This window comes from Pseudomonas sp. P129, from assembly GCF_020312195.1.
GTDB classification, from domain to species: Bacteria; Pseudomonadota; Gammaproteobacteria; order Pseudomonadales; family Pseudomonadaceae; genus Aquipseudomonas; species Aquipseudomonas fragariae.
Genome location: NZ_JAGPYS010000015.1, coordinates 1 through 57,671, shown reverse-complemented (window position 1 = coordinate 57,671; position 57,671 = coordinate 1). Strand labels below are relative to the sequence as shown.

Genomic DNA, 57,671 nt, shown 5'->3' with positions numbered 1-57,671 from the left:
ACTGCTTGCGCGCGACCTTCTGGGTCAGGCTCTTGATGATGACCGAGGTGGCTTCAACGCCGACATCGGCGGTCAGCAGACGGGTTTCGATTTCTTCGAGCAGGTCGTCATCGATGGCCTTCTTGCCCAGAAACAGGCTGGCCATGCCTTCGCCGATGCTGGCACTGGTCTTCGACAAGCCCTGCTTGAGGCGTGCAAAGAAGCCGACCTTGCCGGTTTCTGGCTCGGGTGCCGGAGCAGGCACTGCAAGCGCCTGCGCAGCAGGCTGAACCGGTTGCGGCACTGCCTGCGCGACGACTGGCTCTGGCTCTGGCTCTGCAACAGGCTGAACCAGCACCGGCTCAGGCATCCCGAGCGGCACGATATCCGCCACAGGCTCCGCTACGACGGGTTCAGGCTCCAGCGGCTCGGGCGCAACAGGGGCATGGCTTTGTTCAGGGATGGCCGGCGTGACATGCGGCTCGCGCTCGTCGCTCAAGGCCACCGGCTCTTCGGTCACCGGCAAGGTCAGCCAGGGCTGAGGCGAAGGCGCGCCGGGCTCCACATGCAGTTGCGATGCAGGCGCAGCTGCTTCGACAGTGACTTCAGGCACCGATTGCGAGGCAACATGAGGCTCAACCTGCGGCGTCGCGGCAACCTGATCGGCGATCGGGTCGGGTTGCGTCGGGGATGATTCTGCTGGCTTCGGCTCGGTTTGCTGCGGCTTCTTGCGCAGCCATCCGAACAGGCCTTTCTTCTCTCCAGCCTCGGCTGGGGTCTTCTTGTCGTCGTTGGAACCAAACATGGATGACGGCTATCTCAAGGTTGCGGGGCGCCAGAGGGCGACCCGGAAAATTCTGACATGCAAAACAGACTGCGTTTAGGACTTCTTGTTCACTCAACGGCCGCTTGTGCAGCTACCTTTACCTGCGTTTCAGACAGGTTTCACTCGCAATCGGCCAGTGAAGGCTGTCTCTGAAGCAAACGGATCAGTATCCTAACACCCCCGCGCCCGCCGACGCTAAGTTCACGCGGGCCGTCCTACAGGTTCAAACTACGAATGAATGCTTTAGCCCGCCGCGCCGCAGGCCTGCTGCTCAGCACAATTTGTCTGCCTTTGACAGCATTGGCTGCCGATCCGCAACCGACTCACGAATTCACCCTCGACAATGGCCTGAAAGTTGTTGTCCGCGAAGACCACCGCGCTCCGGTGGTGGTTTCGCAGATCTGGTACAAGGTCGGCTCCAGCTACGAAACGCCGGGCCAGACCGGTCTGTCCCACGCACTTGAACACATGATGTTCAAAGGCAGCAGCAAAACCGGACCGGGCGAGTCTTCGCTGATTCTGCGCGATCTGGGCGCTGAAGAGAATGCGTTCACCAGCGACGACTACACCGCCTATTACCAGGTACTGGCGCGTGACCGCCTGAGCGTCGCGCTGGAGCTGGAAGCCGATCGCATGGCAACCCTGAAATTGCCCGCCGACGAGTTCAGCCGCGAGATCGAGGTCATCAAGGAGGAACGTCGCCTGCGTACCGATGACCAGCCAATGGGCAAGGCGTTCGAGCGCTTCAAGGCGATGGCCTACCCTGCCAGCGGCTATCACACGCCGACCATCGGCTGGATGGCGGACCTGGAGCGCATGAAGGTCGAAGAACTGCGCCACTGGTACGAATCCTGGTATGCGCCGAACAACGCCACGCTGGTGGTGGTCGGCGATGTGCTGCCGGACGACGTCAAAGCCCTGGCAGAACGATTCTTCGGATCGATCCCGCGCCGCGCTGTACCGCCTTCGAAAAAACCGCTTGAACTGGCCGAACCTGGCGAGCGCAAGATCACCCTACACGTCAAAACCCAGTTGCCGAGCCTGATCTACGGCTTCAACGTACCGAGTGTCGCAACCGCTGAAGATCCACGTTCGGCGAACGCCCTGCGCCTTATCGCAGCGCTGCTCGACGGTGGTTACAGCGCACGCATTCCCGCACGCCTGGAACGTGGCGAAGAGCTGGTCTCCGGTGCCTCGTCGCGTTACGACGCGTTCGCTCGCGGCGACAGCCTGTTCATGATCAGCGCCACACCCAACCAGCAGAAGAAGAAAACCCTGGCCGATGTGGAAGCCGGGATCTGGCGCTTGCTCGATGAGCTGAAAACCAAGGCACCGTCCGCCGAGGAGCTGGAGCGTGTCCGGGCTCAGGTCATTGCCGGTGTGGTCTATGAGCGCGACTCGATCACCAGCCAGGCGACCATGATCGGAGAGCTGGAAACCGTCGGTCTGTCCTGGAAGCTGATGGACAATGAACTGGAGGCGCTGCAGAGCGTGACCCCACAAGACATCCAGAAAGCTGCCAACACCTATTTCACCCGTGAGCGCCTCAGCGTTGCACACGTTCTGCCTGAGGAGAAAGCCAAATGATCACGTGCAATGCTCCACGTCATGCGCTGCTTGGCCTGATCCTGGCCGGTTCGCTCGGTGCCTTTTTCGCACTGCCGGCCCTGGCCGACGACGCCCCTGCCGAGCAGGGCCAGGCCGCTCCCGCGCTGGGCAGCAACCTGCAGACCCTCAAGGAACTGGACGGCAAGGCTCCGGCCCGTCGCGCCCTGAATATCCAGACCTGGAATACCGCCGAGGGCGCCCGCGTGCTGTTCGTGGAATCCCGCGAATTGCCGATGTTCGACATGCGCCTGACGTTCGCCGCCGGCAGCAGCCAGGACCAGAAATCGCCCGGCATTGCCCTGCTGACCAACGCCATGCTCAACGAGGGCATCAAAGGCAAGGACGTCAACGCCATCGCCCAGGGATTCGAAGGCCTGGGCGCCGACTTCAGCAACGGGTCCTACCGCGACATGGCGGTGGCCTCGCTGCGCAGCCTGAGTGCTGCGGACAAGCGCGATCCGGCCCTGAAGCTGTTCAGTGAGGTGGTGGGCAAGCCCACCTTCCCTGCCGACTCCCTGGCCCGCATCAAGAACCAGTTGATCGCCAGCTTCGAGACTCAGAAACAGAGCCCCGGCGCTATCGCCAGCAAGGAGCTGTTCAATCGTCTGTACGGCGATCACCCCTACGCTCATCCGAGCGAAGGCGACGCCAAGAGCGTCAACGCCATTACCCTGGCTCAGCTCAAGGCATTCCACGCCAAAGGCTACGCGGCGGGCAATGCGGTGATTGCCCTGGTCGGTGACCTGTCGCGAGACGAAGCGCAGGCCATCGCGGCACAGGTCTCGGCCTCGTTGCCCAAAGGCCCGGCGCTGGCCAAGGTCGCTGACCCGGTCGAGCCCAAGGCCGGCACCACGCACATCGAATTTGCCTCCAACCAGACGCACCTGATGCTCGCGCAGTTGGGTGTCGATCGCAACGACCCCGACTATGCAGCACTGACCGTGGGTAACTCGGTACTGGGCGGTGGCGGCTTCGGCAGCCGGCTGATGACCGAAGTCCGGGAAAAACGCGGCCTGACCTACGGCGTGTCTTCCGGCTTCACCGCCATGCAGGTGGCGGGGCCGTTCATGATCGGCCTGCAGACGCGTGCGGAAATGAGCGAAAACACCCTCAAGCTGGTGCAGGACATCGTTCGCGACTTCCTCGCCAACGGTCCCACGCAGAAAGAAGTCGACGATGTGAAGCGCGAACTGACCGGCAGCTTCCCGCTGACCGCAGCCAGCAATTCGGCCATCGTGGGTCAGTTGGGTGCCATCGGCTTCTACAACCTGCCGCTGACCTACCTCGAGGACTACATGGCCGCCGCCCAGAACGTGACCGTCGAACAGGTGAAAGCAGCCATGAGCAAGCACCTGAGCGCCGACAAGATGGTCATCGTCACCGTGGGTCCTACCGTTGAGCAAAAACCATTGCCGGCGCCGACCGACAAACCCGTCCGCCAACCTGCAGGGGTCCCGGAACACTGATGGCCAATCCACGTCCGAAGGGCCACAACGGCCTGGGTCAGCTTCGTATCATCGGCGGAGAATGGGGCAGCCGCCGCCTGACCTTCCCCGACGCACCCGGCTTGCGCCCGACGCCGGACCGCGTGCGCGAAACCCTGTTCAACTGGCTCGCGCCTTACATTGCCGGCGCCAGGGTACTGGATGTCTTCACCGGCAGCGGCGCGCTGTTTTTCGAGGCCCTGTCGCGTGGTGCCAGCATGGGCCTGGCGCTGGACAGCAACGCCGCGGCCATCGCCAGCCTGCGCCAGAACCTCAATGCCCTGAACTGCACCAGCGGCCAGGTCTCCCAGACCGACGCCCTGCGCCATCTGGAAACCGCCGCTGCTTCACCCTTCGACGTCGTGTTCCTCGACCCGCCCTTCCATCAGGGCCTGCTGGCTTCAGCCTGCAACCTGCTGGAAAGCCACGGCTGGCTGGCCGACACCGCCTGGATCTACACCGAAAGCGAAACCCCGCCATCGACCACCGGCTTGCCGGGCAGCTGGCGATTGCACCGCGAGAAAAAGGCCGGGCAGGTGTATTACGCGTTGTGGCAGCGGGGCTAGGCCTGACAGCTCACGTACCAATGCTCCGCGTTTGGCATGCAGTTCTGGACGCTCCGCGTCCTCTTGACGACGCAGAGCGTCATGAACGGCGTTCCCACGCTGGAGCGTGCGGAACGAGACTCTTGTAACTATCGTGCCGATGCTCTGCGTCGGCATGCAGTTCTGGACGCTCCGCGTCCTCGTGGTCATGCAGAGTGTCATGAATACATTCCGGCGCTTCCCCCTTACATCCCGGACAGCTTAGTGGCAACGTATAGCCAGTCACCCCTGAATTGATCGTTGAGCAAGCACGTGCCCACACGCCCTACCTTTGTGTCCCATGCCAATCCATTCGTCCCGGCCGTCGGCATGGGCAATCCGCATTTGCAGACGCTTTGGGGGCCGCTGCTGCGCAAGCCGACGTTGCTGGCGCGCACGCGCGAGCGGTTGTGGTTGCAGGACGGGGACTTTCTGGACATGGACTGGCATGGTCCGGATGAGCCCGATAAACCCTTGGTGCTGGTACTGCACGGCCTGACCGGGTCGTCCAACTCGCCCTATGTCGCCGGTCTGCAAAAAGCCATGGCGGCGCAGGGCTGGCCGAGTGTGGCGTTGAACTGGCGCGGTTGCTCGGGAGAGCCCAACCTGCTGTCGCGCAGTTATCACTCCGGGGCGAGCGAGGATCTGGCCGAGGTGATCGCCCATTTGCGTTCGCTGCGGCCATTGGCTCCGATTTATGCGGTGGGGTATTCGCTGGGCGGCAATGTGTTGCTCAAGTACCTGGGTGAATCCGGCGCCAACAGTGATTTGCGGGGGGCCGTGGCGGTGTCCGTGCCGTTTCGTCTGGACGAATGCGCCAACCGTATCGGCCAAGGCTTCTCGCGGGTTTATCAGCGGCACTTCATGCGCGAAATGCTGGCTTATATCCGTGACAAGCAGCATCGGTTCCAGCATGAAGGCATCAGCGAGGGGCTGGCCGAACTCGCCGCGCTGGGTTCACTGGAGAACATGCGCACCTTCTGGGACTTCGATGGCCGGGTGACTGCACCACTGCACGGCTTTACCGATGCCACGGATTATTACCGCAGGGCGTCCAGCCGCTACTACCTGGGCCAGATTCAGACGCCGACGCTGATCATCCAGTCCAGCGACGACCCGTTCGTGTTCCCCCACAGCCTGCCCGAACCCAGCGAGCTATCGTCCTGCACCGAATTCGAACTGCACACCAAAGGCGGGCATGTCGGCTTCGTCGAAGGCTCGCTTCGCACTCCGCGTTACTACCTCGAACGTCGCATCCCGTTGTGGTTATGCGCCGCTCAGGAGCGCGAAGGCTCGCCCACGATTGGATAACGAATCAGGCGCCCGTGGCGATTTCACGCTCAGGATCGGTGATCCACTCGCTCCACGACCCCGCATACAGCGTAGCCAGCGGATAGCCAGCCAGACACAGGGCGAACAGGTTGTGGCAGGCGGTGACACCTGAACCGCAATAGGACACCAGACTCTCCGGCGGGCGATCCTGCAGCTTTTCGGCGAAACGCTGCCTGAGCTGCCCGGGTGGCAAAAAGCGTCCATCCGCGCCAAGGTTGTCAGTGCAGGCCACACACTGCGCACCGGGAATATGCCCGGCCACCGGATCCAGAGGTTCTACATCGCCTCGAAAGCGGGCTTCGGCGCGCGCGTCGATCAAGGTCATTTCCGGGCGCCCCAGACGACCCTGCAAGCGACTGCCGCTGAGCACCATGGACATGTCCGGCTCACCGCTGAAATGACCGGATTCACGATTCGGCGCATCAAGGCTCAACGGCAGCCCCGCCGCGTGCCAGGCCTTCAGCCCGCCATCGAGCAGGTAGACGCCTTCACGCTTGCCCATCCACGCCAGTAACCACCAGGCCCGTGCGGCATACATTCCCGGCCCATCGTCATACAGCACCACATCGCTGTCGGCGTTGATGCCCCATGCCTGAAAGCATTGCAGCAAAGCGGCGGGATCGGGCAGTGGATGACGTCCGGTCTTGCCCTTGATCACAGTCCCGCTGAGGTCGCGCTTCAGATCGGCAAAAGACGCGCCTTCGATATGCCCCTGGGCGTAACTGCGTTGACCGTAGTCGGAATCTTCGAGCGCGTAACGGCAATCGAGAATCACCAGGCCTGGAGTTTTCTGGCGTTCAGCCAGTTGCTCAGGGTTGATCAGTTGCGCAATGGACATGACACACTCCTGTGGCAGGGAACCAACAAGCAGGCTGCTCGTCGGTCCCGGAATTCACATCAGAACCTCGGGCAGCGACGCGTGAAACGTTTCGCACAGTGTATCGAACGCTTCGCGAGCCTGAGGCGCGACAAAAACAGATTCGAGCATAAGTACCTGATAGACGCCACGTCGAATAGCCGACTGGTTGATCTGCGTGGAGTTTTCCCGGTTGGTGCACAGAAAACGCACCCACGACGTGAGGACGATCCAGGTGTTGAGACTGGTCCACTCGATCTGCGACTCATCCATCTTCAGGATGCCTGCCTTGATGAATCCCCGATAGATGGTCATCGCCTGCATCAGACAGCGGTATGAGAAACGCCGATAGCGCCGCGCCAGCTCCTCATCCGACGTCAGCAGGTGCTCAAGGTCACGGTGCAGAAAACGGTAGCGCCACATGGCGTCGATGATCGCCAGGAAGTAATCGCGCTTGTCCTCGATGGTCGGCGCACGATCAGCTGGCAAGGTCAGGAAACTGCCGATCAGCACCTCGTACTCGGAGAACAGTTCGGCGATGATCGCCTGCTTGTTGGCGAAGTGGTAATAGAGATTGCCGGGCGAGATTTCCATATGCGCAGCGATGTGATTGGTGGTCACACTACGCTCACCCTGCTGATTGAACAGTTCCAGACTTGTTTGCACGATTCGTTCACGGGTTTTGGTACGCGGTGCCATGCTGGGCCAGACCACTCTATGCTGATCAGATGATGGCAATCTTAGCGCAGGCTGATGCTGCAATGGTGGCAGAATCGTCGCGGTGAGAGTGTCATGTCGACGCTGGCATACAGACCTCGGCCGACACCCGGACGAACCGAAATTCCGCATGACACCTCGCTCATCAACCAGCGCCATCCTTACAAACTTTTTCATACGCCGACCAGGCGCTGTGACTGCGCCAAATAGCCCAAAAATCAGGGATTTCAGTAGAAACATGGCCGATAATCGGCGCAATACGACGTTTGATACCTGCCGCACAGCTTGGCCCATCGGGAAGGCTGCGATACCATCCGAGTCCCACAACGGACTCCGACCAGGACGACGCGATGAACCGAGTGTTGTACCCAGGCACCTTCGACCCGATTACCAAGGGCCATGGAGATCTGGTCGAGCGCGCCTCGCGCCTGTTCGACCAAGTGGTCATTGCGGTTGCCGCCAGCCCGAAGAAAAACCCGCTGTTCCCTCTGGAGCAACGCGTCGAGCTGGCCCGCGAAGTCACCAAGCACTTGCCCAATGTGGAAGTGGTGGGTTTTTCGACCCTGCTGGCGCATTTTGCCAAGGAACAGAATGCCAATGTCTTTCTGCGCGGACTTCGTGCCGTCTCGGACTTCGAATACGAGTTTCAGTTGGCCAACATGAATCGTCAGTTGGCACCGGACGTCGAAAGCCTGTTCCTCACGCCGTCGGAGCGCTACTCGTTCATTTCCTCGACGTTAGTGCGTGAAATCGCCGCGTTGGGCGGTGATATCACCAAGTTCGTTCACCCTGCAGTTGCCCAGGCGCTGACCGAACGCTTCAAGCGCTAGACGCGCTGCATGTGAAGGTGCATCCCGAAGCCTAATGCGGCACAATTCGCCGCATTGGTTTTAATGTGCCCCGGCGTCGGCCGCGGCAGGAGCAATTCATGTCCCTTATTATCACTGACGATTGCATCAACTGCGACGTCTGCGAACCCGAGTGCCCAAACGAGGCGATTTCACAAGGTGAGGAGATCTACGTGATCAACCCGAACCTGTGTACAGAATGCGTCGGTCACTACGACGAGCCTCAATGTCAGCAGGTTTGCCCGGTCGACTGCATCCCCCTGGATGAGAATCACGTCGAGAGCAAAGAGCAGTTGATGGACAAATACCGGATCATCACCAGCAAGGCCTGATAACGGTCTTTACTGCTGTTTGCCGTAACCGTCGCCCGTGCAGCCAAGGCAACGCACGAAGGCTGCCTTGCCCGGATCCACCACCAGCGCCTTGCCCGTTGCCCCGAGGTTGCCGCCTGCCGCGGCAAAAGGCGCAGCGATCACGAACAGTCCCGTGCCGATGACGGTGGCCGCGATCAGCAAAGGGCGGGCAATCAGCAAGTCACCGATCATGGCAAACGCCGGCGGGTTCTGGATGGTGTAGACCGGATCGCCGCTGCCTGTGGTGACATCGGCGGCAACCGCCGGCAGCGCCTGCAGGCCGATGAACAATGCCAGCGTGGCAGCGAGAATACGAAACGGGCTCATGGCTTGATCCTTCAGGCGTAGCAAATAGTTAAGGTGCCATCACTATAAACAGGGCTGTGGGTTAAGCAAATGGCCCAGAGCCCCTGTCATGCGTATTTCAGCGCTGGCATTTCGGGCAATACACGCTGGCGCGCTGGCCGAGTTTGACCTCACGCAGCGTCGTACCGCACACCTTGCATGGCTGGCCGCCACGCCCATACGCAAACAATTCCTGCTGGAAATACCCTGGCTTGCCGTCACCGCCGATGAAGTCACGCAGGGTGGTGCCGCCACGCTCTATGGCGTAGGCCAGAATACGTTTGATCTCGATGGCCAGCTTCAGGTAACGCGCCCGGGACACACTCCCCGCTTCGCGGCGCGGGTCGATGCCGGCGGCGAACAGCGCTTCGGTCGCATAGATATTGCCCACCCCGACCACAACGGCGTTGTCCATGACGAACGGCTTGACCGCGATCGACTTGCCACGCGAACGCTCGTAAAGACGCTCGCCATCGAACAGATCGGTCAGCGGCTCCGGCCCCAGGCGGATCAACAGTTCGTGGTTATGCGGATCAAGACTCCAGAGCATCGCGCCGAAGCGACGCGGGTCGGTATAACGCAAGGCCAGCCCGGACTCCAGTTCGATATCGACATGCTCATGTTTGAGCGCCGGAAGCCCGGCCTCGACCAGACGCAGATTCCCGGACATGCCCAAGTGGCTGATCAGGGTGCCCACCTCGGCCTGGATCAGCAGGTACTTGGCGCGCCTGTCCACCTGCACGATGCGCTGGCCGGACAGGCGCACGTCCAGGTCTTCGGGAATGGGCCAGCGCAAGCGGCTGTCGCGCACGATCACGCGGCTGACGCGCTGACCTTCGAGATGCGGCGCAATGCCACGACGGGTGGTTTCGACTTCAGGTAATTCAGGCATGGACAACTCGGTCGTGCAGAAAGGACAGGCCGGGGCGGCGCCGGATCAGCGCGCGCCCAGCTCGCGAATGCTTTCCCTCAGGTATTCAAAGTCATATTCGGACAAACCCACGTAGTCCAGCACCAGTGCACCGATGGATTCCCACTCGTGGTCCTCGTCCTGGTTGCCCAATACCCGATAGGACTGGCAGATATGCTCGGCCATTTTCAGGGGCGCCAGGAGGTTCTTGAGCGTGGCATTACGACTGGTATCGTCCTGAAAGATCGCCAATGCGTTGTGATGGTTGGCAATCGCGTCGGTAATGTGCGCAGGCAGACGCCAGGATTTGGCCGTGTAATAGCCAACCACCGAATGGTTGGTGTCGAAGGCGCTGTTTTCAGTATCGACGATGCGGCAATCGGGCCCCGCGTTGGCGTAGGCCTCTTCCAGCACTGGCATGTAGTTGGGGAAACGCTTGAGCATCAATGGAATGCCGCAGTCGTGAAACAGGCCCAGAGCATAGGACTCGTCCGCCGTCTGCGAGCCGATGCGCTTGGCCAGGGTCAGACTGGTCATGGCGACATCCTGCGCCGTATCCCAGAAGCGGTTGAGCGCGACGATGGTTTCATCGGTCATCTCGCCCCTGATCGACTGCGCGTTGATCAGGTTGATCACCGTCCGACTGCCCAGCAGGTTTACCGCCTTGTCGATGGAGGCAATCTTGTTGGACAGGCCGTAATGGGCGGAGTTGACGATCTTCAACAGCGCCCCGGACAACCCGGGATCCTGCGCGATCAATCGCGCAATCGCCCCCAGGTCCGGGTCGGGCATGTATTGCTCCATCTGCAGGTCCACCATGATTTGCGGCTGCGGGGGCACACTGATGCCCTGCAACGCTTGCTGGATCTGTTCTGGGCTTAGCTCTTCGGACATAGGAATTTACTCACGGTGATGACTGGATTCTGACCCCTTGCGGAGAAACGGTCCATCATCCGAGACGAAGATATTCTCGGAACTTTGCCTGGTACGAAGCTTCGGACTCTGTGTTAACGGCGTGAACGGCGGCTGCAAAACGGCCTGCCAGACGCTACTTTTAAGCCCGACACTGGAGGATCCCATGTCTAAAGCATTGACTGGCAAACGCATAGCAATTCTTGTAACCGACGGTTTCGAACAGGTTGAACTGACCGGTCCGAAAGAAGCGCTGGAGCAAGCAGGCGCCACCGTGGAAATCCTTTCCGCTGAAGAGGGCAAGGTCAAAGGCTGGAATCACGACAAACCGGCCGATGACTTCAAGATTGATGGCACCTTCAAGGCTGCCAATGCCAGTGACTACCACGGTGTGGTGCTGCCGGGCGGAGTACAGAACTCCGACACCATCCGCATAGACAGCGACGCGCAGAAGATCGTCAAAGACATCGAGGCCGCGGGCAAGCCGGTGGCGGTTATCTGCCATGGCAGCTGGCTGTTGATCTCGGCAGGACTGGTAAAAGGTAAAACCCTGACCAGCTTCAAGACGCTGAAAGATGACCTGGTCAACGCTGGCGCGAAATGGGTCGATCAGGAAGTCGTCACCGACGGCAAACTGATCAGCAGCCGTCAACCCGACGACATCCCCGCGTTCAACAGCAAACTGATCGAAGCACTGTCTGCCTGACAGATTCCGTCAGTTAATTGCAGTCATCCCGGCCCAGCGCCGGGATGACGCGCTATAATCCCGCTCTTTTTTCAGGAGCGACGTCATGTCCCTGCCTAGCTTGCGCCTCAAAGCCAACGCCGACCGCCGCCTGCGCGCCGGTCATCTGTGGGTCTACAGCAACGAGATCGATGTAGCCGCCACCCCACTGCATGGTTTTGCAGCCGGTGACCAGGCCATCCTCGAAGCTGCGGGCGGCAAGCCGCTGGGCATCGTCGCCATGAGCCCCAACAACCTGATCTGCGCACGCCTGCTGTCGCGCGACATCAAGCTGCCGCTCGACAAGTCTCTGCTCGTCCATCGCCTCAACGTTGCGCTGTCGCTGCGTGAGCGCCTGTTCGACAAGCCCTTCTACCGCCTGGTCTACGGTGACTCCGACCTGCTGCCGGGTCTGGTGGTCGATCGTTTCGGTGACATTCTGGTCGTTCAGCTGGCCTCGGCCACGATGGAAAACCACAAGGAAGACATCATTGCGGCGCTGGTTCAGGTCATCAAGCCAAGCGGCATCCTGTTCAAGAACGATTCGGCGGCTCGCGATGCGGAAGGCCTGAATCGTTACGTCGAGACTGTTTTCGGTCTGGTACCGGAATGGGTCGCACTGGAAGAGAACGGTGTGAAGTTCGAAGCACCGGTCATGGCCGGGCAAAAAACCGGCTGGTTCTATGACCACCGCATGAACCGCGCGCGCATCGCTCCTTACGTCAAAGGCAAGCGTGTGCTGGACCTGTACAGCTATATCGGCGGCTGGGGGATTCAGGCAGCGGCGTTCGGTGCCAGCGACGTCACCTGCGTCGACGCGTCGTCCTTCGCCCTCGATGGCGTGGAGCGCAACGCAGCCCTGAACGGCTTTGCAGAAAAAATGACCTGCATCGAAGGCGATGTCTTCGAAGCGCTCAAGGAACTGAAAGCCGCTGAAGAGCGTTTCGACGTGATCGTCGCTGATCCGCCTGCGTTCATCAAACGCAAGAAAGACATGAAAAACGGTGAAGGCGCCTACCGCCGCCTGAACGAGCAAGCCATGCGCCTGCTCAGCAAGGACGGCATTCTGGTCAGCGCGTCGTGCTCGATGCACCTGCCGGAAGACGACCTGCAAAACATCCTCCTGACCAGCGCCCGCCATCTGGACCGTAACATCCAGCTGCTGGAACGCGGCGGCCAGGGCCCGGACCATCCGGTACACCCGGCGATCGCCGAAACGCGCTACATCAAAAGCATCACCTGCCGGTTGCTGCCCAACAGCTGATACCGAAGCGCCCCGACCTCTTCGCTCCTGCAAGAGCTCGCTGTTCCTGACTATGACTATCGTGCCAATGCTCTGCGTTGGCACGATAGTCAAGACCGCAGCCACTGCCGCAAAAGTGCTTTTCTCCCACGGTGGCGCTGACGACGCAGAGTGCGACGTTAGTGACGGCTGAGTCCTGGCGCTGATCCGGGGGTAGCCTGGCAGGAGCCAGGCTAGCCGCACCGGGCCATGGAGGGCCCGTTGCGGCGACCCCCGGATCAGTGACAGGGCGAAGGAACCCGACGAAGTCGGGCCGGAAACCGGAGCGAGGACTTTGCTCACTTTGGTCCCTCAAAGTGAGTCGCCGAGAGGCGAAAAGGTGACCTGAGCCGCCCCCCCCCCATCCACCTGACATCGCAGAACCCCTGTGTGACGCAGAGCGTCACGAACTGCATTCCCACGCGGAGCGTGAGGAACGAGAAGTGTGTGAGGACGCACTGCACACTCCCGATCAACCCCTGCCCAACACCATCCGCAACCCCAGCAACAGCAGAAAGTGCAGCGGGTAGATCGCGTAGGCCCAGCGCCGCATGGGAATCACTGCGAACCCGGGCTTCGCCCGCAGCAGCGCGATGCCCAGCACAGGCGCCAACACGCAGGCGACTATCGAACCGATGGAAATCGGATCGCCCCAGCTCGCACCGGCAAACATCTGCGACCACGCATTACCCGCCAGACAAAAGACCGCCGGGAACACCGCATACCAGAGCCGCTTTTCCAGCACCAGCACAAAGACCAGCGGCAGCAGCACGCCGGCAAAGCCAAACATCAGGTATTTCTGGAAGATCGCCGTCAGCAGCAGTGCGACAAGGGCCATCACTCGCGTCGTCGGATTGCGCTGCTGCCAGCCCTGAGCAATCACCAGCCCCAGCAGCAGGGTCGGCATCACATTCAGCACCGTCGCGTCAGCCATGAACAGCCGATACGGAATCTCCGCCAGCCCGGCAAATGCCAGCAGCCAGCCCAGATAACGCCATTGCACCCGTGGGGCCACAATCGCTGCGCTGCGCCGGGAAAGATTCACGGCGATGGCCAGGCAGAACCAGGGAAAGGCAAAACGCCCCGGCACGTAAAGAAAATCGACTGACCAGCCCACATAGCGAAGGTGGTCAAGCACCATACTCAACATCGCCAGCCACTTGAGCAGGTCCAGCGCCTTGTTGCGTCCGGGCAGAAAAGGCGGGTTGGAAAGATCCATAGTGCTCCTGAACGGGGAATTGCGTCATGCAGCCAACACATGACCGAACCTTATATTGTCGCTACAGTGCGCACCATAATCGCCCATAAGGAATCGGCCATGACAGACCAAAGCCAACAGTTCGCCAGCGACAACTATTCCGGTATCTGCCCTGAAGCCTGGGCAGCCATGGAGCAGGCGAACAAGGGCCATCAACGCGCTTATGGTGACGATCAATGGACTGCCCGCGCTTCGGATGATTTCCGCCGACTGTTCGAAACCGACTGCGAAGTATTTTTTGCCTTCAACGGCACGGCGGCCAACTCGCTGGCGCTGTCCTCGCTGTGCCAGAGTTACCACAGTGTCATCTGTTCGGAAACGGCTCACGTCGAAACCGATGAATGCGGTGCGCCGGAGTTTTTCTCCAACGGTTCCAAACTGCTGACGGCACGCAGCGCGGGCGGCAAACTGACCCCGGAATCGATTCGTGAAGTGGCGCTCAAGCGTCAGGACATTCACTACCCCAAGCCGCGCGTCGTGACCCTCACCCAGGCCACCGAGGTGGGCGGCGTCTATCAGCCGGAAGAACTCAAGGCAATCAGCGCGACCTGCAAGGAACTGGGCCTGCACCTGCACATGGACGGTGCCCGCTTCTCCAATGCCTGCGCCTTTCTGGAGGCTTCCCCGGCTGAACTGACCTGGAAGTCCGGCGTTGACGTGTTGTGCTTCGGCGGCACCAAAAACGGTATGGCGGTGGGCGAAGCGATTCTGTTTTTCGACCATGATCTGGCTGAAGACTTCGACTATCGCTGCAAGCAGGCCGGGCAACTGGCGTCGAAGATGCGCTTCCTGTCTGCACCGTGGGTCGGCCTGCTGGAAAACGACGCCTGGCTCAAACACGCCCGTCACGCCAACCGCTGTGCGCAACTACTCGCCGAACTGGTCAAGGACATTCCTGGCGTGGAGCTGATGTTCCCGGTGCAGGCCAATGGCGTGTTCCTGCAGCTGTCGGAGCCGGCCATTGCTGCATTGACCGCCCGCGGCTGGCGCTTCTACACCTTCATCGGCAACGGCGGCGCCCGTTTCATGTGCTCGTGGGACACCGAAGAAGAGCGCGTGCGTGAACTGGCCGCCGATATCAGGCTGGTGATGCAGGGCTGAAGCGTCTAAATCAAGCTTGCAGGTGCAGCCTGACGAGCGACGGGTTAATCTCCTTCTTGACGGCAAACGGCCCACAAGGCCGTCCGGACTTTACCGACCGCCCTCAAGAAGGAGCTTGTCTGCATGTTCGATTTCTCCGCCCGGCTCAAGCAGCATTTCGCTGCCCTGCAGAGTGAAGCGCAATTCTTTTCCGTACGTTACGTGCACCGCACCGGCCAGCGCCTGTGCGTGCGCAAGAATGTGGCCGAGCCGCCGTCACTGATCAGCGACGAGGGTGCCATGCTGACCGTGCGTCTGAACGGCGTTGAAGCCTACGCCGCCACCAACGACATCTCCCTGAAGGGTTTGCAGGCGGCCTTGCAGCAGGCCGAAACGCTGGCCCGCCGTCTGGCACCGCATGCGCTGCTGGACCTGAGCGATCAAGCTGTCTCGAGCGCCAAGGCTGACTACCTGTCGCCAAACATGGATCGAGCCTTCCCGCCGCTGAGCGACTGCATCGGCCTGTTGATGGCCGAATCCAGCGCGGTCCCGGCAGACGAACGCCTGGTCAACTGGCAGGCCATACTGGACCTGGAAACCGTCGAGCAAATCTACCTCAACAGCGCGGGCGCAGAATTGCGTCAGGCACAGCGCTTCGTGTTTCCCGGCATGAGCGTGACGGCCTACGACGGTCGCGACAGCCAGACGCGCACCCTGGGCGGGCATAACTTCGGCCAGCAAGGTGGCATCGAAGTGCTGAGCAGTTGCGGCCTGATCGGGTCTGCCGCCACTGTTGCCGACGAGGCCTTGCAGCTGATCCTCGCCCCCAACACACCATCAGGCCCACGCGACCTGCTGCTGATGCCCGATCAGATGGTCCTGCAGATTCACGAGTCCATCGGCCACCCCCTGGAGCTGGACCGGATTCTCGGTGACGAGCGCAATTACGCAGGCACCAGTTTCGTCAAAACGACTGACTTCGGCACCCTGCAATACGGTTCCAGCCTGCTCAACGTAACCTTCGACCCGGAGATTCCCGAGCAACTGGCCAGCTACGCGCACGATGACGACGGCACGTCAGCCAGCAAGCAGTTCCTGATTCGTGACGGCCTGCTGCAGCGCCCGCTCGGTGGTGCCCTGTCGCAATACCGCAGCGGTCTGGCAGGCGTCGCCAACAGCCGCGCCTCCAGCTGGAACCGTGCACCCATCGATCGCATGGCCAACCTGAACATCGAACCGGGTGACCAGTCGCTGGACAGTCTGATCGGCAACATCGAGCACGGCATTCTGATGTCGAGCAATCGCTCCTGGTCCATTGATGACGCACGCAACAAATTCCAGTTCGGCTGCGAATGGGGCCAGCTGATCGAGAACGGCGAGCTCAAGGGCGTGGTGAAAAATCCTAATTACCGGGCGATCTCCGCGCAATTCTGGAAAAACCTCAGCGCCGTAGGTGATGCCAGCACGTTCAAAGTGCTGGGCACGCCGAACTGCGGCAAGGGCGAACCCAACCAGGTGATCCGCGTAGGTCATGCCTCTCCGGCGTGTGTGTTTGCCAATGTCGATGTGTTTGGAGGAGATGCCTGATGTCGCACCAACAGCAGTTCGAGGCGCTGGTCGCCGTGCTCAAGGCTGCCATCAGCCCGACGGAACACTTCACTCTGGCCTACGACGCCGAGGCGTCTGACTTCATCCGGTTCAACCACGGCCAAGTTCGACAGGCCGGGAGCGTCCAGCAGGTCATCGCCACGTTCAAACTGATCGATGACGGCCGGCATGCCAATCTGGAACTGACCTTGTCCGGCGACGCCGAGACCGACCAGCAGCGCCTTGTCGACGCCCTGCAAAAATTGCGCGAAACACTGCCGTCGCTGGCCAGGGATCCCTATCTGTTGCCGAACACGACTGCCTGGCAAAGCAGCAACGTTCAAGACTTGCCGCTGCCGGACAGCGCCCGGGTTGTCGAGCAGATCAGCGAACTGGCAGGCGATCTGGACCTGGTAGGCTTTTATGCCGCAGGCCCGCTTTACCGCGGCTTCGCCAGTTCCTGGGGGGCGCTGGGCTGGCATCAGGCCAACAGCTTCAATTTCGACTGGAGCCTGTTTCACGAAAACGGCCAGGCCGTGAAAGCCAACTACGCCGGTCACCACTGGAGCGACGAAGCCTTCGTGCAGCGTTTTCAGCAGGCCCGCGAACAGCTGGAATTTCTCGGCCGCCCGCTGCATGCGCTCAAGCCCGGACAATACCGCGCGTACCTGGCGCCAGCGGCTCTGGACGAAGTCATCGGCATGCTCACCTGGGGCGGATTTTCCGCGCAGTCACTGGCCAGTAAACGCAGCCCGTTGCAAAGGCTGTATGACGGCGAGACGCCTTTCAGCCCGTTGGTCAACTTCGACGAAAAAGTCAGCGGTTCACTCTCGCCGGCGTTTTCACGCGAAGGGTACCCGCGCAAGGACCTGAAACTGATCGTCGACGGGCAAGCCCGCGACCGACTGGTGGATTCGAGCAGCGCTGCCGAATACGACCTGCCTGCCAACGGCGCGGATTATGGCGAAGGTCCAAGCGCGTTGAGCATTGCCGGCGGTTCACTGGAGCTGGATCAGATCCTCGCCAGGCTCGGCACCGGGCTTTACATCAGTAACCTCTGGTATCTGAACTTCTCCGACCGCGCCGCTGCGCGCCTCACCGGAATGACACGTTTCGCAACGTTCTGGGTCGAAGAGGGCAAGATCGTCGCGCCGGTGAGCACCATGCGTTTCGATGACAGCGCCTACAGCCTGCTGGGCAGCGCACTGGAGGACCTGACCAAAGAGAGGGAACTGATTCTCCAATCGAGTACCTACAGTCAGCGCCAGACCGGTTCAATACAGTTGCCTGGCGCATTGATCAGCCGACTCACCCTCACGCTATAGCAGGAGCCTATGCAGAACTCAGCAGCGCCGATCATGGACGAAAAGACCCTGCGCTGGATGCCCTGGGTCATCGCCATCGCATTCTTCATGCAAAGCCTGGACGGCACGATTCTCAACACCGCCTTGCCGTCCATGGCCCGCTCACTGGCAGAAGACCCGTTGCGCATGCAGTCGGTGGTCATCGCCTACATGCTGACCATTGCGCTGCTGATCCCGGCTTCGGGCTGGATCGCCGACCGGTTCGGGATCAAGCGCATCTTCTTCAGCGCCATCCTGCTGTTCAGCTTCGGATCATTGCTGTGCGCGCTGTCCTGGTCACTGAACGTGCTGGTGGCCGCCCGGGTGATTCAGGGGCTGGGGGGCGCGCTGATGCTGCCCATCGGGCGCCTGATCGTATTGCGCGCCTATCCGCGCTCGGAGCTGGTGCGAATCATGGGTTTTATCACCGTGCCGGGCCTTTTGGGCCCATTGCTGGGCCCGACGCTTGGCGGCTGGATGGTGGAGTACCTGAGCTGGCACTGGATTTTCCTGATCAACATTCCGGTCGGCATCCTCGGTTGCTATGCCGTCAAACACTTCATCCCTGATCTTCCGGGAGGCGGTCGAACCCGGTTTGACGGCGTCGGCTTCATCCTGTTTGGCGCGGCGATGATACTGATCACCATTGCCCTGGAGGGCCTGGGCGAGCTGCACCTGCCACACATGCGCGTGGTACTGCTGCTGTTTGCCGGAATGGGCTGTCTGGCAGCGTATTGGCTGCGTGCCGGGCACATCGAATCGCCGTTGTTTGCCCCTTCATTGTTCCGTACCCGAACGTTTGCGGTCGGCATCATGGGCAACCTGTTCGCCCGCCTGGGCAGCGGCGCGCTGCCCTTCCTGGTGCCATTGCTGCTGCAAGTGGCCCTGGGGTATTCGCCGTCTCAGGCGGGTATGAGCATGTTGCCGCTGGCCGCCGCTGGCATGTTCGCCAAGACTGTCGCCCGCTGGCTGATCGAGCGGCTGGGCTATCGCATGATTCTGACCGGCAACACACTGCTGCTGGGCATCCTGCTGGCCAGCCTGGCGCTGGTCGATGTGCAAACCCCATATTGGGTGTTGCTGGTGCATCTGGGGCTGCTCGGCGCGGTCAACTCCTTGCAGTTCACGGCGATGAATACGGTCACCCTGATCGATCTGGACGATGCCAGTGCAGCGAGTGGCAACAGCCTGCTCTCGGTGGTGGCGCAGCTGTCCCTGAGTCTTGGCGTGGCAAGCGCAGCAGCCTTGCTGGGTGGTTTCAGCGAAGAAGTAGCCACCGGCGAGGTCAGCAGCATGCTGGGGGCGTTCCAGATGACCTTCCTGAGTGTCGGGGTGCTGGCCATGTTTGCAGCAGGTATTTTCCTGCAATTGCCCGCGAAGGAGCCCAGGATGGCCAAAGCCTGATTGACAACGGCTCGTGACTGGAGCACATCTGCAAAGCGAATTCCCCTGGAAAACGGGGGTTTCGCCCGAAAAATCAACGAATTTGAGTATCCGACCAGATACACTGAAGAACCTGGACAACCGGCCGACACTTTTATAGCACTAAGCCACTGTGGTCTCTTGTAAGCACGGGCCGCATGATGCAACCTTGCCATACGCGAAAGTGGGGTTTACCCCTGTCGCGACTAGTATTCCGGAAGCGAGTTTGTTCATGAAAAGCCAAACCGATGCTGCCGGTAGATCCGCAGCCGAGGTAGTGACGCAATTGCCAGTGCCCTCGCGCCTGGGCATGCTGCGTTTCGAGCGGCTGAATGAAGCCAATTGGGCGCTATTGTTTCTCGATCCAAATTGCGAAAGGCAGTTCGGACTGGCAGCCGTTGACCTTTGCGCCTTGATTGGATCCCCTTATGCCAGCCTCATGGAGCCGGAAGCTCGTTATCAACTGCACGATGACATCCAGCTGCAACTGGCCTCTTCCCCGAATTACCTGATTCGTTACACCCTTCACAGCCCCAAAGGCCCGCTTGGCCTGCTGGAAATCGGCGAAGCCTACAAACAGCACAACCGCCATCTGTTACGTGGTTATTTTCTGATCGTCGAAGGCCTTGTCACGACTGGCGAACCGGTCACGGACTCCGATCTGGAAACCCGCAACCTGCGATTGCAGATTGCCCTGGAACTCAACCAGCGCGCCCAGCGCGATCAGTTTGCCCATCTGGAGCGCGTGCGCGCCCAGCAGGATCTGATCCTGCGCCTGACCCGACATCGCTACACCACGGCCAATACCCTGCTCGAAGCGGCAGAGCTGATCACCAAAAGCGCCTGTGATATCTACGATGTCGATCATGTCAGCATCTGGAACCTCAACGACAAGCGCCTGGAGCCGATCACCGACTACAGCCGTGAAACCGGCGACTATCAGTCACGCACGCCGGTGGATATCAGCCCCTACCCTACCTATCTGCAAGCGCTGAATACCAGCAGGGCGATCGACGCCAGCAATATCCAGACTGACCCGCGCACCTGCGAAATGGCCAAAAGCCTGAATCCTGGAGAAACCAGGGCGGTGCTCGATGCCAGTATTCGTATCGATGGGCAGGTGATCGGCGTGCTGTGCCTGGAAGAGTCCGGCTCGACGCGCGAATGGCAGTCCGACGAGATCGCCTTCGCCGGCGAGCTGGCGGACCAGTTTGCCCAGGTCATCAACAACCATAACCGTCGGGCTGCGACCAACGCACTGCACCTGTTCCAGCGCGCGGTCGAACAAAGCGCCAACGCCTTTCTGCTGGTCAACTGCAACGGTGTGGTCGAATACGTAAACCCGAGTTTCACGGCGATCACCCAGTACAGCTCGGAGGAAGTCTCCGGGCACAAGCTGTCGGAATTGCCCGCGCTGGAAAACCTCAACCAGTTGCTGCTGGAAGCCAACTCCAGCCTGACCAACAGCAACAGCTGGCAGGGCGAGTTCAAAAGCCGGCGCAAGAACCTCGAACCCTATTGGGGCCAGCTGTCGATTTCCAAGGTGTACGGCGACAACCGCGAGTTGACGCACTATATCGGCATCTACGAAGACATCACCCAGAGCAAGCTGGCCCAGCAGCGCATCGAGCGCCTGGCGTACACCGACAACCTGACCAACCTGGGCAACCGTCCGGCCTTTATCCGCAATCTGGACGAACGCTTTGCCCGCGACACCGATACGCCGATGAGCCTGTTGCTGGTCGACATCGATAACTTCAAGCGCATCAACGACAGCCTTGGCCACCAGACTGGTGACAAACTGCTGATCAGCCTGGCGCGGCGCCTGCGCAATACCTTGAGCCCGTCCGACATACTGGCGCGCTTTGCCAGTAACGAATTTGCCGTGCTGATCGACAACACCGATCAGGAAGCCGGGCACGCCACCGCCACCCAGGTGCTGGCCACGCTGGACAAGCCGATGTTCGTCGACAATCAGCTGATCAGCGTCACCGGCTCGGTGGGCCTCGCCTGCGCGCCACTGCACGGTCGTGACCCGCAGACCCTGATGAAAAACGCCGGTCTGGCCCTGCACAAGGCCAAAGCCAATGGCAAACATCAGGTTCAGGTGTTTACCGAAGCATTGAATGCCGAGGCCAGCTACAAGCTGTTCGTGGAAAACAACCTGCGCCGCGCCCTGACCCAGAACGAGCTGGAGGTGTTCTATCAGCCCAAGCTGTGCCTGCTGACCGGTCGCCTGCTGGGCATGGAGGCGCTGTTGCGCTGGAATCATCCTGAAAAAGGCATGATCCGACCGGACCAGTTCATCAGCGTGGCCGAAGAGACCGGCCTGATCATCCCCATCGGTAAATGGGTCGCGCGTCAGTCCTGTCGCATGAGCAAGGACCTGACCGCCGCCGGGTTCGGCAACCTGCAAGTGGCCATCAATGTATCGCCCAAGCAGTTTTCCGACCCGGAACTGGTGTCATCGATTGCCGCCATCCTCAAAGAGGAAGAGCTTGACCCCTCGTTGCTGGAACTGGAGCTGACCGAAGGCCTGCTACTGGAAGCGACAGAAGATACCCGCCAACAACTCGACTCGTTGAAAAAACTCGGCCTGTCGCTGGCCATGGACGACTTCGGCACCGGTTACTCGTCGTTCAGTTACCTGAAGAAATTTCCCATCGATGTGATCAAGATCGATCGCAGCTTCATCCGCGATATTCCGGATGATGAAGACGACATGGAAATCACCTCCGCGGTCATCGCCATGGCTCACAACCTCAAGCTAAAAGTGGTCGCCGAAGGCATTGAAACTGCGGCTCAGCTGGCTTTCCTGCGACGCCATCGCTGCGATGTCGGCCAGGGCTATCTGTTCGACAGGCCTATCCCAGGCCAAGAGCTGATCGAGAAACTGAAGCGCTACCCTCGTCGCCCATCCGCCTGACAACCTTCCCAGCACCCCGCTCTCTCGGGCACACTGTCAGTCTGTTATTACACGGCAGCATTTGTTTCTGCGTGTAACGGGACCTATGTAATTGCATTCATCCGTCCTGGCCCCTGCTGCCTGTCTCTAAACGAGAGGATATGGTTCATGACTTTGCGCTCGGAAATTCTAGTGAACAAAAATGTACTGCCTACCGCCGAACAAGCATTGCCGGGTCGTGAAACACCTATGGCGCTTCCGGAATTTCATTTCGTCAACGGCAATCCGCTGCTGGGGCCGTTTTCGAGCAATGTCGAATTCGCCATCTTCGGCATGGGTTGCTTCTGGGGCGCAGAACGCCGTCTGTGGCAACAGGAAGGTGTGGTGAGCACTGTCGCCGGCTACGCAGGCGGATTTACCCCGAACCCGACCTACGAAGAAGTCTGCTCCGGGCTGACCGGCCACACCGAGGTGGTGCTGGTAGTCTACGAGCCAGCAAAAATCAGCTACGAAGAACTGCTCAAGGTGTTCTGGGAAGTGCACAACCCGACTCAGGGCATGCGCCAGGGCAACGACATCGGCACTCAGTATCGCTCGGTGATCTACTGCACGACGCCCGAACAGCTCGACGCTGCCAAAGCCAGTGCCGAAACGTTCCAGGCGCAATTGAACAAAGCCGGCAAGGGCACCATCACCACCGAAATCGAGCAGGCACCGACGGTTTACTTTGCCGAGGCCTACCACCAGCAATACCTGGCCAAGAACCCACAGGGCTACTGCGGGCTGGGCGGCACGGGCGTGTGCATGCCGGCTTGATTCGCGCCTAGCGGCCCGAAAACAGCGTTTTTCAGGCTTCTGCCCGCAGGGCGTAGGAGCGAACTTGTTCGCGAAGATAGTAGTTCAGGTGACGCATTTTCGCCGAATATACTGGCCCTTTCGCGAACAAGTTCGCTCCTACGACCTACGGTCAGAATCGAAAGCGGGCTTATGTATAACGCTGAGCTCTGCGTGGGAATGCAGTTCTGGACGCTCTGCGTCCGCTAGGCAGCGCAACTCGGCCTGGCTATGAACACGCCTACTCGGCAATCAACCAGTCCATCTTCCAGCCGCCCTGGGTCTGGCCCAGTTTCTGGGCGAGGTACGGCATCAATTCGCGCAGTTCTTCTTCCAGGCCCCATGGCGGGTTGGCGATGGCCAGGCCTGAACCGTTGAGGCTGGCCGGGGTGTCCAGCGGGTGGACGAACAGTTCGACGCGCAGCAGCTTGGGCGCGCCGGTTTCTGCCAGGTCCTGATAGAAGCGGCGCAGCAGGCGGGTATCCTTGATCGGATACCAGATCGCCGCCACTGTCTGACGCATGCGGCCGATGGCTTCCTGGAGCGCGACCGCGCAACGCTTCATTTCATCGAGCTGCTCGAATGGCGGGTCGATGAGCATCACGGCGCGCTTTTCGGCCACGGGCAGCAAGGCGCGCGGGACATGCCAGCCTTCCCCGAGATGCACCGCCACGCGGCGGTCGCCCTTCATGTTCTCCTTGAGCAGACGCCCGTCTTCGGGATGCTTCTCGTTGAGCAGCACACGCTCGCGCTCACGGGTCAGGCGGCGAGCCAGTTCCGGCGAACCGGGGTAGTAGCGCAGCTCGCCATCCGGGTTCATGTCGTGCAGCACTTGCAGATAGTCGGACGCCAGCGCAGGCAGGTCGGTGGCGTTCCACAGACGGCCGATACCTTCCAGCCATTCTCCGGTGCGCGTGGCCTGATCGCCTTTGAGGTCGTACAGGCCGAGCCCGGCGTGGGTGTCGAGATAGGCGAACGGCTGCTCCTTGCGCGCCATGAGGGCGATCAGGCGAGTCAGGGTCAGGTGTTTGAAGACGTCGGCGTGGTTGCCGGCATGGTAGGCGTGACGGTAATTCATGGCAGCTCCTGGCAAGCTGCGCAGTTTAGCAAACCTGAGCAATGAACAAGAATTTGTAACGAATTTGCGGGACTCGTCTCTTTCGCTTGAAGGAAATTTCCGAGAAACTCCCGGCCCCTTGTGCCTGCCTGTTTCGATCTCTACTCTGCGCCCGTCGCTGCATATTCAGCGGTGAGGATTAGTAGCCCTCGTTATCCAGGCGCATTGCGCCACCTTGTGCAGGTGCCCTTTCACGGCCTGCGCTTTTATGGTGGTCGTGCGTGGGGCATCTTTGGATGCACCGGGGTTCCTGGACCGGGCTACTACCTGCGCATGATCACCACCCTCGATTAGTAGCCGACGGTGATGGTCTTCTAAAACTTCAGGAGATACATCACATGCTAAAAATCGTCCCCGATCCGCCCCTCTTCACCGCCAACCCCAACGTCAGCCATGAAGACGCCCTGATGCATGCCAGCGACCTGCTGCGCTGCGCCGCCACCAGCGCCTGTGAATTCAGCGACAGCATGACCGGCACCCAGCGCGACATGACGCTGTCGATCATGCACCTGGTGGAAATGGCCAAGGTCATGGTCGACAGAACCATAGACAACCTGCAAGCCGAATGACCCCATGAACTGAAAACGACGCACTTGTAGCCAATCCTGCCACTCACGACAGGCAGGGGTTGCCCGCAGGCGGTTGTCCTTCCAGAATCGGAAAAAGCCCGTTCAAAGGAACAGACGTCATGATGCACGCGGATTTGATTGACCAGGAAGACCTGCTCGGCCAGCTCAGAGCCCTGGGCTTCGAAGCACCCGGCGGCGCAACCGCTGAACAAGCCTGCGCAAACGCCGTCTGCGGCCTCAACGCCGAACGCGCGACCGCCTTGCGGCGCCTGGTAGAACAACTCCTCACCGGCAGCGCCACCCTCCTCCCCGCCGTCCGCCAGGCCATCGACCGGCAACTGCTGCCCGCGCTGGCGGCTTACAAGCAGAGTCACAGTGGATCTTAGCCGGTAGGCGCCCTCAAGAACGTCTATCGTACCCATGCTCCGCGTGGGTATGCCTTTCCGGACGCTCTGCGTCCTGCCTTGAGCGTGTAGCGCGTCACATAGCGTCAGGCGTGCTCAATACTCAATCCGCACATCACCCTTCGGCACGCTGCAGCAGGACAGGATGTATCCCTCTGCAACATCCTCGTCGGTGATGCCGCCGTTGTGCTCCATCTCGACTTCACCGCTCAGCTTCATAACCTTGCAGGTCCCGCAGATGCCCATCCCGCAGGCCTTGGGGATCATCAGGCCGAGTTTCGCGGCGGCGGCGTGCACGGTTTCGCCCGGTCCCACACGGATGCTCTTGCCGGTGTCGGTGAATTCCACCTGATGCAGGTCGGCGATATCGACGTCGGGCGCGTCGGCAGCGATTTCGGCCTGTTCGACGGCATCGGCCCTGGCCTCGGGCGGTGTCGCACCAAACGATTCTTCATGGTACTGCGCCATGTTGAAGCCGTTTTCCTGCAACAGACGCTTGACCGCGGTCATGTACGGTGTCGGCCCGCAGCAGAACACCTCGCGCTCTATGAAGTCCGGGGCCATCAGTTCAAGCATTTTCTGGTTCAGGTAACCGCGATAACCCGCCCACGGCTCGCCCAGCCCGTGTTTTTCACAGACCAGATGCAGGTTGAAGTTGTCGATCCGCGACGCCATGTGCTCCAGCTCGCGGTGGTAGATGATGTCCTTGGGCGAGCGGGCGCTGTGCACGAAGACCATGTCGACATTGGCGTTGGTGTCGTAGAACCAGCGCGCCATGGACATCACCGGCGTGATACCGACACCGCCGCTGAGGTAGAGAATCTTCGGGTTCGGGAAGTCGATGGCATTGAACAGCCCGACCGGCCCGTGTACCGCCAGCTCCTGCCCTTCAATCAGGGTGTCATGCAGGTAGTTGGAAACCCTGCCGCCCGGCACGCGCTTGACGGTGATCGAAAAACTGTACGGCACCGATGGCGAGCTGGAGATGGTGTAGGAACGCATGATCGGCAGGCCGTCGATCTCCAGCTCCAGGGTCACGAACTGGCCCGGCTTGAAGAAGAACATGATCGGCTGGTCGGCCATGAAGCAGAACGTGCGCACGTCCCAGGTTTCCTGGATGACTTTGACGACACGTACCAGGTGACGCCCGTTGGCCCATGTCTGGGTCGTGACCGGGCTCAGGAAACTTTGGGACATACTCGATCTCCACGGCCGACTGTCGGCCTCTCATGCTGCGGATTCTGCGTAACGCGCGAGGCGGCCATTTACCTATCAACGACATTCACGTACTTACCGCGACCAGCCCCGTCCAACAAGGCCTGTCGCGTCGGGAACGGATGCGGCCATGTCGCCCATGGATAAGGTTCGCTGAGCGCCCGGCTCCACACTCGCCACCAAGGGTCATAAGCATGATCGACTGATCTATCGTCATGCGTGAAACGCGATCACACCCGTATCAGCCATATTCGCAGGCCGCCCATGCCGCGGTCATGAGGGATTTAATCGATGGACGTCACCGCAACCTTGAGCCTGGGCGATCCGCTGGAACCTGCACGCAAGGCCACTGCCGAGATGCTGCAGAATCGCGAGCGCACGTACTCGCTGCCGCAGCCTTTCTACAGTGATGAGCGACTGTTTGAAATCGACATGCAGGAAATCTTTCACAAGGAGTGGCTGATTGCCGGGATGACGTGCGAAATCCCGACCAAGGGCAATTACCTGACGCTGCAGATCGGCAAGAACCCGATCCTGGTCGTGCGCGGCCCGGACGGTGCCGTCAACGCGTTCCACAATGTGTGCCGCCATCGCGGCTCGCGCCTGTGCACAGCCGAAAAAGGCAAGGTCGCCAAACTGGTTTGCCACTATCACCAGTGGACGTATGAGCTGGACGGTCGCCTGCTGTATGCCGGTACCGAGATGGGCGACGACTTCGACATGAAGCAGTTCGGCCTCAAACCGGTCCACGTCAAGACTGCGGGCGGCTACATTTTCATCAGCCTGGCAGAAAACCCGCCGGCCATCGACGAGTTCCTCTCGACGCTGCGCCACTACATGGAACCCTACGATATGGAGAACACCAAGGTGGCGGTGCAAACCACCTTGATGGAGAAGGCCAACTGGAAGCTGGTGCTGGAAAACAACCGCGAGTGCTACCACTGCAGTGGCTCGCACCCGGAATTGCTCAAGACGCTGCTGGAATGGGACGACGTCACCGATCCCCGCGCCGATCAGACCTTCAAGGATCATGTCGCCGCGTCCGCCGCTGCCTGGGACGCAGAGAAAATTCCCTACGCCCACGCCAGCTTCGGCCTGCGCAACCGTATCGTGCGCATGCCACTGCTTAAAGGCACAGTGTCGATGACCATGGACGGCAAGGTCGGCTGCAAGAAACTGATGGGCCGTATCCAGAACCCTGACCTGGGCTCGATGCGCATTCTGCATTTGCCGCACTCCTGGAACCACTGCATGGGCGATCACATCATCGTCTTCACGGTGTGGCCGATCAGCGCGCAGGAAACCATGGTCACCACCAAGTGGATTGTCCACAAGGATGCGGTCGAAGGCGTCGATTACGACGTCGAGCGTATGCGCCAGGTCTGGGACGCTACCAATGATCAGGACCGTCGTCTGGCCGAGGAAAACCAGCGAGGCATCAACTCCAGCGCCTATCAACCCGGCCCTTACTCGAAAACCTATGAGTTCGGCGTGGTCAACTTCGTCGACTGGTACAGCTCGCGCATGCTGGAAAACCTCGGCGCGGAGCCTGCACCGTATTTGAAGGGCGTGGCGGTCAATCACGAGTAGCGTTTACCCCGCCAACGCGATACGTCAGGGCTGACTCACTTCACGCACGAAGCGAGTCAGCCCTGAAGTATCGCCGACACAAAAGCCTTCCCGCCGATACCGTCATTTCTGACAGTTACGTGAAAAAACCTTTCGTGATCAACTCCCGTTGCAGTCAATCCAACGGACGGAGACACGAATCATGCTCAACCCAAAAATCATCACTCAATACAAAAACAAGAAGGTCGACGCCGCATCGACCATGACGGATATATCAGGGAAAAATATCCTCATGGGCTTCTGGCATAACTGGCCCTCGGAATCAGGTCAGGGCTACCAGCAGGGAATGTTTGCCGAAATGCCGCTGACAGGCATAGATAAGGCCTACAACGTCATTGCAGTGGCTTTCATGAAAGGCGCCGGCATACCGACCTTCAAGCCTTATAACCTGAGTGATGAGGCGTTTCGCGCTCAGGTAGCGGAACTGAATGCCCAGGGCCGGGCGGTGCTGATCTCGCTTGGCGGGGCTGATGCGCATATCGAGCTGCATGCCGGCCAGGAAGAAGCGCTGGCCTACGAGATTATCCGGCTGGTCGAAGTCTATGGCTTTGACGGCCTGGATATCGATCTCGAACAGGCCGCCATTACCTTTGCCGATAACCGCACCGTATTACCCGCCGCACTGAGAATGGTGCGCGAGCATTACGAGACCGAAGGCAAGCATTTCATTATCAGCATGGCTCCGGAGTTTCCTTATCTGCGATCGGCTGCCCGCGATACGCCACTGCTGAAAGAAATCACCACCTACTTTCCGTTTCTGAAAGAAGCCGTCGCCTTCCTCACGTCCTTCAGAAGTGGCGGCGCGTACCTCGCTTATATCGAGGCGCTTGAGGACCTCTATGACTTTATCGCCCCCCAATACTACAACCAGGGTGGCGACGGCATATGGGTCGACGAGCTCAACCTGTGGGTGACGCAAAACAATGATGCCCGCAAGAAGGAATTTCTCTATTACCTGACCGACAGCCTGATCCACGGCACGCGCGGCTTTACCAAAATCCCGGCGAACCGGCTTGCGATCGGCTTGCCCACCAATAATGACGCCGCCGCGACAGGTTATGTGATCAACCCGGACGACGTGAAATACGCCCTGGACACCCTGCAGGCCGACGGCAACCCGATTCGCGGTCTGATGACCTGGTCGGTCAACTGGGACAATGGCACGCCCAAGGTTGGCGAAGCCTATAAATGGGAGTTTGCCAAACGCTACGGTTATCTCACCGGCGGCGAAACGCCCGTACCTGACAAGCCTTCAGTACCCACTGGCCTCAGGTCAACCGAACAAACCCCAACGTCGGTGAAACTCGTCTGGTCGCTGTCGGCAGGCCAGAACCCGGTACTGCGCTATGAACTGCGCCGCGACAACAGCGTGTCGTTATTTGCGGACAGCCCTTCGTATGAAGACACCGGCCTTCAGTCCGGTATCACTTACAGTTACCAGGTACGTGCCATTGATGTCATGGGCAACACCTCGGCATTCTCTCCAGCGATCAGCGTGAGTACCCAGGCAGGAGGCGGCGGTGCGGCGAACCCGACACCACCAGTCTTGAGCCTGGCAGGCGTCACCGATAGAAGTGTATCGCTGGAATGGACACAGTCCAGCAGCGAAGCTGGACTCCTCGAGTATCAAATTGCCCGGGATGGCTGGCCTTTTGTGAAGGTCCCTGCTGACCAACCACGCGTCTATACCGATGAGAACCTCACAGCGGGCAGAACGTATACCTACTTCGTTATTGCAAAAGATATACAGGGTAAGTGGTCGGAGATCAGCAACGAGCTGGAAGTCCCAACCGATCTGGAACCCTATAGACCTTCAGTGCCTGTCGACTTCAGGTCAACCGGGCGGACCACCACATCGATAACGCTGGACTGGAGTGTTTCGACGGATGCCAGCGGTCCGTTTGACTATGAGCTGTTCCGCGAGGGTGTTTCGATAGGCAAGGGCAAGGTTCCTCCCTTCACCGACGAAGGCCTTCTGCAAAGCCGCCTTTATGGTTATCACATCATCGCGACCGACAGTCTGGGCAACAGCTCAGGACTCTCTGAAGAACTTCTGGCCACTACAGAATCCGAGGCGTCCAATGATCGACCTGCGCCACCCGGCAACTTGCGTCAGACAGGTGCGACCCCCACCAGTGTTTCACTGGCATGGGATGCACCTACCGGGGGTACTGCCGTTGACGTCTACCATATCTACAGTTTCGACGCGCCTACTGTGACCGTCGACTCAACCGTACTGACTTATACCGTCAGAGGCCTGACCCCAAGCAAGACCTATCAGTATCTGGTCGGCGCACGCGATAAAGATTCAGAACTGTCCGGGCCCAGCAACGTTGTGCAGGCCTCGACCAGCGCCGCATTGCTTGAATGGAAAACAAATACTGACTACGTGAAGGGGGATAAGGTGATGTATGCCGGTGCCTCTTACATCTGCCTCAATCCTCACCATTCACAAACAGACTGGTACCCAGGCGGTGCGCCGACGCTATGGGCACCCTGGACCGAGCAAGCAGGCGGCAGAGGTTTCCGCGACTGGCCGAAAGAATGGCAGTGAACCTCGCGAGTACCTGCCCTGGCTCATAAACAGACGGTGACGGTGTAATGACTGAACGACTTATCCACAGCGCCCAAAAAGCGTTTATGGATAAGTCGTTTTTTCGTAGGCTCGGAAATAGCTCGGGCAACAACGACTTACCGTGGAACACCTCAATCACAAAGCCTGTATGTTTTTTAACCAACTCTCTGCAGAGCTTAATTTCATTGGGCTACAGACGAGCACGAACACCTTATCCACAGAAGCGCCAACAGACTTTGGGTACAACTTGGTCCAGATAACCCATCCGCTGTGGACAACGTCTGAAATGGCCAAAAAAACCTCGCCGTCAGGATGATTTCGCGCGCAACCTACCATCCTGATCATTTTTTGAACAACAGCTCAAGACCCTTTAAATATATGGCCTGCAGACAACCACAAACAAGTTGTCCACAGTCACACCAACAGAGATTGTGGGCAAAGTGAGTGACTGACAGGTAGCGCCTGAATGCTTATCCACAAAAAGCCCAATGGAAATAACCACTTAGATTGATCAATTTTTGATCGCTACGTCACACGCCACGTCCAGCAAGAGCTTCAGCGATTAACGAACACTTTATCCACAGGCACGCGCACAGGGATTGTGTGTAAGTCCATCACGGCTGCCACGTCCACCTATCAGTTTTGCGAGTATCTCGACGCGTGGCACGCGCATAGGCTCTTTTCAGCGCTCCTTGATTAATCAAAGAGGCAATTCCGAGCCACTGTGAATGGACGCACCGGTGCCATGAAAAAATACCAAAGGACTGTATTGTCAGTGGCGTTCATCACAGGCCTGCTATTGGCCTGGCTCGTCAGTGCGGCTCCAGACCAGGGACCTTCTTCTCTGCCAGCGCCAGCGGTGTCGATTGCGCAAGTGTCGACCGTCAGCAGGGAAGTGAATGCGGGCACCTTCGAACAACCACGACTGGCCGGAGAACCCGCTTTCGAGGGAGCCGTGTTCTCCGCCCACACGGGCCAGTCCGTCGCGTTCTACATCGCAGCCTTCGACAGCCAGCCTGATCAGCTCGATCCAGCCCTTCCCGACACACCCCATTCGACGGACTTCTGGACCTACGCCGGCCAGCATTCAGGTCTGGGACCTGACCTTAAGCCATTCGACGAGCCAACCCGCGAGGGGGCGCTGCACCTGGCGATGATCGAAGGCAAAAACGCCTTGCTGAGCTCGAAAATCACCGGCATGCCCGGTCCGCAAACGCCCTATCCAACCACAGCGCAAAGCAATGACTTCTGGGACTTCATCGGCTTTTTTGACAAGCCCGGTACACCTGAAGCGATGAAAACCGATCAGGATCTGGTCTGGCCTGGCGTCTTCGTCTATTTCGAGCAGACCAAGGCCGTTTATCTGGCGCAGCACACCGGACGCCCAAGCGTCGATGCATGGCCTGCACCCGGCACAGAGCGCGGCGCCGGGTACTGGACGTTTGCGGGGACGCTGTCAGGCATTCAGACCTCCCTCCCCAAACCCTGGACCGACCTGAGCACGTCGAAAGGCTCTTATTATCGCAACCCGCTGACGCCGCTACGCAGTGACTACTACGCCTCCACCTTTATCGGATTCGCGCCCCTTCTGAATGCACAATTCCCGAGCGGCGCGCAGAGCAATCAGTACTGGGATTATCGCGGCGTCCATGAAGGCTCATACACCGACCAGAAAGCCTTCGGAGAAAACACCGCGCTCGAAAAACTGCATCGCGCCAAACTGCAGGGCAAGTGGGTTTCGTTTGCGGCGCACTTCTCAGGGGCAGTTGAACAGCCTTACCCGACCTCGCCCACCAACACCACTTATTGGGGAGTGCGCCACATCACCCAGAATGCCGGAACCTGGCAGGACCCCAGGACTGACCTGGACACCGAGACGTGGGTCGGCGCTATCCATTCGGTACAGCAGGGCCAGGGAAAAGCGCTGTACCGTGCGCTGAAATCCTGGACCGCGCCGCCAACCGGCTGGGATTACAGCCAGACCGACGAGTTTGAGTTATTGGGGACCTCCCTCCATGCAGGAACAGTGGCCGCCCCCAAAACCCAACAGGAATTTACCTGGCCCGGCGCAGTGCACGAAACGCTGATCGACGACAACCCGGTGTATTTCGTCTCGCTGGCGGAAGGCTTTCCCTCCAAGCATGACTGGCCGCTACCAGCCACACCAGAAAGCAACGAGCACTGGTCGTATATTCCAGAGATACCACCGCTGGGTACCTTCGAAGCCCCGAGACGATTCGATGACTACAGCCAGGCAGGTTCGGTGTACGTGGATGGCACCGTTCCAGGCGCGCGCACGTTCTATGTTTCCAGCTACGAAGGCTATCCCGCCAACGATCTCGACAGCTTCTCGACGGTGGGCATCGTCGATCCTTATTGGGTCTACGCAGGCCGGCACGCAGGCACATGGAGCGACTTCAAGCCCTTCGATGACATCACCCGGATCGGCGCACTGCATGAAGCCTCGATCAAGGGGCAGCGTGTAGTGCTGCGCTCACTGTTCGACGGCATGCCCTCTACAGCGACGCCTTACCCAAGTGATCTTGCCAGTAACACCCACTGGGAATTCGTCACAGTGTTCAAACATGCCGGTACGGCAGACGACCTCAAAGGCCGTGATGACGCCACATGGCCAGGCGCACTGCACCTGGATGACGATCAGCACATCATTTTCGCGGCCCGGCAGCAGGCTCAACCGGTTGCAGGGGGATGGGTTTATCCGGTGGGTGAAACAAGCGATGAGCAGTGGAGCTACGTGACCTCACTCAACGGCGGCACTGCCGAAACGCCACGCGAACGTAACGACATCAACACCCCCGGCGCAATCTTTGCCGACCAGCTTGGCCTGACCCGTCAAAAACTTTTTCGCACCAGGTTTTCCGGATTTGCCCAGGATGTGGGTGCCGTCTATCCCTCAGGTGAAGAATCCAACACGTTCTATGAGTACGCCGGAGAACATGCCGGCACCTTCTCGGACCCAAAACCCTTCACCGATCCTACCTGGCCGGATGCGATACACGTGGCCACCATCAATGGCCAACGGGCGTTCCTCAAATCGAAGATGACCGGAAAGCCCACTTCGCAAACACCTTACCCGCAAGACCCCACAAGTACAGACTTCTGGGAGTTCATGTTTACCTCAGATCAGGCAGGCACTTACGCCGACCCCAAATCAATGAGCGGCGAGACCTGGATTGGCGCTGTTCACGAGTACAGCTCATCAGGCAGGCGTCAGCTTTACATCGCTCAGCAGTCGGGAAACCCGATCGCCGACAATTGGCCCCTCCCGACTTCGGGCGACACACAGTATTGGAAAGTGCTGGGCCTGGTCCGGCACAAAGGCACGTTTGCCGATCCGAAAGACTTCGATGAAATGACCAGCCAGGGACTGATTCACGCCACCATCGTTGAAGGGCAGCGCGTCTATTATCGCGCCCTCGCACGAGGTGTTCCTCAAGCCAATGACTGGAGTTACCCCGCGCCCGGAACCCACAACGAGCACTGGGAGTATCTGGGCACAAACCTTCCCATGGGCACCTGGGCCGATCCGAAAGGCGACTCCGGCTTTACCACGCCGGGCAGCATTCACGCGATGCAAGCCAGAGACCGTACTCTGTATCTGCTTTCCAAAGTCGATGGACTGCTTGCCGAGCACGACTGGCCGATTCCGCTGGTCGGAGAAAATGATTACTGGACAGTGGTCGGGGAATCCCGGCATTCGGGCGAGATCATCGACCCCAAGGATCAGCAGGAAGTGACCTGGACCGGGGCGATTCATATGCGCCAGGTCGACAACACCAGGCGTTATTACCGCTCGAAGATTACGGGCAATCTCGCGGTCATCGGCATCGATCACCCGCTGCCGCTGGAGGCAACCGACAACGCCTGGTGGGAGTTCGCGGGGCAGTCCTCTCACCAAGGCACACTGACTGATCCAGTGCAGACGGGGGAGATGATCAGGCCCGGAGACACTGTCAAGGTTATCCATACTGCGGACGAGTATTACCAGGCTCGCTTTGCCGGTGTTTTCAATACCGGGCATCCGCTGCCTGACTCACAGCAAAGCAATGACAACTGGTTTTATGTGGGTAAAAGTGCCTTTGCAGGCACCTTGCAATCGCCCAAGGACGCTTACGAAATCACCTGGCCCGGTGCGATTCACCGCTTTGAAGTTGATGGAAAGGCTTACTTCGCAAGGGCCCTCATCGATGGCGCTCCCGGCCAGGAAGGATGGCACTATCCGGCACCGCCTGACAGTAACGAGCAGTGGTCTTACCTGGACATGGGCATTCACGCGGGCAGTTGGCTCGATCCGAAACCTCAATCCGATGCGACCTGGCCAGGCGCGCTGCACGTGGTGAAGATCCCCACCGGCATCGGCGAAAGTTTCACCCGATGGTTCTACAGATCAAAAATCTGGGGGCATGTAGCGGATGATGAAGAGGGTTACGCGAACGAAAACAACTTTGATCGTGTGGGCTTTTCGATTTACCAGGGCACGCTGAACAGTCCCAAGCTTTTCGATCAGCCCACCTGGGTGGGCGCCATCCATCTGGACCGGGGAACGCAGTTTCTGTTTGAAGCCAGAAAATCCGGCGAAATGGGTATAGATGTAGGCGAGCGGCCAATGACGCCGACGGATAACGAATCCTGGCACTTCCTGGGTATCAGCAAGCACTTCGGCACCCAGAACGATCCCAAGGAATGGGATGAATACACCTGGCCCGGACGTCTGCATCGCTATGAGCATGACGGCAAAACACTCTATTTTCATGCACAGATGACAGGGACACCCTCAACCAACAACTGGTACTACCCGACCGATGAAAGCAGCACCGAGCAGTGGGCCTATTACGGTACAACATCCCATGCAGGCACTTTTGCCGACCCTCATATACCTGACGAAGTTACGTGGAGGGGAGCGATCCATCGCGTAGAAAAAGACGGCATACGGTTCTATTTCAAAGCCAGAAGCGCTGGCATACCCGAGCAGCAGAACTGGACCTACCCCACGGACGCGACGAACAATGAGCATTTCATCTACGTAGCGACCGAAAGACACGCCGGCACGCTCAGCGATCCCAAGGATGAGAAGGAGCCCGTCGTACCGGGCGATTATGTAAAAACACCCCATGAGGGCATTGATCTTTATTTCATCGCAAAAAACAGCGGCGTTCCTTCATTGAATGACTGGCCGTTCCCCTTCGACATGCGAGACACCGAAAACTGGGTTTTCTATGGCATCTCCAGAAACGCAGGCACCCTCGATGCCCCCAAGGAGTGGGACGAAGTCAGCTGGCGCGGCGCCGTGCATGTGCACAACGTCAGCGGGATGCGTTTATTGTTTAGCGTGAACTCCGACAAGGAGGGCATTCCAGAACAGGACAAGTGGACGCTGCCTCCGAACGCGCCACTGGATGCGGACGAAGAAAAGAAGCCTCCGGCTCTGGTCGAAAAGTCACCGGCCTGGAAGTTTCTTCAGGTCACGCACCTCAACGGAACACGCGAACAGCCCAAAAGCGTAGCTGACTGGACGCAGAACGGGCTCGTCCACCAGACCACCATCGACTATCAGCGCATGCTGTTCAGGTCGAAGTTCACAGGGAAGAACGACTACCCCAAGGGGCAGCCCGCAAAAGATGACCCCGTTGCCCCCAAGAGTTCTACATGGTGGGAGTTCTTCAGCAAGGGACGGGGCACCCTCCAAGTGCCCAATACCTGGAACGACTACGCCTACCCGGATGATATCTACAGCTACGACTACCAGGGCGAACGGTTGTTATTCCGCGCAGAAAAAGAGGGTCGTCCTTCTGAAAAAGGCTGGTACTTTCCGACCTCGGAATACAGCACGTCAGACTGGACATACCTCTACAAAAATGAAGGTAACTACGCCGATCCCAAAACGTGGAACGAATTTACGCGTGTGGGGGAAATCCATCGTTCCGATCACGACGGCCAGACGTGGTTCTTCAAAGCCTTGCAGGAGGGCAGCCCTGCCAGACACAACTGGTATTACCCTGCTGGTGCCGCAGACAATGGTTTCTGGACCTATGCCGGCAAGCATGCAGGCACCTGGCAGGACCCGAAGGAATGGAACGAGCCTACTTATCCTGGCGCCATTCACTCGCTGAATAACATCACTTTTTACCGTTCGAAATTTTCCGGTAACGCGGCGACGCACTATTGGTACTACCCGACCGCCGAAACAGAAAACGCCTACTGGATCAAGGTCAGCAAGGACGCTTATGCAGCGCCGGGCATCAATGATTTTACCAGGCCATTCGATCAGTACACATGGGTCACCGCGCACAACGCCTATCTGGACGCCATTACCCCGCAACTGGAGCGTGGGATCAGAGGGTTCATGCTGGATATCCACATGGATGTGGGCGATTACAACGGGCAAAAACGGGTTCGGGTATGCCATCTGCCGGCGATCGGTGCATGCTGGGCGGACGCGCCCTTGTTAAGCGACGTACTCAGAGAGTTTGTTGCCTATATGCAGAAAGACCGAAATGCCGTCATTTCCCTGCTGTTCGAATCGACGCTGAGCTCAGACGAACTGCGTCCGGTGCTGGAGCAAGTGCCGGAATTGGCAGATTACAGCCATGTGTCCAATGGATACAGCTGGCCAACGCTTAGGGAAATGATCGACAGTAACAAACGCCTCGTCATGTTATCGAACGGAGAAGTGGCCAAAAGGTACACGCTGGCCGGCAAGCAGGCCGAGGTTCTTTGGGCACCCGATACAGAAGTCGAGAACACCTATAACCTGGGTATAACGTCGCTGGTGCATGACTGGCAGTGCAAAAGCCGCTACGGTTACATGGACCTTTCGTTACGCACCCGGGACGGCGGCCTGCCGCGGTTATTTGTCCTCAATCAATTCCATTCCTGGGGCAGTACTACGCTGCATGCAGGGGACGTGGATAACAACCTGACCTGGTTGCAGCGCAGGGTAGAAAACCATTGCGGTGAAGCGACCGGTTGGCGCAAACCCAACTATCTGGGCATTGATTTCAACCAGGTGGGTGACGCACTGCCCTATGCCGCGACGCTTTCTCAAGGCGGTCTTTATTTCTACGAACGCAACAATGCCGATCGTGGAGGCGACGCCTCCTGCGTGTTGCCGGTCAATCAGAGCGGGGGCAGCAGCGGCGTTCAATATGATCTGAAGCTTGCCTCACGCGGGTGTGAGAACGACGAACTCAGGTCAATGGAACTTGAAGGTGTTCGAGCGGGCACGCGTATCGAACTGTACGACAACCCCAACGGTGACCGGCAAGATGACTTCACGATCATAGACGTCAAACAATCGGTCCCCATGGGCAAAAGGGTGCGAATCGATTCATTCGAGGGCACGACCGATACGTTCTATTACCGTAAGCTCGCCTCTCGCAATAACGGGCTCGACGGTAAGGTTTCACGAATAAGAGTGCTTAACAAGCCAGACGATAACGACATCAGCGACGCAAGCATTGTGTTTTATGAAGGCAATGGGGCCACACAGAATATTGTCTGCACGGTGCCCTTCAATGTGGACAGACAATTCAAAATGGGCAACGGCAACAACAGCTTTGGCTGCGACAACGATGAAATACGCTCAGCCAAAATACTCAAGGCGGGCAAGGGATCAGTGTTCTCGGTTACCGGCAGGCCGGACGGCGGCTTTGGTCAAGGTCGTACAGGCGTGACATTCAAACGGACCATTTTGTTACCCATCACGATTTCCAGTTTCAACCGCAGTTACGAAAACGCGGATGTCAAAGTCGAGGTCAGCAATGGCGGCGGTCTGGACGGGAGCATTTCCTATGCCTACTTCCGGCCGGCCTCCGAACAGAAAGGCAAACCGCCTATCAAAGAGGGCAGCACAGGACCCTAGGGTTACCTTACAACGCCCTCATCGATCAACAGCTTCAGAATCGCGGCTGCGCCCTCTTCAGGGCGCAGCCCCTTGAGCACCTGCCCCCCGCCACCACTGGCCTTGGCGGTGGCGGCTTTCATGCGATCAGCGCCGCTCTTGGCCTTGATCACTTTCAGGCGTTTGGGTCGCGGTCTGGCTGGCTGCAGCGCTTGGTCGGTCAATAACTCATCGGTAACTGCCTGAACGATTTCGGTGTCCAGCGTGCCACGCTGTGCAGGCCCGAACGCGCTCTGCCGGGGTTTGGGAGCTGCGTTATCCACAGTGGCCAGAAACGGCAGACGAACCTTCAGCCGGCGACGCTGGCCGCGAGGCAGAGCCTGCAACACCAGCGCGCTGCCGTTATTCAGCGATTCGACTTCAGCCAGACCGGTCACCAGTGGCCAGCCCAGCCTCTCAGCCAACAGAAAGGGCAGCATGCCCGACCCTTCACCGGCTTCAGCCTGACTGCCGGCCAACACCACCTGTGCGGCAGAATCGCGAAGGTAGTCAGTCAACGCAACCAGCGCATCGGCGCCCTCGGGTTGCTCCAGCACATGCAGCTCGTTGAGCCCCATGCCAAGGTAAGCGCGCAGCGCCGGTTCTTCGGCATTGCCGGCGTGCAGCACCTGCAAGTTATCCCCAGCCAGTTGCAAACCGAGCTCGACGGCCCGCGCATCCTGTTCGGCGCGGCGCGCACGACCTGATGTCGGGTGCGCCCCGATGGACACCAGACTGATGATCTGTACCGCATGCTTATCCACAGACACTTCAGGCTGCATCGCGCTTACCTCCGCTACGCCAGGCTCGCACTGCGGCGATCAACGCCGTGAGCACTTCGGCACTCTCGCCGATGACCGATAGATCAGCGCGCTTGACCATGTCGCAGCCCGCATCCAGATTGATCGCAATGACCTTGTCACAGGCGCCGATGCCCTGCAGATGCTGGATGGCCCCGGAAATACCGACGGCCACATAGACCCTTGCGGTCACCCAGGTGCCACTCGCGCCTACTTGACGCTCGCGGCCCATGAAACCATCGTCCACTGCCACCCGCGACGCCCCTTCGGTAGCCCCGAGTGCCGCAGCGGCTTGATGAAACAGGTCCCAGTCCCTGACGCCATTGCCGCCAGACAGAATGAATTCGGCTTCAGCCATGGGGATAACGCCGGGATCGACGGCTACCGCCCCCAGGTCTTCGATACGCGGCAGGCTGCGCGCCACGCCTGTGGACAACTCGACCGGCAATGCCTCGTGGCGGGTTTCGCTGACCGGTTCGGCGCACTCCACAGCGGCCAGAATCAGGCGCGCCAGAGGCCGAACCAGGTCTTCGCGGCCTGCACCTGCGCGGCTTATGCACAGCTGGTCCTTGACCTGCCAGACCCGCGTTGCGGGTCGCTCGCCGATGCTGGCGGCAAAACGTCTTCCCAGCTCGCCACCGCCGCTGCGGCTGTCCGGCAGCAGCCAGTGGCGCGGGTTGAACTGGTTATCCACAGCCCGCAGCCCTTGCACACGCTGTTCAGGTGAATAACCGTCGAACTCGGCACCGTCGATAATCAACAGCCGATCCGCGCCAGCGGTGTCGAAGGCAGTTTCCTTGTGCTCGCCGAACACCACCGCCAGCACGGCGCCCTCGACCCCCGCCAGCTGACGCGCCAGGCCCAGCAAATCACGGTCATGGCTGCTCAAGCGGCCGCCGACCATATCGGGCACCACGGTGATATAGAACCCTGGCTCGACGAGGGTATGCAGCGGTAGCTGCACCTCGACAGCGGCCGATCGCTTGACCGCGCCGCCCTGCTGCGCGCCGCTGCGGTCAATACGCTTGATGCCGTTGGGGCCGATAAATCCCTGACCATGCAGGTTTTTGCGCATCAGGCCATTCGGCCCCATCCAGCTGTTCTGTACGGGCTGCATGGCCGCGTGCAACGGATGCAGTCGATTGCGGGCGATCCACTCGGCGCGTGGATCACGGCGGATAAGGTCGCTCATCAGTGCACCTCCGCAGGTTCACGTTTGGCCGGTGCTGGCGTGCTGGGGATAACTTCCTCGATCAACGCATCGGCCACCAGCTCGGCGATGTCCTTGATCAGCGGTCGCGGTTCGACAACGCCTTCGAGCATGGCTGTGCACTGTGGACAACCCACGGCCACCAGTTCGGCAGCCGTTTCACGAATGTCGTCCATGCGCATGTCGGGAATCCGCTGTCTGCCGGGAATATCCGTGATCGGCGCGCCACCGCCGCCACCGCAGCAGCGGGAACGGAAGCCCGAGCGCTGCATTTCCCTGATCTCGATCCCCAGTGCCCGCAGCACTTCACGCGGCGCCTCGTATTCGCCGTTGTAACGGCCCAGATAACACGGGTCGTGATAGGTCACGCTGGCGCCTTTGTGCTGACTCAGATTCAGGGCGCCGCTGCGCACCAGCTCGGCCATGAAGGTGCTGTGATGCTGCACCTGATAGTCACCGCCAAAAGCGCCATATTCGTTTTTCAGTACATGAAAGCTGTGCGGGTCGCAGGTCACGATGCGTTGGACACTGTACCGGGACAGGGTCTGAATGTTGCGCCGGGCGAGCGTCTGGAAGGTCGCTTCATCACCCAAACGTCGCGCCACGTCGCCGCTGTCGCGTTCTTCGAGGCCCAGCACGGCAAAATCCACACCGGCCGCCTTGAGGACTTTGACGAACGCGCGCAGGGTACGCTGGTTACGCATATCGAACGCGCCGTCACCGACCCAGAACAGCACATCCACGGTTTTTTTCTCGCTGAGCAGCGTCAGGTTCAGATCGGCCGCCCAGTTCATTCGCCCGCCCGGCGCAAACCCGCCGGGGTTGTCGGTAGCAATCAGGTTGTCCAGCACTTCAGCGCCCTTGTTCGGCGTAGCGCCCTTTTCGAGAGTCAGGTGGCGGCGCATGTCGACGATGGCGTCGACGTGCTCGATCATCATCGGACACTCTTCGACGCAGGCCCGGCATGTGGTGCAGGACCACAGCGTTTCGGCGTCCACCAGCCCGTTGACGATGGGCTGATGCGGATTGCCGCCATGCTCGCCCAGCGGTTTGCCTTTACCGTCCAGCGATGGATACGGACTGCCCGCAAATTTTGCGTCGGTGCCACCGGCAAGGCCGACCACCATGTCCTGAATCAGCTTTTTGGGGTTGAGCGGCTGGCCCGCCGCAAACGCCGGGCAGGCCGCTTCGCACTTGCCGCACTGCACGCAGGCGTCGAAGCCCAGCAGTTGATTCCAGGTGAAGTCCTGGGGCTTTTCTACACCCAACGGCGCGCTGCGATCGGCCAGGTCCAGCGGTTTCAAGCCCGTGGAACGTCCGCCACCAAAACGCTCGGCCCGGCGATGCCAGGCCAGGTGCAGCGCCCCGGCGAAGGCATGCTTCATCGGCCCGCCCCAGGTCATGCCGAAAAACAGTTCGCTCACGCCCCACAGCACGCCCAGCCCAAGGACGGCCACCAGCACCCAGCCACCGAAGTGCTCGGGAAGAATGCCGGCCACCGGCAGCGTGACCAGAAAGAAGCTCGCGGAAAACGCCATGAGGCTTTTCGGCAGGCGCATCCATGGGCCTTTCGACAGACGCGCAGGAGGGTTCAGACGACGACGATAGACAAACACCGCGCCGACAAACATCACCGCCGTCATCAGCAGCAGCGCATAGCCAAGCACGCGATTATGCAGACCGAAACCGTGCACCAGAATCGCCAGCACAATCGAGGCCACCGCACCGCCCGCTGTGGCCACGTGGGTATTGGCGATGTATTTGTCGCGTGCGACCACATGATGCAGATCGACCATATAACGCTTGGGCATAGCCAGCAGGCCACCCAGCCAATCGACTTTCGAGGACCGACCGTTGCGCCACAGGGTTACCCGCCGCCAGGCGCCCAGCGCCGCAAGGGCCAGGGCGCTGAACAGCAGGATGGGAAGAAGAGTGTCTAGCATCATGTCGCTCTCAAGGCAAAAGCCTCAAGCTGCAAGCTACAAGCTTCAAGAAAAAGCACGGAACAGAAGCGCTTACTTGCCGCTTGAAGCTAACAACTTGCAGCTGCTCTCAGAAATCCTTACACAGCCGCAAGCCGTCATAGATCGCCGCGTGGGTATTACGCTGCGCCACGCAATCGCCTATACGAAACAGCAGGTAACCGTCACCCGGCTGGCTCAACGATGGCTGTGGCTGAATGGCGAACAGCGCGTCGATGTCGATCTGGCCTTTGTTGCGCGAGCCTTCCTTGAGCGCGTAGTAGATCGCTTCGTCCGGACGCACACCGTTTTCCACCACCACCTGATCGACCACCCGCTCTTCCTTGGCGCCGGTGTATTCGTTTTCCAGCACCGCTACCAGCTTGTCGCCCTCGCGATAGACCTTTTCCAGCATCATGTCGCCGGTCATGATCACTTCCTTGGGGTACATGCTGCGGTAGTAGGTCGGGAACGAGGTTCCGCCAATCGCCACGCCCGGTTTGATGTCATCGGTGACGATTTCGACCTGGCAGCCCTTGTCGGCCAGAAAGTCGGCCACCGACATACCGGTGAACTCGCAGATGGTGTCGTAGACCAGCACGTTCTTGCCTGGCGCCACCTTGCCGTCCAGCACGTCCCAACTGCTGACCACCAGGCCTTCCGCCGCCCCCCAGTGTTCGTTCTGCTCCAGAAACGGATGACCGCCGACCGCCAGCACCACGATGTCCGGGCGCAGGTCGAGAATGGTTGCCGCATCCGCGGCGGTCCCCAGACGCAGGTCGACTTTCAGGCGCGCCAGCTCCAGCTGGAACCAGCGGGTGATGCCGGCGATCTGGTCGCGCTGCGGTGCCTTCGATGCCGTGGTGATCTGCCCGCCGATGAAGTCCTTCTTCTCGAACAGGGTCACGTCATGGCCGCGTTCGGCGGAGACCCGCGCCGCTTCCATGCCGGCAGGACCGGCACCGACCACCACGACCTTGCGCTTCGGCCCGGCGGATTTCTCGATAATGTGCGGCACGCCCATGTATTCGCGGGAGGTCGCGGCGTTCTGGATGCACAGCACGTCCAGGCCCTGATACTGACGATCGATGCAGTAGTTGGCACCGACGCACTGTTTGATCTGATCGATCTGGCCCATTTTGATCTTGGCGATCAGGTGCGGGTCGGCAATGTGCGCGCGGGTCATGCCGACCATGTCGACATAGCCGCCTTCCAGAATTCGCGTTGCCTGGTTCGGGTCCTTGATGTTCTGCGCATGCAGCACCGGGGCCTTGACCACTTCCTTGATGCCGGCCGCCAGGTGCAGGAACGGCTCCGGTGGATAACTCATGTTCGGAATGACGTTGGCCAGGGTGTTGTGGGTGTCACAGCCCGAGCCCACCACGCCGATGAAATCGATCATGCCGGTGTCGTCGTAATACCTGGCGATCTGTTTCATGTCCTCGTGGCTGAGGCCGTCCGGGTGAAACTCGTCGCCACAGATGCGCAACCCCACACAGAAGTCGGGGCCGACTTCCTTGCGCACCGCCTTGATCACTTCGAGGCCGAAGCGCATGCGGTTCTCGAAACTGCCGCCCCATTCATCGGTGCGCTTGTTGACGCGTGGGCTCCAGAACTGGTCGATCATGTGCTGATGCACCGCCGACAACTCGACGCCATCCAGACCACCGGCCTTGGCACGCGCCGCAGCGCTGGCGTAGTTGCCGATTACCCGCCAGATTTCTTCCGGCTCGATGGTTTTACAGGTTGCCCGGTGTACCGGCTCGCGAATGCCCGACGGCGACAGCAGGGTCGGCCAGTGATCGCCATCCCAACGCGAGCGACGGCCCATGTGGGTAATCTGGATCATGATCTTGGCGCCGTGCTTGTGCATGGCGTCGGCGAGGTTCTGGAAGTGCGGGATGATTCTGTCGGTCGCCAGGTTGACCGATTTCCACCAGCCTTGCGGGCTGTCGATGGCCACGCTTGAAGAGCCGCCACAAATGGCCAGACCGATACCGCCCTTGGCTTTCTCCTCGTAGTACTTCACGTAACGATCCGTGGTCATGCCGCCGTCGGTGGCGTAGACCTCAGCGTGCGCGGTGCTCAGCACGCGATTGCGGATGGTGAGTTTGCCGATCTGGATCGGCTGGAACATCGCTTCGAAAGCCATAACCCGATCCTCGATTTACAGCGGCTTGACGACGAACAGACCGTCGTCATGACCTTCTTCGGAACCACCGTAAACCTGCTCGGCAACCGTGCGCACAGGGCTGCCGCTGGCAGCGAGGATCTGGTCCATGGCCCCGGCGAACCAGCCGGTGAACATGTAATCGACCTTGCGCCCGACCTTGCCGTAGACGTACACGAAACAGGAGTGCTCCAGCTTCACGCTGGCAGTGCCTTTCTCGACGTCGATGTCCTGGATCTTGAACAGGCCCCAGCCACGCTGCGACAGGCGCTTCATGTAGTGCTCGAACACCGCAACGCCTTGCAGACCATGGCATTCGGCTTCCTTTTCGCACCAGTGCCAGGCGGATTTGTAACCCGCCTTGTAGAGGATGTCAGCGTAGGCATCGGCGCCCAGCACTTCTTCGATGCCCATATGGTTGTTGACGAAAAAGTGCCGGGGCACGTACAGCATCGGCAACGCATCGGAGGTCCAGACGCCGGTTTCGCTGTCGACTTCGATGGGCAGTTGCGGGGCGATTTTAGCCATGGCGGTCAAACTCCAGATGATTCGGGCTACACCCACCGCTCGAAGGGCCGTGGGGGTTCAATTCGATAAGGTATGGCGGGCGGTTTACTCGCCCCAGACGTCGGCCAGAACGTTGACCCAGTTCTCGCCCATGATCTTGCGCACCACGCGTTCGGAGTGACCGCGCTTGAGCAACGTTTCAGTCAGATTGGGAAACTCCCCGACGGTGCGGATGCCCAGCGGGTTGATGATCTTGCCGAAGTTGGTCAGGCGGCGGGCGTAGCCCTTGTCGTGGGTCAGGTACTCGAAAAATTCCTGACCGTGACCCTGGGTGAAGTCAGTACCAATGCCGATGGCGTCTTCGCCGACGATGTTCATCACGTATTCGATGGCTTCGGCGTAATCGTCGATGGTCGACTCGATGCCCTTGGCCAGGAACGGCGCGAACATGGTCACGCCGACAAACCCGCCATGGTCGGCGATGAACTTCAGTTCGGCGTCGGACTTGTTGCGCGGGTGTTCCTTGAGGCCGGATGGCAGACAGTGGGAATAGCAGACCGGCTTTTTCGATTCGAGAATGACTTCTTCCGAGGTTTTCGAGCCGACATGGGACAGGTCGCACATCACCCCGACACGGTTCATTTCAGCGACGATCTCACGACCGAAGCCCGACAGCCCGCCGTCGCGCTCGTAGCAGCCGGTGCCCACCAGATTCTGGGTGTTGTAGCACAGCTGCACGATGCCGACGCCGAGCTTCTTGAAGATCTCGACGTAGCCGATCTGGTCTTCATAGGCGTGCGCGTTCTGGAAGCCGAACAGGATGCCGGTCTTGCCCAGTTCCTTGGCCTTGCGGATATCGGCAGTGGTGTGCACCGGCATGACCAGGTCGCTGTTCTCGCGCATCAGTTTCTGGCTGGTGCAGATGCTGTTGATGGTCGCCTGAAAGCCTTCCCACACCGACACGGTGCAGTTGGCCATGGTCAGGCCGCCCTTGCGCATGTCTTCAAACAGCTCGCGGTTCCACTTGGCGATGATCAGCCCGTCAATAACGATGCTGTCAGCGTGTAATTCGGCTGGGCTCATCAGGCTGTCCCCTTTTTTGATTCCGGTGCGCCGAATCGGCTGTCGGCGCTAATGGGGTCAGCATATGCCGGAGGGTCAGGGGAACCGGGTGCAAAAACGACAGGGGGTTTGCCGAAAGCGTCAAGATGCGACGAAGGGGTACGGCGCGTGGTCGTGCGATGTCGTAAACCTGTTCAATGTCTCGCGCTTGAGACAGAATCGAGCCTATCAATGGATCGGAGCGACTCGATGAAAACGTTTTTGCTGACCCTGGCCCTTATGACGACAGCTGTGACAGGCGTACATGCTGCTCAGAATCCGGACGCGTCGCCCTGCGACGGTGTCGAGGACGACAAGCAGACACTGGAATGCTCGGCCTACAGCCGTACCACTGCCGAACAGTTGCTCAAGGAGAACTTCGACAATCTGCTCAAGCGGGTTCAGTCCCAGTTCGTTGCCAATAAGACGCAGTTCAACGACTTTACCAGCAAACTCAAAACCGCCCAGCAAGCCTGGGAGAAGCTGCGTGACGCCGACTGCGCGGTGGAAGTCTTTCCTTCTGCAGCAGGCAGCAAGGCCTTCACCATCAGCGAAAACGACTGCATTGCACGCATGAGTGACGAGCGCTCGGAGTATCTGGAGTCGATAGCGCAGGAATAACGTCTACGATGAGATAACCTGCCTCTTTATATGAACGAGCTCATCAGGTTTTCTCATGATTATTTGCGGTGTAGAAATCAAAGGCAGCGAAGCCATCTTCGCCCTCGCCACACGGCAGAGCAGCGGCCTCGCCCACCTGCCGCTGGCCACGAAAAAGATCGCGCTGGAGGACGATGAAGAGCCTGCCAACGTCAAGGCTTTCGCCACGCAAATCGCAGGCTTCGTGCGTGAAAACGGCGTCAGCCACATCGCCATCAAGAAGCGCAGCAAGAAAGGCGAATTCGCTGGCGGCCCGACCACCTTCAAGATCGAAACCATCTTTCAACTGATGTCCGATTGCGACGTGGTGCTGATCTCGCCGCAAACCATCAACGCACAGAACAAGAAACACACCTTCGCCCTGCCTGACACCCTGAACAAGTACCAGCACGAAGCGTACAAGGCGGCGTGTGCAGGGTTGATGAAGAGCGTTTAGACGCTTCAAGAGCGTCCGGAACCGCATGCCCACGCGGAGTACCCATCGTTACGCACAAGTCCGCTTTTGATTCTGGCCGAAGGCCGTGGGAGCGAACTTGTTCGCGAAGACGGTCGTTCATAAAATGCATTTTTGGAGAATGTACCGGCCCTTTCGCGAACAAGTTCGCTCCTACGCCCGCCGCGCAGAAGCGAGATGTTCAGGCTCTTCAGTACTTGTGTCTAACCATGAGCGCGGAGCATTCATTCACCCGGCAGGTGCTTTTGACCGGACATAAAAAAACCCGCATTTCTGCGGGTTTCTTCAATGCTCAGTCAACTCAGTTGACCTTGGCATCCAGTTCGCCACGCGCGTAGCGTTCGAACATGGCGTCCAGGGAGATCGGCTTGATCTTCGAGGCGTTGCCAGCGGTGCCGAATGCTTCGTAACGAGCGATACATACATCACGCATGGCCGAAACGGTCTTGGCCAGGTACTTGCGCGGGTCAAACTCGCTCGGGTTTTTGGCCATGAATTCGCGGATGGCACCGGTCGACGCCAGACGCAGGTCGGTGTCGATGTTGACCTTGCGCACGCCGTGCTTGATGCCTTCAACGATTTCTTCGACCGGCACACCGTAGGTTTCTTTGATGTCGCCGCCGAACTCGTTGATGATCTTCAGCCATTCCTGTGGAACGGACGAAGAACCGTGCATCACCAGGTGAGTATTGGGGATGCGCTTGTGGATCTCTTTGATCCGCTCGATCGCCAGGATGTCGCCGGTAGGCGGCTTGGTGAACTTGTAAGCGCCGTGGCTGGTGCCGATGGCGATGGCCAGGGCATCGACCTGAGTGCGCTTGACGAAGTCAGCGGCCTCTTCCGGGTCGGTCAGCATCTGGCTGTGATCCAGAACGCCTTCCGCACCAACGCCGTCTTCTTCACCGGCCATGCCGGTTTCCAGCGAACCCAGCACGCCCAGCTCGCCTTCCACGGAAACGCCGCAGGCGTGAGCGAAGGACACCACGCGACGGGTAACGTCGACGTTGTAGTCGTAATCGGCCGGGGACTTGCCGTCTTCACGCAGCGAGCCGTCCATCATGACCGAGCTGAAACCCAGCTGGATCGAGCGCTGGCAGATGTCAGGGCTGGTGCCGTGGTCCTGGTGCATGACCACCGGGATGTGCGGGAATTCTTCGATCGCGGCGAGGATCAGGTGACGCAGAAACGGCGCACCGGCGTATTTGCGGGCACCGGCAGAAGCCTGGACGATCACCGGGGAGTCGGTCTTGTCGGCCGCTTCCATAATGGCGCGCATCTGTTCCAGGTTGTTTACGTTGAAGGCTGGAACGCCGTAGCCGAATTCGGCTGCGTGGTCCAACATCTGGCGCATGCTGATAAGTGCCATTGTCTGTGTCTCTCCCGGTAGGGTCGTTAGTCGAGCAAGCCTGCCGTAGTGGCGGCTGCCATTCAAGTTATAAGCTCAGCCGCGAGGCCGTGCGTGTGTGCCCGAGATCCGACTTATCTGGCCTTGCAGCCGCGACCGATCAGATCGTTGGTAGCGTCCCAGTAGATCAGGCCCTCGCTACCCTTGTTGACGAATGCCAACACATTGTTGCTGTACAGCGTTCCGCTGGCAGCGCCGGGTTCGGCCTTGAGCCTGAACACCTGATCGCTCTGATTCAGACGCACATCGACTTCCTTTTTGGCCGAGTCGATGTAGCGCCAGTTGACCTCAGCATTGCTGTCGCATACCCAGCGATTCCAGGGGTCATTCTGCTGCGGTGAACTCATGCTCGAACAACCGCCAAGCACTGCCAAAACCCCGAGGGCAATCACGCCTTTCATTACGTCTCCTGGCTGCCCTGCGAAACGCGGCGTGTGCCGGCCGTTTCAACTGTCAGGGGCAGTTCTGTTCCTGTTTTCGGTCATCGGCCGGCTCACCGGTCACATGCGCCTCGACCCGTTGACTGTTTTCGGTCGTCGGGACATTCACGTCGGCCGGGCTGAATATCTGACAGGTCTTGGCACGCGAGCCAGAACCGGTACAACCAGCCAGTACAATGCAGCTCATCAGAGCCAGAGCAGCGATCTTCATGGCGAAACTCCTTTCGCGGAAAAATATCCACCCTTTACAGACCACTGACGCCCGTCAATGTTGCCAACGGGTTTCAGACCTGGCTCACAGACAACCTACATTGCCGGTCCGCGGCATGAATTCGTAACGATCCCATACGTCCGGGCCGCCGCGCTTGTAGACCACCGGCACCGTTTCGGCCTGCCAGCCCGCCTGATAGCAGCTCAGCTGGAGCGGTTGCGTCGGGGAGTCGCTCTCCACCTCTTCAGCCGCAGGCTTGCCCGCGCAACCGGCCAGTAAACCTGCGATGAGAAACCACGGTAACGCCCTGACCATTGACCACTCCTTGTCCAAAGCTTTCACTCAAGCCTTGGCGCGTTGTTCGAGCACTTCCACCGCTGGCAGGACCTTGCCTTCCACGAACTCGAGGAACGCACCGCCACCGGTCGAAATGTAGGAAATCTGTTGTGCAACACCATACTTGTCGATGGCCGCCAGTGTGTCACCACCGCCCGCGATGGAGAACGCCTGGCTTTCAGCAATGGCCTTGGCCAGCGTTTTGGTGCCTTCACCGAACTGATCGAACTCAAATACGCCGACCGGACCGTTCCACAGGATAGTCCCGGAAGATTTCAGTAATTCGGCGAAATGTGCAGCAGTTTGCGGGCCAATATCGAGAATCATGTCGTCATCGGCGACATCGGCAATCAGCTTGACGGTAGCGGCAGCGCTCTCGGCGAACTCCTTGGCAACCACCACGTCAGTTGGCAGTGGCACGCTGACCTTGGCGGCGATGGCGCGGGCGGTGTCGAGCAGATCAGGTTCGTACAGCGATTTGCCGACCTTGTGACCGGCTGCAGCCAGGAAGGTGTTGGCAATGCCGCCGCCGACGATCAACTGATTGCAGATGCCGCTCAGGCTGTTGAGCACATCCAGCTTGGTGGAGACCTTGGAGCCGGCAACGATGGCGGTCATCGGCTGGGCCGGAGCGCCCAGGGCCTTGCCCAGTGCTTCGAGCTCGGCCGCCAGCAAAGGACCCGCCGCCGCCACCTTGGCGAATTTGGCCACGCCGTGAGTAGAACCCTCGGCACGGTGCGCGGTGCCGAAGGCATCCATCACGAACACGTCGCACAGCGCTGCGTATTGCTGCGCCAGCTCGTCGGCGTTCTTTTTCTCGCCCTTGTTGAAGCGAACGTTCTCGAACAGGACCACATCACCGGCCTTCACGTCGACGCCGTCCAGGTAATCGGCAACCAGCGGAACGTCACGACCCAGCGCCTTGCTCAGGTAGTCGGCAACCGGCTTGAGACTGTTCTCGGCAGAAAACTCACCTTCTGTCGGGCGGCCAAGGTGCGAGCAGACCATGACGGCCGCGCCCTTTTCCAGCGCCAGCCTGATGGTCGGCAGCGAAGCGAGGATACGTGCATCACTGCTGACCACGCCGTCCTTTACCGGGACGTTGAGGTCTTCGCGAATCAGTACACGTTTACCTTGCAGATCGAGGTCGGTCATCTTCAAGACGGTCATGAGCATTCCTGTTTTTTTACTGTTATTGGTCAGCGACGCGCAGAAAGTGATCGGCGACGTCGAGCATTCGATTGGCAAAGCCCCACTCGTTGTCGAACCAGGCCAGCAGATTGACCAGCCGGGGTCCGGAAACGCGGGTCTGACTCGCATCGACAATGGCCGAATGCGGGTCATGGTTGAAATCGCAACTGGCGTGCGGCAATTCAGTGTAGGCCAGCAGTCCCTTGAGCGGACCGCTGGTGGCGGCCTCACGCAGGATACGGTTGATCTCCACGGCATCGGTGTCTCGCGACATCTGCAACGTAATGTCCAGACAGGACACATTCACGGTCGGCACGCGAACAGCTTTGGCCTGAATTCGGCCGGCAAGTTCCGGAAGCAGCCGTTCGATTCCTCGCGCCAGACCGGTGGACACCGGGATGATCGACTGGAAGGCCGAGCGGGTACGGCGCAGATCCTCGTGATGATAAGCGTCGATCACCGGTTGATCGTTCATCGCCGAGTGGATGGTGGTAATGGTCATGTATTCCAGGCCGATGGCCTGATCCAGCAAGCGCAGCAGCGGCACACTGCAGTTGGTGGTGCACGACGCGGCAGAGACCAGCAGCTCGCGGCCGGTCAGCTTGTGCTGGTTGATGCCGAACACCACGGTGGCATCGACATCCCGTTCGCTGACCATCGGCTGGGAAAACAGCACCCGCGGCGCGCCGGCATCCAGAAAGCGCTGGCCATCTTCGCGAGTGTTGTAGACACCGGAACACTCAAGCACCAGATCGACTTCCAGAGCGGCCCAGTCGATACCTTCCGGCGTCGCACTGCGCAGCACCTTGATCCGGTGGTCATTGATGTGCAGGTATTGCCCTTCGACCCGCACTTCGCCGGGGAACCGGCCATGTGTGGAGTCAAAGCGCGTGAGGTATTCGAGACTGGCCATGTCGGCCAGATCATTGATGGCAACCACTTCAAACCCGGCCTTGGCCCCTCGCTCGCACAGCGCGCGAACGACGCAACGACCAATACGGCCGTAACCGTTCAGAGCAACTTTGTAAGGGCGGGGCTGGGGCATGAAGTTTTCGCCAGGGAGAAACAATCATGTGGGAGCGAAGCGTCGCCCGGTCCGCTCCCACAACATCAACATCACATAGCTGATCAGTCTTCCAGCAGCTCTTCAGCAGTGCTCAGGACGTTTTCCAGCGTGAAGCCGAACTCTTCGAACAGCGCTGGCGCAGGGGCCGACTCGCCGAAGGTGGTCATGCCGATCACGCGCCCTTCCAGACCAACGTATTTGTACCAGTAGTCGGCGTGAGCCGCTTCGATGGCAATACGCGCGCTGACCTGCAACGGCAGCACCGCCTGCTTGTACGCAGCATCCTGAGCTTCGAAAATGCTGGTGCATGGCATGGACACCACGCGCACGTTGCGACCCTGCTCGGTCAGCTTGTCGTACGCCTGCACAGCCAGACCGACTTCCGAACCGGTTGCGATCAGGATCAGTTCAGGCTCGGCAGCACAGTCACGCAGCACGTAGCCGCCACGCGCGATGTAGGACAGTTGCTTCTCGTCACGCGCCTGATGGGTCAGATTCTGACGGGAGAAGATCAGTGCCGACGGGCCATCGTCACGCTCGATCGCGTGTTTCCAGGCTACGGCCGACTCCACGGCATCCGCAGGACGCCAGGTGTCCAGGTTCGGCGTGGTACGCAGACTGGTCAATTGCTCGATCGGCTGGTGAGTCGGACCGTCTTCGCCCAGACCGATGGAGTCGTGGGTGAATACGTAGATCACGCGCTTCTTCATCAACGAGGCCATACGCACCGCGTTGCGCGCGTATTCCATGAAGATCAGGAAGGTGGCGCCGTAAGGCACGAAGCCGCCGTGCAAGGCGATGCCGTTCATCATGGCGCCCATGCCGAACTCGCGAACACCGTAGTGCAGGTAGTTGCCGTTAGGGTCTTCGCCGGTGATGCTCTTGCAGCCTTTCCAGATGGTCAGGTTGGACCCGGCAAGGTCAGCCGAACCTCCCAGAATTTCAGGCAGCAACGGGCCCAGTGCTCCCAGCGCGTTCTGGCTGGCCTTGCGGCTGGCGATGGTTTCGCCCTTTGCGTTGACTTCGGCGACATAAGCCGCTGATTTGTCAGCAAAATCAGCAGGCAATTGCCCGCTCATGCGACGAATGAAGTCATTGGCCAGTTCCGGGAACGCGGCGGAATAGTCAGCAAAGCGCTGGTCCCACTCGGCTTCGGCAGCCAGGCCTTTTTCCTTCCCGTTCCACTCGGCATAGATATCAGCCGGGATTTCGAAAGGACCGTAGTTCCACTTCAGTGCAGCACGGGTCAGGGCGATTTCGTCAGCACCCAGCGGCGCACCGTGGGACTCTTCCTTGCCCTGTTTGTTCGGCGAACCGAAACCGATGGTGGTCTTGCAGCAGATCAGCGTCGGCTGATCGCTCTTGCGAGCGGTCTCGATGGCCGTCTTGATTTCTTCAGGATCATGACCGTCGACATTGCGGATCACCAGCCAGCCGTAGGACTCGAAACGCTTCGGCGTGTCGTCGGTAAACCAGCCTTCCACTTCGCCATCGATGGAGATGCCGTTGTCGTCGTAGAACGCGATCAGCTTGTTCAACTGCAACGTACCGGCCAGCGAGGCCGCTTCGTGGGAAATACCTTCCATCATGCAGCCATCACCCATGAACACGTAGGTATGGTGATCGACGATGGAGTGGCCTGGGCGGTTGAACTGCGCGGCGAGCGTCTTCTCGGCAGCAGCGAAACCGACAGCGTTGGCAAAGCCCTGGCCCAGCGGACCGGTGGTGGTCTCGATGCCAGGCGTGTAACCGTATTCCGGGTGGCCCGGTGTACGGCTGTGCAATTGACGGAAGCTTTTCAGGTCGTCGATGGACAGGTCGTAGCCGGTCAGGTGCAGCAGCGAATAGACCAGCATCGAGCCGTGGCCGTTGGACATGATGAAACGGTCACGGTCGGCAAACGAAGGGTTTGCCGGGTTGTGCTTCAGATAATCGCGCCAAAGAACCTCGGCGATATCCGCCATGCCCATGGGGGCACCCGGATGGCCGCTGTTGGCTTTTTGCACGGCATCCATGCTGAGGGCACGAATAGCGTTGGCACGCTCACGACGGCTTGGCATCGCTGATCTCCTGGGAATTAAGAAATAGGATTGAGAAAAAGAAGGCCATTTTCCCTCACGGACAGGCCGGGGGCAATCACAGATAGACGACCATAGGCTTTTTTCCGGGGTTGCGGACATTATTTGCCACGCAAAGACTGGATCACCCGCCTGCACGACAAGTTCACAACGCCTGACCGACGCCATCCATCCCGCAATATCAAAACTTTTTGATATTGGCCTTGCGACACTCCGGATCGCTCTCTAGACTGCGCAGCTATGAACCTGCGTGTACCTGCCATTCGCCACGATGCATGCGACGACCTCTCTGCATTGTGCAAGGCCGGCGGAGATCCCTTGCGGCTGAACGTGCTGCGTGTGCTGACCAATGACTCGTTCGGCGTGCTGGAACTGGCGCAGATTTTCGCCATCGGCCAGTCCGGCATGAGCCACCACCTCAAGGTGCTGGCGCAGGCTGATCTGGTCGCGACACGGCGTGAAGGCAACGCGATTTTCTACCGCCGCGCCCTGCCCCACACCGAATTACCGGGCGGCAGGCTGCATGCGGCGCTGCTCGATGAAGTGGATACGCTGGACTTGCCGGACGACGTACAAAGCCGTATCGGCCTGGTGCATCGGCAACGGGCATTGGCCAGTCAGGATTTTTTCGCCCGCACCGCAGAAAAGTTTCGCGCCCAGCAGGACCTGATCGCCGGTTTGGCGCAGTACAGCGAAAGCCTGCTGACCTTGCTCGACAAACTGAGCTTCGGCGCGCAAGCGACCGCTCTGGAAGTAGGCCCCGGCGACGGCGGCTTCCTTCCAGAGCTGGCGCGACGCTTCGGTCAGGTGATCGCGATGGACAACAGCCCGGTCATGCTGGACCTGGCACGCGGCGTCTGCGAGCGCAAGGCACTGGCTAACGTTGAGCTCAGACTGGCCGATGCACTGACCGACGCTAAAGTCAGTGCCGATTGCGTCGTCCTCAACATGGTGCTGCATCATTTCGCGGTACCGGCCGAAGCCTTGAGGCAACTGGCCGAACATGTAAAACCCGGCGGTAGCCTGCTGGTAACAGAATTGTGTAGTCATGACCAGAGTTGGGCCAGGGAGGCCTGTGGCGATCTCTGGTTAGGTTTCGAGCAGGAAGACCTGGCCCGTTGGGCCATCGCTGCGGGGCTAGTTCCCGGGGAAAGCCTCTATGTAGGCTTACGTAATGGTTTCCAGATCCAGGTTCGCCATTTTCAGCGACCGGCTGGCGACACTCACCATCGGTAAAATGAAGGAAACCCGTAGAGATGAGCGAATACTCACTTTTCACCTCCGAGTCCGTGTCCGAAGGGCATCCGGACAAGATCGCCGACCAGATTTCCGACGCGGTTCTGGACGCCATCATCGCTGAAGACAAATACGCCCGTGTAGCGTGCGAAACACTGGTCAAGACCGGTGTGGCGATCATCGCTGGCGAAGTGTCGACTTCGGCCTGGGTCGATCTGGAAGACATCGTGCGTAACGTCATCCTCGACATCGGCTACAACAGCTCCGACGTCGGTTTCGACGGCGCGACCTGCGGCGTGATGAACATCATCGGCAAGCAGTCGGTAGACATCGCCCAGGGCGTTGACCGCAGCAAGCCTGAAGATCAGGGCGCTGGCGACCAGGGCCTGATGTTCGGCTACGCCAGCAACGAGACCGACGTGCTGATGCCAGCGCCGATCACCTTCTCCCACCAGCTGGTGCAGCGTCAGGCCGAAGCGCGTAAATCCGGCCTGCTGCCGTGGCTGCGCCCGGATGCCAAATCCCAGGTCACCTGCCGTTACGAAAACGGCAAGGTGGTCGGCGTCGACGCTATCGTACTGTCGACCCAGCACAACCCGGATGTGTCGTACAAGGACCTGCGCGAAGGCGTGATGGAGCTGATCGTCAAGCACGTCATCCCTGCGCACCTGCTGCACAAGGACACCCAGTTCCACATCAACCCGACCGGCAACTTCATCATCGGTGGCCCGGTAGGCGACTGCGGTCTGACCGGCCGCAAGATCATCGTCGACACCTACGGCGGCATGGCCCGTCACGGCGGCGGTGCTTTCTCCGGCAAGGACCCATCGAAGGTTGACCGTTCGGCTGCCTACGCCGGTCGCTACGTCGCCAAGAACATCGTCGCTGCCGGCCTGGCCGAGCGTTGCGAGATTCAGGTGTCCTACGCCATCGGCGTCGCTCAACCGACTTCGATCTCGCTGAACACGTTCGGCACCGGCAAGCTGTCCGATGACAAGATCATCAAGCTGGTCCGCGACAACTTCGACCTGCGTCCTTACGCAATCACCACCATGCTCGACCTGCTGCACCCGATGTACCAGGCCACTGCAGCCTACGGCCACTTCGGTCGTATCCCGGTCGAAATGACCGTTGGCGATGACACCTTCACCGCCTTCACCTGGGAAAAAACCGACCGCGCCGACGCCCTGCGCGCAGCTGCCGGTCTGTAAAAACCCAGAAAAAAGCCCCGGACGACCTGGTCGTTTCGGGGCTTTTTTTCGTCTGCGCGGCAGTCATTCCACGTTCACACTTCAAGCCCGCCGCGACACCAGCAGTACCGACGCAGCGCTTGCCAACAACCCCGCGCATACCCTGTTGAACAACCGCTTGCCACTGGGTCTGGCCAACAGGCGACGAGCATGGATCCCCATCGCGGCATACAACGCGATCGCTACGTACTCCAGTACCAGAAACAGACCACCCAGCACCGCGAACTGACCTGACACATCACTTTGCTGATCCACAAACTGCGGAAGAAAAGCAGTGAACAGCAGGATCGCTTTCGGATTACCAATAGCCACCAGAAACTCTTGACGCGCAAGGCTGCCAGCGTTGGCTGTTGTGATCTCTGCCTGGTTCTGAATAGCCGGGTCGGCGCGCCATAGCTGCACCGCGAGATAAAACAGATACGCTGCGCCGACGACCTTGATCACATGAAACAACCATTCGGACGTATGCAACACAGCAGTCAGTCCTGCGCCGGCCAAGGCGATCATGATGACAAACGCCAGCAAGCGCCCCGCTCCGCCGACGCAAGAGCTGGAGAAGCCGTAGCGGGTAGCGTTACTGATCGACAGAAGATTGTTCGGACCGGGCGCCATGTTCAGCGCAAAGCAGGCCGGAATGAATACAGCGAGTGTCGAGATGTCCATTGGCTCCAATCCCTGAGTTGAGTCAGCTATTCAGTCTGGCTTTTTTTAATGAACGGTCAAGACACAGCTGCGCCGTGAAATGCGGCCGGGCTGCAGCGGCAAGGCCATGCGTACCCAGCCTTTGTGGGAGCTTGCTCACGAAGGGGCAGGTGCAGGCGCGACTATCGTGCGGCGCTCTGCGTCGCATGCCTTTCTGGACGCTCCGCGTCCTCTTGACGACGCAGAGCGTCGAGAACTGCGTTCCCACGCTGGAGTGGTGTGACCCCCGAAGGTTGGACAATTATCCACCTACGCTGCCTTGGCGGCCTGCATTCTGTATTCCACAGGACTCAGG

General features: G+C 59.6%; 46 protein-coding genes (1 of these 46 running past the window's edge). 23 read left to right on the top strand and 23 right to left on the bottom strand.

Annotated elements, in window-relative coordinates; translation table 11 throughout:
* Positions 1 to 784, bottom strand: the 5' portion of a protein-coding gene (gene ftsY / locus KBY02_RS23770) for a signal recognition particle-docking protein FtsY (RefSeq protein ID WP_225650798.1). Its footprint begins 722 nt before the window's first position; only the first 784 of its 1,506 coding nucleotides appear in the window; the start codon lies at positions 782 to 784; its stop codon lies beyond the left edge, outside the window.
* A gap of 255 nt (positions 785 to 1,039) precedes the next feature.
* On the opposite strand from ftsY, the gene KBY02_RS23765 reads away from it, so the two are divergent.
* The 4 genes from KBY02_RS23765 (at position 1,040) to KBY02_RS23750 (ending at position 5,792) form a co-directional block, all read left to right on the top strand.
* Complete coding sequence (locus tag KBY02_RS23765; RefSeq protein ID WP_011269209.1) at positions 1,040 to 2,392, top strand: M16 family metallopeptidase; 1,353 nt, start codon at positions 1,040 to 1,042, stop codon at positions 2,390 to 2,392.
* Positions 2,389 to 3,879: a M16 family metallopeptidase gene (locus tag KBY02_RS23760; RefSeq protein WP_032655817.1), complete on the top strand. Its 1,491-nt coding sequence runs from the start codon at positions 2,389 to 2,391 to the stop codon at positions 3,877 to 3,879. Before KBY02_RS23765 ends, KBY02_RS23760 begins: the two co-directional genes overlap by 4 nt.
* On the top strand, positions 3,879 to 4,463 hold the full coding sequence (rsmD, locus tag KBY02_RS23755; protein ID WP_003402245.1) for a 16S rRNA (guanine(966)-N(2))-methyltransferase RsmD: 585 nt from the start codon (positions 3,879 to 3,881) through the stop codon (positions 4,461 to 4,463). The genes KBY02_RS23760 and rsmD overlap by 1 nt, the downstream gene beginning before the upstream one ends.
* Before the next feature lie 291 nt (positions 4,464 to 4,754).
* On the top strand, positions 4,755 to 5,792 hold the full coding sequence (locus KBY02_RS23750; protein WP_225650797.1) for a hydrolase: 1,038 nt from the start codon (positions 4,755 to 4,757) through the stop codon (positions 5,790 to 5,792).
* A gap of 4 nt (positions 5,793 to 5,796) precedes the next feature.
* Here KBY02_RS23750 and KBY02_RS23745 read toward each other — a convergent pair whose 3' ends face one another.
* Both KBY02_RS23745 and KBY02_RS23740 read right to left on the bottom strand, forming a co-directional pair.
* Entirely contained in the window at positions 5,797 to 6,651 is an 855-nt protein-coding gene (locus KBY02_RS23745; protein WP_096135476.1) for a sulfurtransferase, read from the bottom strand.
* 54 nt (positions 6,652 to 6,705) lie between these two features.
* Entirely contained in the window at positions 6,706 to 7,368 is a 663-nt protein-coding gene (locus KBY02_RS23740; RefSeq protein WP_024642012.1) for a TetR/AcrR family transcriptional regulator, read from the bottom strand.
* 368 nt (positions 7,369 to 7,736) lie between these two features.
* On the opposite strand from KBY02_RS23740, the gene coaD reads away from it, so the two are divergent.
* Together coaD and KBY02_RS23730 are read left to right on the top strand one after the other, a co-directional pair.
* Positions 7,737 to 8,216, top strand: coding sequence for a pantetheine-phosphate adenylyltransferase (gene coaD, locus KBY02_RS23735; protein WP_003348749.1), 480 nt, complete (start codon positions 7,737 to 7,739; stop codon positions 8,214 to 8,216).
* Between the two features lie 98 nt (positions 8,217 to 8,314).
* Positions 8,315 to 8,566, top strand: a complete 252-nt coding sequence (locus KBY02_RS23730; RefSeq protein ID WP_003316325.1) for a YfhL family 4Fe-4S dicluster ferredoxin — start codon at positions 8,315 to 8,317, stop codon at positions 8,564 to 8,566.
* A 9-nt stretch (positions 8,567 to 8,575) separates the two neighbouring features.
* Here the strand turns inward: KBY02_RS23730 and KBY02_RS23725 are convergent, their stop codons facing one another.
* From KBY02_RS23725 to KBY02_RS23715, 3 genes are all read right to left on the bottom strand, one after another.
* A complete protein-coding gene (locus KBY02_RS23725) occupies positions 8,576 to 8,914 on the bottom strand; it encodes a hypothetical protein (RefSeq protein WP_003411945.1) in 339 nt (112 codons plus the stop codon).
* A 97-nt stretch (positions 8,915 to 9,011) separates the two neighbouring features.
* Positions 9,012 to 9,824 (bottom strand): bifunctional DNA-formamidopyrimidine glycosylase/DNA-(apurinic or apyrimidinic site) lyase, encoded by an 813-nt coding sequence (gene mutM, locus KBY02_RS23720; RefSeq protein WP_003372546.1) that lies wholly within the window; start codon positions 9,822 to 9,824, stop codon positions 9,012 to 9,014.
* A gap of 45 nt (positions 9,825 to 9,869) precedes the next feature.
* Positions 9,870 to 10,682: an HDOD domain-containing protein gene (locus KBY02_RS23715; RefSeq protein ID WP_172452203.1), complete on the bottom strand. Its 813-nt coding sequence runs from the start codon at positions 10,680 to 10,682 to the stop codon at positions 9,870 to 9,872.
* Positions 10,683 to 10,920: 238 nt separating this feature from the next.
* On the opposite strand from KBY02_RS23715, the gene KBY02_RS23710 reads away from it, so the two are divergent.
* Positions 10,921 to 11,460, top strand: a complete 540-nt coding sequence (locus KBY02_RS23710) for a type 1 glutamine amidotransferase domain-containing protein (RefSeq protein ID WP_003372548.1) — start codon at positions 10,921 to 10,923, stop codon at positions 11,458 to 11,460.
* Between the two features lie 85 nt (positions 11,461 to 11,545).
* A complete protein-coding gene (locus KBY02_RS23705) occupies positions 11,546 to 12,742 on the top strand; it encodes a class I SAM-dependent rRNA methyltransferase (protein ID WP_003393654.1) in 1,197 nt (398 codons plus the stop codon).
* A 490-nt stretch (positions 12,743 to 13,232) separates the two neighbouring features.
* On the opposite strand, the gene KBY02_RS23700 is transcribed toward KBY02_RS23705, so the two are convergent.
* Entirely contained in the window at positions 13,233 to 13,979 is a 747-nt protein-coding gene (locus tag KBY02_RS23700) for a TraX family protein (protein ID WP_024639830.1), read from the bottom strand.
* 99 nt (positions 13,980 to 14,078) lie between these two features.
* Between KBY02_RS23700 and KBY02_RS23695 the strand changes: the two genes are divergently transcribed.
* From KBY02_RS23695 to msrA, 6 genes are all read left to right on the top strand, one after another.
* Positions 14,079 to 15,119, top strand: coding sequence for a low specificity L-threonine aldolase (locus tag KBY02_RS23695; protein ID WP_003316332.1), 1,041 nt, complete (start codon positions 14,079 to 14,081; stop codon positions 15,117 to 15,119).
* A gap of 123 nt (positions 15,120 to 15,242) precedes the next feature.
* Positions 15,243 to 16,685, top strand: a complete 1,443-nt coding sequence (locus KBY02_RS23690; protein WP_060405816.1) for a TldD/PmbA family protein — start codon at positions 15,243 to 15,245, stop codon at positions 16,683 to 16,685.
* A complete protein-coding gene (locus KBY02_RS23685) occupies positions 16,685 to 18,010 on the top strand; it encodes a TldD/PmbA family protein (RefSeq protein ID WP_225650796.1) in 1,326 nt (441 codons plus the stop codon). The genes KBY02_RS23690 and KBY02_RS23685 overlap by 1 nt, the downstream gene beginning before the upstream one ends.
* Positions 18,011 to 18,019: 9 nt before the next feature.
* Positions 18,020 to 19,432, top strand: coding sequence for a multidrug transporter subunit MdtD (mdtD, locus tag KBY02_RS23680; RefSeq protein ID WP_024641820.1), 1,413 nt, complete (start codon positions 18,020 to 18,022; stop codon positions 19,430 to 19,432).
* A 250-nt stretch (positions 19,433 to 19,682) separates the two neighbouring features.
* On the top strand, positions 19,683 to 22,376 hold the full coding sequence (locus KBY02_RS23675) for a GGDEF and EAL domain-containing protein (RefSeq protein WP_003402271.1): 2,694 nt from the start codon (positions 19,683 to 19,685) through the stop codon (positions 22,374 to 22,376).
* 147 nt (positions 22,377 to 22,523) lie between these two features.
* The gene (msrA, locus tag KBY02_RS23670; RefSeq protein WP_011269219.1) at positions 22,524 to 23,171 is read left to right on the top strand and encodes a peptide-methionine (S)-S-oxide reductase MsrA; all 648 of its coding nucleotides are present in this window, start codon (positions 22,524 to 22,526) and stop codon (positions 23,169 to 23,171) included.
* Between the two features lie 259 nt (positions 23,172 to 23,430).
* Here msrA and KBY02_RS23665 read toward each other — a convergent pair whose 3' ends face one another.
* Positions 23,431 to 24,267, bottom strand: coding sequence for a 23S rRNA (adenine(2030)-N(6))-methyltransferase RlmJ (locus KBY02_RS23665; protein ID WP_003402281.1), 837 nt, complete (start codon positions 24,265 to 24,267; stop codon positions 23,431 to 23,433).
* Between the two features lie 377 nt (positions 24,268 to 24,644).
* On the opposite strand from KBY02_RS23665, the gene KBY02_RS23660 reads away from it, so the two are divergent.
* Positions 24,645 to 24,875: a DUF6124 family protein gene (locus tag KBY02_RS23660; RefSeq protein WP_011269220.1), complete on the top strand. Its 231-nt coding sequence runs from the start codon at positions 24,645 to 24,647 to the stop codon at positions 24,873 to 24,875.
* Between the two features lie 119 nt (positions 24,876 to 24,994).
* Positions 24,995 to 25,261, top strand: a complete 267-nt coding sequence (locus KBY02_RS23655; protein WP_011269221.1) for a hypothetical protein — start codon at positions 24,995 to 24,997, stop codon at positions 25,259 to 25,261.
* Between the two features lie 114 nt (positions 25,262 to 25,375).
* Here KBY02_RS23655 and gbcB read toward each other — a convergent pair whose 3' ends face one another.
* On the bottom strand, positions 25,376 to 26,476 hold the full coding sequence (gene gbcB / locus KBY02_RS23650; RefSeq protein WP_024639825.1) for a glycine-betaine demethylase subunit GbcB: 1,101 nt from the start codon (positions 26,474 to 26,476) through the stop codon (positions 25,376 to 25,378).
* A 309-nt stretch (positions 26,477 to 26,785) separates the two neighbouring features.
* Between gbcB and gbcA the strand changes: the two genes are divergently transcribed.
* The 3 genes from gbcA (at position 26,786) to KBY02_RS23635 (ending at position 38,580) form a co-directional block, all read left to right on the top strand.
* Complete coding sequence (gbcA, locus tag KBY02_RS23645) at positions 26,786 to 28,084, top strand: glycine-betaine demethylase subunit GbcA (RefSeq protein ID WP_011269222.1); 1,299 nt, start codon at positions 26,786 to 26,788, stop codon at positions 28,082 to 28,084.
* A 181-nt stretch (positions 28,085 to 28,265) separates the two neighbouring features.
* Entirely contained in the window at positions 28,266 to 30,677 is a 2,412-nt protein-coding gene (locus KBY02_RS23640) for a fibronectin type III domain-containing protein (RefSeq protein ID WP_225650795.1), read from the top strand.
* A gap of 766 nt (positions 30,678 to 31,443) precedes the next feature.
* Positions 31,444 to 38,580, top strand: a complete 7,137-nt coding sequence (locus KBY02_RS23635; protein WP_225650794.1) for a PI-PLC domain-containing protein — start codon at positions 31,444 to 31,446, stop codon at positions 38,578 to 38,580.
* Positions 38,581 to 38,582: 2 nt separating this feature from the next.
* Here KBY02_RS23635 and KBY02_RS23630 read toward each other — a convergent pair whose 3' ends face one another.
* From KBY02_RS23630 to KBY02_RS23605, 6 genes are all read right to left on the bottom strand, one after another.
* Positions 38,583 to 39,380, bottom strand: a complete 798-nt coding sequence (locus tag KBY02_RS23630; RefSeq protein WP_225650793.1) for an electron transfer flavoprotein subunit beta — start codon at positions 39,378 to 39,380, stop codon at positions 38,583 to 38,585.
* On the bottom strand, positions 39,370 to 40,590 hold the full coding sequence (locus tag KBY02_RS23625; RefSeq protein WP_225650792.1) for an electron transfer flavoprotein subunit alpha/FixB family protein: 1,221 nt from the start codon (positions 40,588 to 40,590) through the stop codon (positions 39,370 to 39,372). Before KBY02_RS23625 ends, KBY02_RS23630 begins: the two co-directional genes overlap by 11 nt.
* Positions 40,590 to 42,551: a dimethylglycine demethylation protein DgcB gene (gene dgcB, locus KBY02_RS23620; RefSeq protein ID WP_024652327.1), complete on the bottom strand. Its 1,962-nt coding sequence runs from the start codon at positions 42,549 to 42,551 to the stop codon at positions 40,590 to 40,592. The genes KBY02_RS23625 and dgcB overlap by 1 nt, the downstream gene beginning before the upstream one ends.
* A gap of 109 nt (positions 42,552 to 42,660) precedes the next feature.
* Positions 42,661 to 44,721, bottom strand: a complete 2,061-nt coding sequence (gene dgcA, locus KBY02_RS23615; protein ID WP_003405157.1) for a dimethylglycine demethylation protein DgcA — start codon at positions 44,719 to 44,721, stop codon at positions 42,661 to 42,663.
* Between the two features lie 15 nt (positions 44,722 to 44,736).
* Positions 44,737 to 45,267: a DUF5943 domain-containing protein gene (locus KBY02_RS23610; RefSeq protein WP_003405158.1), complete on the bottom strand. Its 531-nt coding sequence runs from the start codon at positions 45,265 to 45,267 to the stop codon at positions 44,737 to 44,739.
* Between the two features lie 84 nt (positions 45,268 to 45,351).
* Positions 45,352 to 46,329, bottom strand: coding sequence for a dipeptidase (locus tag KBY02_RS23605; protein WP_003405167.1), 978 nt, complete (start codon positions 46,327 to 46,329; stop codon positions 45,352 to 45,354).
* 228 nt (positions 46,330 to 46,557) lie between these two features.
* Here KBY02_RS23605 and KBY02_RS23600 point away from each other — a divergent pair, with 228 nt between their 5' ends.
* Positions 46,558 to 46,968 (top strand): lysozyme inhibitor LprI family protein, encoded by a 411-nt coding sequence (locus KBY02_RS23600; protein WP_003405168.1) that lies wholly within the window; start codon positions 46,558 to 46,560, stop codon positions 46,966 to 46,968.
* Positions 46,969 to 47,023: 55 nt separating this feature from the next.
* Positions 47,024 to 47,443: a DUF3010 family protein gene (locus tag KBY02_RS23595; protein WP_011269228.1), complete on the top strand. Its 420-nt coding sequence runs from the start codon at positions 47,024 to 47,026 to the stop codon at positions 47,441 to 47,443.
* Positions 47,444 to 47,762: 319 nt separating this feature from the next.
* Here the strand turns inward: KBY02_RS23595 and fba are convergent, their stop codons facing one another.
* The 7 genes from fba to tkt all read right to left on the bottom strand — a co-directional run bounded on the left by fba (position 47,763) and on the right by tkt (position 54,170).
* Positions 47,763 to 48,827: a class II fructose-bisphosphate aldolase gene (fba, locus tag KBY02_RS23590; protein ID WP_003316351.1), complete on the bottom strand. Its 1,065-nt coding sequence runs from the start codon at positions 48,825 to 48,827 to the stop codon at positions 47,763 to 47,765.
* 113 nt (positions 48,828 to 48,940) lie between these two features.
* Positions 48,941 to 49,267 carry an MliC family protein gene (locus KBY02_RS23585; RefSeq protein WP_003320832.1) on the bottom strand — a complete coding sequence of 109 codons (327 nt, stop codon included), beginning with the start codon at positions 49,265 to 49,267 and terminating at the stop codon, positions 48,941 to 48,943.
* Between the two features lie 52 nt (positions 49,268 to 49,319).
* A complete protein-coding gene (locus KBY02_RS23580) occupies positions 49,320 to 49,517 on the bottom strand; it encodes a hypothetical protein (protein WP_003405172.1) in 198 nt (65 codons plus the stop codon).
* An 84-nt stretch (positions 49,518 to 49,601) separates the two neighbouring features.
* A complete protein-coding gene (locus KBY02_RS23575; protein WP_060400135.1) occupies positions 49,602 to 49,832 on the bottom strand; it encodes a hypothetical protein in 231 nt (76 codons plus the stop codon).
* 27 nt (positions 49,833 to 49,859) lie between these two features.
* The gene (locus KBY02_RS23570) at positions 49,860 to 51,023 is read right to left on the bottom strand and encodes a phosphoglycerate kinase (protein WP_003405174.1); all 1,164 of its coding nucleotides are present in this window, start codon (positions 51,021 to 51,023) and stop codon (positions 49,860 to 49,862) included.
* Between the two features lie 22 nt (positions 51,024 to 51,045).
* Positions 51,046 to 52,089, bottom strand: coding sequence for an erythrose-4-phosphate dehydrogenase (epd, locus tag KBY02_RS23565; RefSeq protein ID WP_024639818.1), 1,044 nt, complete (start codon positions 52,087 to 52,089; stop codon positions 51,046 to 51,048).
* Between the two features lie 83 nt (positions 52,090 to 52,172).
* Positions 52,173 to 54,170 carry a transketolase gene (tkt, locus tag KBY02_RS23560; RefSeq protein ID WP_032655829.1) on the bottom strand — a complete coding sequence of 666 codons (1,998 nt, stop codon included), beginning with the start codon at positions 54,168 to 54,170 and terminating at the stop codon, positions 52,173 to 52,175.
* A 258-nt stretch (positions 54,171 to 54,428) separates the two neighbouring features.
* Here tkt and KBY02_RS23555 point away from each other — a divergent pair, with 258 nt between their 5' ends.
* Together KBY02_RS23555 and metK are read left to right on the top strand one after the other, a co-directional pair.
* A complete protein-coding gene (locus KBY02_RS23555) occupies positions 54,429 to 55,424 on the top strand; it encodes an ArsR/SmtB family transcription factor (protein ID WP_003316359.1) in 996 nt (331 codons plus the stop codon).
* A 20-nt stretch (positions 55,425 to 55,444) separates the two neighbouring features.
* Positions 55,445 to 56,635, top strand: coding sequence for a methionine adenosyltransferase (gene metK, locus KBY02_RS23550; protein ID WP_003372639.1), 1,191 nt, complete (start codon positions 55,445 to 55,447; stop codon positions 56,633 to 56,635).
* An 81-nt stretch (positions 56,636 to 56,716) separates the two neighbouring features.
* On the opposite strand, the gene KBY02_RS23545 is transcribed toward metK, so the two are convergent.
* On the bottom strand, positions 56,717 to 57,337 hold the full coding sequence (locus tag KBY02_RS23545) for a LysE family translocator (protein WP_225650791.1): 621 nt from the start codon (positions 57,335 to 57,337) through the stop codon (positions 56,717 to 56,719).
* Positions 57,338 to 57,671 lie beyond the last annotated feature (334 nt).

Bases quoted from the DNA above. Each gene is read 5' to 3' on its own strand.
- KBY02_RS23765 (WP_011269209.1), top strand. From the start codon at position 1,040: ATGAATGCTTTAGCCCGCCGCGCCGCAGGCCTGCTGCTCAGCACAATT.
- KBY02_RS23760 (WP_032655817.1), top strand. From the start codon at position 2,389: ATGATCACGTGCAATGCTCCACGTCATGCGCTGCTTGGCCTGATCCTG.
- rsmD (WP_003402245.1), top strand. From the start codon at position 3,879: ATGGCCAATCCACGTCCGAAGGGCCACAACGGCCTGGGTCAGCTTCGT.
- KBY02_RS23745 (WP_096135476.1), bottom strand. From the start codon at position 6,651: ATGTCCATTGCGCAACTGATCAACCCTGAGCAACTGGCTGAACGCCAG.
- KBY02_RS23740 (WP_024642012.1), bottom strand. From the start codon at position 7,368: ATGGCACCGCGTACCAAAACCCGTGAACGAATCGTGCAAACAAGTCTG.
- coaD (WP_003348749.1), top strand. From the start codon at position 7,737: ATGAACCGAGTGTTGTACCCAGGCACCTTCGACCCGATTACCAAGGGC.
- KBY02_RS23730 (WP_003316325.1), top strand. From the start codon at position 8,315: ATGTCCCTTATTATCACTGACGATTGCATCAACTGCGACGTCTGCGAA.
- KBY02_RS23725 (WP_003411945.1), bottom strand. From the start codon at position 8,914: ATGAGCCCGTTTCGTATTCTCGCTGCCACGCTGGCATTGTTCATCGGC.
- mutM (WP_003372546.1), bottom strand. From the start codon at position 9,824: ATGCCTGAATTACCTGAAGTCGAAACCACCCGTCGTGGCATTGCGCCG.
- KBY02_RS23710 (WP_003372548.1), top strand. From the start codon at position 10,921: ATGTCTAAAGCATTGACTGGCAAACGCATAGCAATTCTTGTAACCGAC.
- KBY02_RS23705 (WP_003393654.1), top strand. From the start codon at position 11,546: ATGTCCCTGCCTAGCTTGCGCCTCAAAGCCAACGCCGACCGCCGCCTG.
- KBY02_RS23700 (WP_024639830.1), bottom strand. From the start codon at position 13,979: ATGGATCTTTCCAACCCGCCTTTTCTGCCCGGACGCAACAAGGCGCTG.
- KBY02_RS23695 (WP_003316332.1), top strand. From the start codon at position 14,079: ATGACAGACCAAAGCCAACAGTTCGCCAGCGACAACTATTCCGGTATC.
- KBY02_RS23690 (WP_060405816.1), top strand. From the start codon at position 15,243: ATGTTCGATTTCTCCGCCCGGCTCAAGCAGCATTTCGCTGCCCTGCAG.
- KBY02_RS23685 (WP_225650796.1), top strand. From the start codon at position 16,685: ATGTCGCACCAACAGCAGTTCGAGGCGCTGGTCGCCGTGCTCAAGGCT.
- mdtD (WP_024641820.1), top strand. From the start codon at position 18,020: ATGCAGAACTCAGCAGCGCCGATCATGGACGAAAAGACCCTGCGCTGG.
- KBY02_RS23675 (WP_003402271.1), top strand. From the start codon at position 19,683: ATGAAAAGCCAAACCGATGCTGCCGGTAGATCCGCAGCCGAGGTAGTG.
- msrA (WP_011269219.1), top strand. From the start codon at position 22,524: ATGACTTTGCGCTCGGAAATTCTAGTGAACAAAAATGTACTGCCTACC.
- KBY02_RS23665 (WP_003402281.1), bottom strand. From the start codon at position 24,267: ATGAATTACCGTCACGCCTACCATGCCGGCAACCACGCCGACGTCTTC.
- KBY02_RS23660 (WP_011269220.1), top strand. From the start codon at position 24,645: ATGCTAAAAATCGTCCCCGATCCGCCCCTCTTCACCGCCAACCCCAAC.
- KBY02_RS23655 (WP_011269221.1), top strand. From the start codon at position 24,995: ATGATGCACGCGGATTTGATTGACCAGGAAGACCTGCTCGGCCAGCTC.
- gbcB (WP_024639825.1), bottom strand. From the start codon at position 26,476: ATGTCCCAAAGTTTCCTGAGCCCGGTCACGACCCAGACATGGGCCAAC.
- gbcA (WP_011269222.1), top strand. From the start codon at position 26,786: ATGGACGTCACCGCAACCTTGAGCCTGGGCGATCCGCTGGAACCTGCA.
- KBY02_RS23640 (WP_225650795.1), top strand. From the start codon at position 28,266: ATGCTCAACCCAAAAATCATCACTCAATACAAAAACAAGAAGGTCGAC.
- KBY02_RS23635 (WP_225650794.1), top strand. From the start codon at position 31,444: ATGAAAAAATACCAAAGGACTGTATTGTCAGTGGCGTTCATCACAGGC.
- KBY02_RS23630 (WP_225650793.1), bottom strand. From the start codon at position 39,380: ATGCAGCCTGAAGTGTCTGTGGATAAGCATGCGGTACAGATCATCAGT.
- KBY02_RS23625 (WP_225650792.1), bottom strand. From the start codon at position 40,590: ATGAGCGACCTTATCCGCCGTGATCCACGCGCCGAGTGGATCGCCCGC.
- dgcB (WP_024652327.1), bottom strand. From the start codon at position 42,551: ATGCTAGACACTCTTCTTCCCATCCTGCTGTTCAGCGCCCTGGCCCTT.
- dgcA (WP_003405157.1), bottom strand. From the start codon at position 44,721: ATGGCTTTCGAAGCGATGTTCCAGCCGATCCAGATCGGCAAACTCACC.
- KBY02_RS23610 (WP_003405158.1), bottom strand. From the start codon at position 45,267: ATGGCTAAAATCGCCCCGCAACTGCCCATCGAAGTCGACAGCGAAACC.
- KBY02_RS23605 (WP_003405167.1), bottom strand. From the start codon at position 46,329: ATGAGCCCAGCCGAATTACACGCTGACAGCATCGTTATTGACGGGCTG.
- KBY02_RS23600 (WP_003405168.1), top strand. From the start codon at position 46,558: ATGAAAACGTTTTTGCTGACCCTGGCCCTTATGACGACAGCTGTGACA.
- KBY02_RS23595 (WP_011269228.1), top strand. From the start codon at position 47,024: ATGATTATTTGCGGTGTAGAAATCAAAGGCAGCGAAGCCATCTTCGCC.
- fba (WP_003316351.1), bottom strand. From the start codon at position 48,827: ATGGCACTTATCAGCATGCGCCAGATGTTGGACCACGCAGCCGAATTC.
- KBY02_RS23585 (WP_003320832.1), bottom strand. From the start codon at position 49,267: ATGAAAGGCGTGATTGCCCTCGGGGTTTTGGCAGTGCTTGGCGGTTGT.
- KBY02_RS23580 (WP_003405172.1), bottom strand. From the start codon at position 49,517: ATGAAGATCGCTGCTCTGGCTCTGATGAGCTGCATTGTACTGGCTGGT.
- KBY02_RS23575 (WP_060400135.1), bottom strand. From the start codon at position 49,832: ATGGTCAGGGCGTTACCGTGGTTTCTCATCGCAGGTTTACTGGCCGGT.
- KBY02_RS23570 (WP_003405174.1), bottom strand. From the start codon at position 51,023: ATGACCGTCTTGAAGATGACCGACCTCGATCTGCAAGGTAAACGTGTA.
- epd (WP_024639818.1), bottom strand. From the start codon at position 52,089: ATGCCCCAGCCCCGCCCTTACAAAGTTGCTCTGAACGGTTACGGCCGT.
- tkt (WP_032655829.1), bottom strand. From the start codon at position 54,170: ATGCCAAGCCGTCGTGAGCGTGCCAACGCTATTCGTGCCCTCAGCATG.
- KBY02_RS23555 (WP_003316359.1), top strand. From the start codon at position 54,429: ATGAACCTGCGTGTACCTGCCATTCGCCACGATGCATGCGACGACCTC.
- metK (WP_003372639.1), top strand. From the start codon at position 55,445: ATGAGCGAATACTCACTTTTCACCTCCGAGTCCGTGTCCGAAGGGCAT.
- KBY02_RS23545 (WP_225650791.1), bottom strand. From the start codon at position 57,337: ATGGACATCTCGACACTCGCTGTATTCATTCCGGCCTGCTTTGCGCTG.